The 56,706-nt window shown below is 68.5% G+C and carries 49 protein-coding genes and 1 pseudogene (1 of these 50 only partly in view); 18 read left to right on the top strand and 32 right to left on the bottom strand.

From position 1 onward, the window contains the following. The 11 genes and pseudogenes from U8525_RS31900 to U8525_RS31850 all read right to left on the bottom strand — a co-directional run. Positions 1-1,346, bottom strand: the 5' portion of a protein-coding gene (locus U8525_RS31900) for a family 2B encapsulin nanocompartment shell protein (protein WP_374270496.1). It extends 55 nt beyond the left edge of the window; only the first 1,346 of its 1,401 coding nucleotides appear in the window; it begins with the start codon at positions 1,344-1,346; its stop codon lies off the left edge, out of view. 42 nt (positions 1,347-1,388) lie between these two features. Beyond that, the gene (locus U8525_RS31895; protein ID WP_374270495.1) at positions 1,389-2,786 is read right to left on the bottom strand and encodes a family 2B encapsulin nanocompartment shell protein; all 1,398 of its coding nucleotides are present in this window, start codon (positions 2,784-2,786) and stop codon (positions 1,389-1,391) included. A gap of 55 nt (positions 2,787-2,841) precedes the next feature. Continuing rightward, entirely contained in the window at positions 2,842-5,100 is a 2,259-nt protein-coding gene (locus U8525_RS31890; protein WP_374270494.1) for a family 2 encapsulin nanocompartment cargo protein terpene cyclase, read from the bottom strand. Between the two features lie 539 nt (positions 5,101-5,639). Next, the gene (locus tag U8525_RS31885) at positions 5,640-5,942 is read right to left on the bottom strand and encodes a hypothetical protein (RefSeq protein ID WP_374270493.1); all 303 of its coding nucleotides are present in this window, start codon (positions 5,940-5,942) and stop codon (positions 5,640-5,642) included. 116 nt (positions 5,943-6,058) lie between these two features. Then, the gene (locus tag U8525_RS31880) at positions 6,059-7,387 is read right to left on the bottom strand and encodes a hydroxymethylglutaryl-CoA reductase, degradative (protein ID WP_374270492.1); all 1,329 of its coding nucleotides are present in this window, start codon (positions 7,385-7,387) and stop codon (positions 6,059-6,061) included. 125 nt (positions 7,388-7,512) lie between these two features. Next, positions 7,513-7,685, bottom strand: a pseudogene (locus U8525_RS31875) (type 2 isopentenyl-diphosphate Delta-isomerase); the annotation flags it as partial. A gap of 620 nt (positions 7,686-8,305) precedes the next feature. Beyond that, entirely contained in the window at positions 8,306-8,896 is a 591-nt protein-coding gene (locus tag U8525_RS31870; RefSeq protein WP_374270491.1) for a hypothetical protein, read from the bottom strand. A gap of 814 nt (positions 8,897-9,710) precedes the next feature. After that, on the bottom strand, positions 9,711-11,126 hold the full coding sequence (locus tag U8525_RS31865) for a DUF3526 domain-containing protein (protein ID WP_374270490.1): 1,416 nt from the start codon (positions 11,124-11,126) through the stop codon (positions 9,711-9,713). 17 nt (positions 11,127-11,143) lie between these two features. Then, complete coding sequence (locus U8525_RS31860; RefSeq protein WP_374270489.1) at positions 11,144-12,559, bottom strand: ABC transporter permease; 1,416 nt, start codon at positions 12,557-12,559, stop codon at positions 11,144-11,146. A 10-nt stretch (positions 12,560-12,569) separates the two neighbouring features. Next, complete coding sequence (locus tag U8525_RS31855; RefSeq protein ID WP_374270488.1) at positions 12,570-13,256, bottom strand: ABC transporter ATP-binding protein; 687 nt, start codon at positions 13,254-13,256, stop codon at positions 12,570-12,572. Between the two features lie 61 nt (positions 13,257-13,317). Continuing rightward, positions 13,318-13,557, bottom strand: a complete 240-nt coding sequence (locus tag U8525_RS31850) for a hypothetical protein (protein WP_374270487.1) — start codon at positions 13,555-13,557, stop codon at positions 13,318-13,320. A 136-nt stretch (positions 13,558-13,693) separates the two neighbouring features. On the opposite strand from U8525_RS31850, the gene U8525_RS31845 reads away from it, so the two are divergent. Both U8525_RS31845 and U8525_RS31840 read left to right on the top strand, forming a co-directional pair. After that, a complete protein-coding gene (locus U8525_RS31845; protein WP_374270486.1) occupies positions 13,694-14,962 on the top strand; it encodes a DUF418 domain-containing protein in 1,269 nt (422 codons plus the stop codon). Between the two features lie 530 nt (positions 14,963-15,492). Next, complete coding sequence (locus U8525_RS31840) at positions 15,493-16,281, top strand: hypothetical protein (RefSeq protein ID WP_374270485.1); 789 nt, start codon at positions 15,493-15,495, stop codon at positions 16,279-16,281. Between the two features lie 231 nt (positions 16,282-16,512). On the opposite strand, the gene U8525_RS31835 is transcribed toward U8525_RS31840, so the two are convergent. The 8 genes from U8525_RS31835 to U8525_RS31800 all read right to left on the bottom strand — a co-directional run bounded on the left by U8525_RS31835 (position 16,513) and on the right by U8525_RS31800 (position 26,939). Continuing rightward, entirely contained in the window at positions 16,513-17,475 is a 963-nt protein-coding gene (locus U8525_RS31835) for an alpha/beta hydrolase (protein ID WP_374270484.1), read from the bottom strand. After that, the gene (locus tag U8525_RS31830; protein WP_374270483.1) at positions 17,475-19,133 is read right to left on the bottom strand and encodes a PepSY-associated TM helix domain-containing protein; all 1,659 of its coding nucleotides are present in this window, start codon (positions 19,131-19,133) and stop codon (positions 17,475-17,477) included. The genes U8525_RS31835 and U8525_RS31830 overlap by 1 nt, the downstream gene beginning before the upstream one ends. 32 nt (positions 19,134-19,165) lie before the next feature. Then, the gene (locus U8525_RS31825; RefSeq protein WP_374270482.1) at positions 19,166-19,456 is read right to left on the bottom strand and encodes a hypothetical protein; all 291 of its coding nucleotides are present in this window, start codon (positions 19,454-19,456) and stop codon (positions 19,166-19,168) included. Further along, a complete protein-coding gene (locus U8525_RS31820) occupies positions 19,456-19,728 on the bottom strand; it encodes a hypothetical protein (RefSeq protein ID WP_374270481.1) in 273 nt (90 codons plus the stop codon). Before U8525_RS31820 ends, U8525_RS31825 begins: the two co-directional genes overlap by 1 nt. A gap of 77 nt (positions 19,729-19,805) precedes the next feature. After that, the gene (locus U8525_RS31815; RefSeq protein WP_374270480.1) at positions 19,806-21,092 is read right to left on the bottom strand and encodes a hypothetical protein; all 1,287 of its coding nucleotides are present in this window, start codon (positions 21,090-21,092) and stop codon (positions 19,806-19,808) included. A gap of 57 nt (positions 21,093-21,149) precedes the next feature. Beyond that, complete coding sequence (gene mxcH / locus U8525_RS31810) at positions 21,150-23,765, bottom strand: TonB-dependent siderophore myxochelin receptor MxcH (protein WP_374270479.1); 2,616 nt, start codon at positions 23,763-23,765, stop codon at positions 21,150-21,152. Between the two features lie 592 nt (positions 23,766-24,357). Continuing rightward, positions 24,358-25,842 carry a GMC oxidoreductase gene (locus U8525_RS31805; RefSeq protein WP_374270478.1) on the bottom strand — a complete coding sequence of 495 codons (1,485 nt, stop codon included), beginning with the start codon at positions 25,840-25,842 and terminating at the stop codon, positions 24,358-24,360. Then, on the bottom strand, positions 25,839-26,939 hold the full coding sequence (locus U8525_RS31800; protein ID WP_374270477.1) for a Gfo/Idh/MocA family protein: 1,101 nt from the start codon (positions 26,937-26,939) through the stop codon (positions 25,839-25,841). The genes U8525_RS31805 and U8525_RS31800 overlap by 4 nt, the downstream gene beginning before the upstream one ends. Positions 26,940-27,350: 411 nt before the next feature. Here U8525_RS31800 and U8525_RS31795 point away from each other — a divergent pair, with 411 nt between their 5' ends. After that, positions 27,351-28,670, top strand: a complete 1,320-nt coding sequence (locus tag U8525_RS31795; protein WP_374270476.1) for a glycosyltransferase — start codon at positions 27,351-27,353, stop codon at positions 28,668-28,670. 85 nt (positions 28,671-28,755) lie between these two features. Here the strand turns inward: U8525_RS31795 and U8525_RS31790 are convergent, their stop codons facing one another. After that, complete coding sequence (locus U8525_RS31790; RefSeq protein ID WP_374270475.1) at positions 28,756-30,693, bottom strand: FAD-dependent oxidoreductase; 1,938 nt, start codon at positions 30,691-30,693, stop codon at positions 28,756-28,758. A gap of 95 nt (positions 30,694-30,788) precedes the next feature. Further along, on the bottom strand, positions 30,789-31,490 hold the full coding sequence (locus U8525_RS31785) for a TetR/AcrR family transcriptional regulator (RefSeq protein WP_374270474.1): 702 nt from the start codon (positions 31,488-31,490) through the stop codon (positions 30,789-30,791). 200 nt (positions 31,491-31,690) lie between these two features. Between U8525_RS31785 and U8525_RS31780 the strand changes: the two genes are divergently transcribed. Beyond that, positions 31,691-32,350, top strand: coding sequence for a glutathione S-transferase family protein (locus U8525_RS31780; protein ID WP_374270473.1), 660 nt, complete (start codon positions 31,691-31,693; stop codon positions 32,348-32,350). 41 nt (positions 32,351-32,391) lie between these two features. Here the strand turns inward: U8525_RS31780 and U8525_RS31775 are convergent, their stop codons facing one another. Then, positions 32,392-33,318 carry an AraC family transcriptional regulator gene (locus U8525_RS31775; protein WP_374270472.1) on the bottom strand — a complete coding sequence of 309 codons (927 nt, stop codon included), beginning with the start codon at positions 33,316-33,318 and terminating at the stop codon, positions 32,392-32,394. Between the two features lie 85 nt (positions 33,319-33,403). On the opposite strand from U8525_RS31775, the gene U8525_RS31770 reads away from it, so the two are divergent. From U8525_RS31770 to U8525_RS31760, 3 genes are read left to right on the top strand one after another with little or no spacing between them, the layout of a single operon-like run. Next, a complete protein-coding gene (locus U8525_RS31770) occupies positions 33,404-33,988 on the top strand; it encodes an NADPH-dependent FMN reductase (RefSeq protein ID WP_374270471.1) in 585 nt (194 codons plus the stop codon). Continuing rightward, positions 33,985-34,431, top strand: a complete 447-nt coding sequence (locus tag U8525_RS31765; protein ID WP_374270470.1) for a nuclear transport factor 2 family protein — start codon at positions 33,985-33,987, stop codon at positions 34,429-34,431. The genes U8525_RS31770 and U8525_RS31765 overlap by 4 nt, the downstream gene beginning before the upstream one ends. Then, positions 34,428-35,507 (top strand): Gfo/Idh/MocA family protein, encoded by a 1,080-nt coding sequence (locus U8525_RS31760; protein ID WP_374270469.1) that lies wholly within the window; start codon positions 34,428-34,430, stop codon positions 35,505-35,507. Before U8525_RS31765 ends, U8525_RS31760 begins: the two co-directional genes overlap by 4 nt. A gap of 232 nt (positions 35,508-35,739) precedes the next feature. Here U8525_RS31760 and U8525_RS31755 read toward each other — a convergent pair whose 3' ends face one another. After that, positions 35,740-36,291 (bottom strand): TetR/AcrR family transcriptional regulator, encoded by a 552-nt coding sequence (locus U8525_RS31755; protein ID WP_374270468.1) that lies wholly within the window; start codon positions 36,289-36,291, stop codon positions 35,740-35,742. Positions 36,292-36,395: 104 nt separating this feature from the next. Here U8525_RS31755 and U8525_RS31750 point away from each other — a divergent pair, with 104 nt between their 5' ends. Continuing rightward, the gene (locus U8525_RS31750) at positions 36,396-37,310 is read left to right on the top strand and encodes an NmrA family NAD(P)-binding protein (RefSeq protein ID WP_374270467.1); all 915 of its coding nucleotides are present in this window, start codon (positions 36,396-36,398) and stop codon (positions 37,308-37,310) included. Between the two features lie 216 nt (positions 37,311-37,526). Here the strand turns inward: U8525_RS31750 and U8525_RS31745 are convergent, their stop codons facing one another. The 3 genes from U8525_RS31745 to U8525_RS31735 form a co-directional block, all read right to left on the bottom strand. Next, on the bottom strand, positions 37,527-38,672 hold the full coding sequence (locus tag U8525_RS31745) for a PepSY-associated TM helix domain-containing protein (protein ID WP_374270466.1): 1,146 nt from the start codon (positions 38,670-38,672) through the stop codon (positions 37,527-37,529). Positions 38,673-38,934: 262 nt separating this feature from the next. Further along, complete coding sequence (locus U8525_RS31740; protein WP_374270465.1) at positions 38,935-39,396, bottom strand: AgmX/PglI C-terminal domain-containing protein; 462 nt, start codon at positions 39,394-39,396, stop codon at positions 38,935-38,937. A gap of 545 nt (positions 39,397-39,941) precedes the next feature. Beyond that, positions 39,942-40,400 (bottom strand): hypothetical protein, encoded by a 459-nt coding sequence (locus tag U8525_RS31735; RefSeq protein ID WP_374270464.1) that lies wholly within the window; start codon positions 40,398-40,400, stop codon positions 39,942-39,944. Positions 40,401-41,155: 755 nt separating this feature from the next. On the opposite strand from U8525_RS31735, the gene U8525_RS31730 reads away from it, so the two are divergent. Both U8525_RS31730 and U8525_RS31725 read left to right on the top strand, forming a co-directional pair. Further along, the gene (locus U8525_RS31730; protein ID WP_374270463.1) at positions 41,156-41,761 is read left to right on the top strand and encodes a TetR/AcrR family transcriptional regulator; all 606 of its coding nucleotides are present in this window, start codon (positions 41,156-41,158) and stop codon (positions 41,759-41,761) included. A gap of 71 nt (positions 41,762-41,832) precedes the next feature. Next, on the top strand, positions 41,833-42,765 hold the full coding sequence (locus tag U8525_RS31725) for an acetoacetate decarboxylase family protein (protein ID WP_374270462.1): 933 nt from the start codon (positions 41,833-41,835) through the stop codon (positions 42,763-42,765). A 215-nt stretch (positions 42,766-42,980) separates the two neighbouring features. Here U8525_RS31725 and U8525_RS31720 read toward each other — a convergent pair whose 3' ends face one another. Together U8525_RS31720 and U8525_RS31715 are read right to left on the bottom strand one after the other, a co-directional pair. Further along, positions 42,981-43,553: a hypothetical protein gene (locus U8525_RS31720; protein ID WP_374270461.1), complete on the bottom strand. Its 573-nt coding sequence runs from the start codon at positions 43,551-43,553 to the stop codon at positions 42,981-42,983. A gap of 52 nt (positions 43,554-43,605) precedes the next feature. Continuing rightward, positions 43,606-45,195 carry a DUF6923 family protein gene (locus U8525_RS31715; protein WP_374270460.1) on the bottom strand — a complete coding sequence of 530 codons (1,590 nt, stop codon included), beginning with the start codon at positions 45,193-45,195 and terminating at the stop codon, positions 43,606-43,608. A gap of 441 nt (positions 45,196-45,636) precedes the next feature. On the opposite strand from U8525_RS31715, the gene U8525_RS31710 reads away from it, so the two are divergent. Next, positions 45,637-46,344 (top strand): hypothetical protein, encoded by a 708-nt coding sequence (locus U8525_RS31710; RefSeq protein WP_374270459.1) that lies wholly within the window; start codon positions 45,637-45,639, stop codon positions 46,342-46,344. Positions 46,345-46,711: 367 nt separating this feature from the next. Here U8525_RS31710 and U8525_RS31705 read toward each other — a convergent pair whose 3' ends face one another. Continuing rightward, positions 46,712-47,836: an FAD-dependent monooxygenase gene (locus U8525_RS31705; RefSeq protein ID WP_374270458.1), complete on the bottom strand. Its 1,125-nt coding sequence runs from the start codon at positions 47,834-47,836 to the stop codon at positions 46,712-46,714. Positions 47,837-47,975: 139 nt separating this feature from the next. Here U8525_RS31705 and U8525_RS31700 point away from each other — a divergent pair, with 139 nt between their 5' ends. Beyond that, positions 47,976-48,614 carry a TetR/AcrR family transcriptional regulator gene (locus U8525_RS31700; protein WP_374270457.1) on the top strand — a complete coding sequence of 213 codons (639 nt, stop codon included), beginning with the start codon at positions 47,976-47,978 and terminating at the stop codon, positions 48,612-48,614. A 58-nt stretch (positions 48,615-48,672) separates the two neighbouring features. Here U8525_RS31700 and U8525_RS31695 read toward each other — a convergent pair whose 3' ends face one another. Continuing rightward, complete coding sequence (locus tag U8525_RS31695; protein WP_374270456.1) at positions 48,673-49,701, bottom strand: hypothetical protein; 1,029 nt, start codon at positions 49,699-49,701, stop codon at positions 48,673-48,675. Positions 49,702-50,499: 798 nt separating this feature from the next. Here U8525_RS31695 and U8525_RS31690 point away from each other — a divergent pair. Both U8525_RS31690 and U8525_RS31685 read left to right on the top strand, forming a co-directional pair. After that, positions 50,500-51,192: a hypothetical protein gene (locus U8525_RS31690; RefSeq protein WP_374270455.1), complete on the top strand. Its 693-nt coding sequence runs from the start codon at positions 50,500-50,502 to the stop codon at positions 51,190-51,192. Next, on the top strand, positions 51,183-51,359 hold the full coding sequence (locus U8525_RS31685) for a hypothetical protein (protein WP_374270454.1): 177 nt from the start codon (positions 51,183-51,185) through the stop codon (positions 51,357-51,359). The genes U8525_RS31690 and U8525_RS31685 overlap by 10 nt, the downstream gene beginning before the upstream one ends. Before the next feature lie 239 nt (positions 51,360-51,598). Here the strand turns inward: U8525_RS31685 and U8525_RS31680 are convergent, their stop codons facing one another. After that, positions 51,599-52,138, bottom strand: coding sequence for a hypothetical protein (locus U8525_RS31680; protein ID WP_374270453.1), 540 nt, complete (start codon positions 52,136-52,138; stop codon positions 51,599-51,601). A gap of 543 nt (positions 52,139-52,681) precedes the next feature. On the opposite strand from U8525_RS31680, the gene U8525_RS31675 reads away from it, so the two are divergent. The 4 genes from U8525_RS31675 (at position 52,682) to eno (ending at position 56,170) form a co-directional block, all read left to right on the top strand. After that, entirely contained in the window at positions 52,682-53,695 is a 1,014-nt protein-coding gene (locus U8525_RS31675; protein ID WP_374270452.1) for a ferritin-like domain-containing protein, read from the top strand. A 48-nt stretch (positions 53,696-53,743) separates the two neighbouring features. Next, positions 53,744-54,295, top strand: coding sequence for a hypothetical protein (locus U8525_RS31670; protein WP_374270451.1), 552 nt, complete (start codon positions 53,744-53,746; stop codon positions 54,293-54,295). A gap of 186 nt (positions 54,296-54,481) precedes the next feature. After that, complete coding sequence (locus tag U8525_RS31665) at positions 54,482-54,874, top strand: HIT family protein (protein WP_374270450.1); 393 nt, start codon at positions 54,482-54,484, stop codon at positions 54,872-54,874. Between the two features lie 12 nt (positions 54,875-54,886). After that, a complete protein-coding gene (gene eno / locus U8525_RS31660) occupies positions 54,887-56,170 on the top strand; it encodes a phosphopyruvate hydratase (protein WP_374270449.1) in 1,284 nt (427 codons plus the stop codon). Positions 56,171-56,200: 30 nt separating this feature from the next. Here the strand turns inward: eno and U8525_RS31655 are convergent, their stop codons facing one another. Next, positions 56,201-56,551 (bottom strand): DUF190 domain-containing protein, encoded by a 351-nt coding sequence (locus U8525_RS31655; protein ID WP_374270448.1) that lies wholly within the window; start codon positions 56,549-56,551, stop codon positions 56,201-56,203. Positions 56,552-56,706: the final 155 nt, after the last annotated feature.

Raw genomic sequence — 56,706 nt, 5'->3', positions numbered from 1 at the left:
GCGGCGGAGTAGTAGGTGCTCACCAGGTAGTTCGTCATGGCCTGGTCATTGACGGCCATGCGCTTCACGGTGAGGCTCGGCTCCACCTCGTCGGGGATGCCCGCGTTGTGCAGGCCCACCACGCCCTGGTCTTCCTGGCCGGTGCGCATCGCGAGGATGGAGGTGGTGTTCTCCCGGGTGATGGGCAGCTTGTCGCACGGCAGGAGGGGCACGCCGCGCCACGCCTGGAACTTCGCCCCGCCCACGTCCACCACCGTCGGGTACAGGCCGCGCTTGTTGCACTCCCGGCCGAACGCCGCGATGGCGCGCGGGTGGGCCAGCAGGTAGCGCGTCTTGCGACGACGCGACACCAGCTCGTCCAGGTCGTCCGGCGTCGGCGGCCCCGAGCGCGTGTTGAGGCGCTGCTTCAAGTCCGCGTTGTGCAGCAGGCCGAACTCCGGGTTGTTGATGAGCTCCCACTCCTTGCGCTCCTTCAGCGCCTCAATGGTCAGCCGCAGCTGCTCCTGCGTCTGGTTCATCGGGTCGTTGAAGATGTCCGACACGCGGGTGTGCACGCGCAGGATGGTCTGCGCCACGCTCAGCTCGTACTCGCGCGGCTTCAGCTCGTAGTCCACGAAGCCGCCGGCGATGGGCGGCTCGCCGTGGTGGCCCGCCGTCAGGGGGATGGCCGCCTGGCCCGCCTTGTCCTGGGGCTTCTTCAGCTTCGCCTTGTAGCGCTCCACGTGCGCCTTCAGCGCCGGCGACTGGCTGAGGAGGGACTCGAAAACGTCCTGCGGCAGCACCATCACCGTGCAGGCCGTGACGGCCTTGACGGTGAAGGGCCACACGTCGTTCGACTCCACCACCGCCTCGTCCCCGAAGTGGTCGCCGTCCGCCAGCGTGTCCAGCACCACCGGGTCGCCGTACTTGCCGGCCTTCAGCTTCTGCGCCTTGCCGTGGGCGAGGAGGAAGACATGCTCGGCGGCCTTGCCCGCCTCCACGAGGGTGTCCCCCGCCTTGTACTGCTGCTGGGTGAAGCGGCCCGCCAGCGTGCGCAGGAGCAGGTCATCCACGTCCTGGAAGCCCCGCATCAGCGGCAGCTTGAGCAGCTCCTGCGGAATGAGCTCCACCTTGACGCCGATGTTGCTGAAGTTCAGCCGGTCGTCGCCCACCGCGTACGTCAGCCGCCGATTCACGCGGTACGTGCCGCCGGACACCTGCACCCAGGGCAGGATGCTCAGCAGGTAGCGGGGGGAGATGCCCTGCATCACCGGCGGCGTCTTCGTCGTCGTCGCGAGCTGGCGGGCGCCGGCCGTGCTCAGGCTGGTGCCTTCGTGTGCCGTCAGGGCCTGGTCTGGATTCGCCATGAGAGTGCCTTCCGTTTGGTTTCGAAGTCAGGGGGACGGCGCCTACGAGCGGCCCAGCTCCACGCTCTCCAGGATGCCCAGCGCGTCCGGCGTGAGCACCGCCGCGGAGAAGTACGCCGTCACCAGGTAGTTCATGATGGCCTTCTCGTTGATGCCCATGAAGCGCACGTTGAGGCTGGGCTCAATCTCATCCGGGATGCCCGCCTGGTGCAGGCCCACCACGCCCTGGTTCTTCTCCCCCGCGCGCATCAGCAGGATGGACGTGGTGCGCGACTCGGAGACGGGAATCTTGTTGCAGGAGACGATGGGGACGCCGCGCCAGGCGGGCACGTGGTTCCCATTCATCTCCACGCTGGTGGGGTAGATGCCGCGTTTGTTGCACTCCTGCCCGAAAGCGGCGATGGCGCGCGGGTGCGCCAGGAAGAATGACGGCTCCTTCCACACCGTGGCCAGCAGCTCGTCCATGTCGTCCGGCGTCGGCGCGCCGGAGCGGGTGTGGATGCGCTGCTTCAAGTCCGCGTTGTGCAGCAGGCCGAACTCGCGGTTGTTGATGAGCTCATGCTCCTTGCGCTCCTTCAGCGCCTCCACCGTCAGCCGCAGCTGCTGCTGCGTCTGGTTCATCGGGTCATTGAAGAGGTCCGCGACGCGCGTGTGAATCTGGAGGACGGTCTGCGCGACGGCCAGCTCGTACTCGCGCGGGTGCGTCTCGTAGTCCACGAAGGTGCCGGGCAGCACCGGCTCGCCGTGGTGGCCGGCGGCCAGCTCGATGGCCTTCTGGCCGGCGAGGTCCTGCTTCTTCCTGGAGCGGGCCTTGAAGTTCTCGATGTGCTTCTGCAGCGACGGCACCTGCGCCACCACCGCCTCGAAGGCGGACTGCTGGAGGATGAGCGCGATGACGGGCGTGACGGCCTTGGCCGTGAACTGCCAGGAGTCCTGCGACTCCAGCAGCGCCTGGTAGCTGTAGTGGTCGCCGTCCGCCAGCGTGTCCAGCACCACCGACTCGCCGTACTTGCCGCGGCCCAGGCGGTTCACCTTGCCGTGCGCGATGAGGACGATGGAGTCCGCCTCCTTGCCGGCCTCGGTGATGACCTCCCCGGCCTTGAACTCCTTCTGCTCGAAGCGGTTGGCCAGCGCGGTGAGCGCGTCCACGTCCTCGTAGCCGCGCAGCAGCGGCAGCTCGCCCAGCTCCTGCGGAATCACCTGCACCTTGGCGCCGGTGCTGGTGAAGGTGACGCGACCGTCACCCACCGCGTAGGTCATGCGGCGGTTGACGCGGTACGTGCCGCCGGACACCTGCACCCACGGCAGCAGCTTGAGCAGCCACCGCGAGGAGATGCCCTGCATCTGCGGCTCGGACTTCGTCGTCGTCGCCAGCTGCCGCGCCGCCTGCGTGCCGAGGCTCTGGTTGTTGTCGTCGTACTTCTTCGTGTCGTTGGACATGAGTCACCCTTCTCCAGGTTGAAGATTCAAGAGGCTTCGCAGCACGTCGGGGGCTTCAAGGCTTGGTGGCGCGCAACCGCTCGGCGAGCCGCATCGCGGAGGTGCCCAGGCCGGAGAGGTTGCCGGCCTTGAGCTTCGGCGACGCGTCGTGAAGCAGCTCCGTCTCGGTGTAGCGGGCCACCCCCGCGTGCCACCGGGGGATGCCCGCCATCCACTGCTGGAGCTGCTCCACGTACTGGTGCAACTTCTCCTGCGCCTTCTCATCCAGCTCGAAGGTGCGCAGGACTACCGGCAGCTCCTTGGCCACCAGGTGCTCGAACTGCTTCATGCGCGCCGTCATCAACGCATTCACCACGAGCACGGCCGCGTCCTTGTCCACGTCCAGGAACTTCTGGACCACGAGGACGCAGTTGTTCAGCTCGCCCTCGAATTGAATCTCCTTCTGGTAGGAGTAGAGGTCGTTGACGAAGCAGGCGTAGTCCGCGGCGCAGTTCTCCAGCCCGCGCAGCGTGCGGGTGTGGAAGACGTCCTCGGGCACCGCGTCCCCCTTGGAGAGGCGCGACAGGCTCATGGTGAGGTCCGAGCCGAACGTCTTGCGGCGCATCTCCACGTAGTCCACGGGGTCCGGCACGCGGTTGAGCAGCTGGTTGTTCAGCTCCCACACCCAGCTGTCCGTCATGTCCTGGATGGCCTTGCGGAACAGCATGCGCCCGCGCGGGGAGAGCGGGCCCGCGGTGCGCTTCCACAAGTCCGCCAGGCCCAGCTCCACCGGGTTGGTGGGCACCGCGGCGTTGGCGGCCTCCACGTCTTCCGGCATGAACTGGCCCAGCCGCGCGGTGAAGAGCTTCGCGCCCGCCATGTCCCGCGTGCTCGCGTAGAGAAGGGGGAAGTAGTCGTCCGCGTAGGTGCCCCAGACGAGCCAGCACGCCGTCAGGTCCAGTTGCTCCGGCGTCGCGTCCGGGTGGATGAGCGCGCCGCAGAGGGCCACGTCCGCCGCGTCGAACTTGTGCTCGTCCCAGACGTAGAGCCCCAGGGCGGGCACCACCTCCAGCATGCCCACGCTCCGCGCCCACGCCTTGGAATGCTTGCGCGCGCGCTCCAGGTGCGGGCTCTGGTACGTGCTGTACGGCATGTAGGACTTCGGCAACTTCGTGGGCCCCACGTGCTGGCGCGGCACGTGGCTCAGCGAGCGAGCGCGAGGCCCCAGCCCCAGCCCGCCGGGCGTCAGCGGAAGCCGCAGCGCGGAGGTGCCCAGGCCCGAGGGCACCGGAATGGACAGCGCCGGCCGCTCCTCCGAGTGCTGGTTCATGTAGCGGTTGGAGCGCATGTGCCACTCGTGGCCACCGGACTGCCAGTCCTGGAGGCCGCGCAGGTACGTGAGCACCTGCGCCTGCTCCACCGGGTTGAGGGCGTACTCCGCGAAGAGCCACGGCAGCTCCGTGGCGAAGGTGGTCTCGAACTGCTGGAGCCGCGACGTCAGCAAGTCGTTGACCAGCTCCGCCGCGCGCTGGGTGTCGCAGTCGAGGAACTTCTCCACCACCAGCACGCCGTTGGAGAGCTCCCCCTCCTCCAGCTCGCGCTCGTAGGAGAACAAGTCGTTGCGCAGGTGCACCGCGTCCGAGAACGTGTCCTTGAAGACGCGCATCGGCCGGCTCTTCACCACCCGGGCCGGAATCTCCGCGGCGACGGCGTGCTCCACCAGGTCCGACGACCAGGGCGCGCCGCCCACCTTGCGGCGCATCTCGATGTACTCGATGGGGTTGGAGACGCGTGCCTCGCTGATGTTCTCGATTTCCCACATCGACTCATCGAGCAGGTGCTTGGTGTTCTCGAAGAAGCGCTGGCGCCAGTCCATGGACATGGATGGCACCGTGCGCTGCCACAAGTCCCACAGCGCGCGCTCCACCGGGTTGGTGGGCTCCGGCGGCGGGGACATGTCCAGCGGCATGAAGAGCGGCAGCCGGTCCAGGTAGGCCTGCCCGCCCTTCACGTCGCGCGAGTACTTGAAGACCTCCAGGAAGTGGTCATCGAAGTAGAAGACCCAGACGTACCAGTCCGTGATGAGGTCCAGCTCCGGCCCCGGCGCCTCCGGGTGCGTGTACGCACAGAGCAGCGCGTAGTCCATTCCGTCGAAGCGCCGCTCGGACCACACCTCCCGCTCCGTCCCATCCCGCGGCGGCCCCAGGATGCCCATCTGGTATGACCACGCCTTCGTGTGCGCGCGCGCCGACTCCAGGTTCGGGTTCAGCCGCGCCGGCCACGGCACGTAGAACTCCGGCAGCTGGAACGGTTGCTTCTGCCTCCCCTTCGACATGCACACCTCTCGTTGGTCCCGAGGAGTTGCACTGGCGCCTGGCGACCAGCAGCCAACTCCACGGATGACAGTCTGAGCCGGAGAAATCCATCAATCCTTCAACAGGGATTCGCGGAGCTTGGCGACGGCCCACCCGGCTCAATGGGTGAACAGACGAGTGTTCCGAGCCGCCCGCTTCCGCGGGCATCGCGCGCTCGGCCACACTGATGCATTTGACTCCGCCCTGCTCTTCTTCATCGCGCGAAACGGACGCAATTGGCGTCAGGGGGTCACTGCATCCCCTTGCCGGCGCGCCAAGCCTCATCCCACCAAAGGGCTCCCGTCGTTCACGGGCGAGAAACCCAGGATCGAAGCAATGACGCACAACTTCGCAACCACCTGTTTCACGAATGACTCCATGATTCATCGAACCTGAGCCAGGCCACTGCAACGACGGTGCCAAGATGCACCATGCCGAATCAGGAGTGATCCAAGGTGGATGAAACAGCCAGGCTCCGCGTTTGACGCGTCAGCCGCCGTTGCTGACGCGTCAAGTGGCTTCATGACACGCCCGTCCGCGGCGCCACCGCAGCCGGACGCTCCAGGAGGCTGGCAGCGCCCTGATCGGAGGGCAGTCCCGCCGTGGCGCGCCTCGCCACCGCCAGTACCGCGAGGCCCACCGCGCTGCTGGCCAGGCACACCGCCAGCGGCAGATCCGCCTCCAGCGACACCTTCACCGGCGGCGCGCCCGTCACTCCCGCGGCCCGGGCGAACACCGCCGTCAGCCGCGCCCGCTGCGAGGGGCTGAGCGTCGAAGGAAGCGCGAGCTGACACCCCATCAAGGGCACGGCACGCGCCGTCACGCTGCGACAACGGACCGGCCAGGACCAGGTGCCTGCAAACGACGCGGTGCTCCCCCAACAGGACGCCCTTGCCGGCGCCCAACGCCGACAAGGCTTCAGACTGAGGAGCCGCGGCGTCAGAGAGTGGTGCCGGTCGCGGCCGCAGCATCCTCGGCGGGGAGGCTGGCCAGCAGTTCGCGGGCCTTCTCCACCTTCACGTGGCCCGCCTTCACCAGCAGGTTGGCGATCTTCTCCACCCAGTCGCCCCGCGCCCCCGCCGTCACCGCCACGCAGCGCGCGTGCATCGCCATGTGGCCCTTCTGGATGCCCACGCTGCCCAGCGCCCGGAGCGCCGCGAAGTTCTGCGCCAGGCCCACCGCCGCGAACACCATGGACAGCTCGCGCACCGAGGTGGTCTGCATCAGCTTGAGCGCCGTCTGCACGCCCGGGTGGATCTTGATGGGCCCGCCCACCGTGCCCAGCGCCATGGGCAGCTCGATGCGGCCCACCAGGTGCCCCTCTTCCAGGTACCAGGTGGAGAGCGGCCGGTACCGCCCGCTGCGGCAGGCGAACGCGTGCGCACCCGCCTCGATGGCGCGCCAGTCCTGTCCCGTGGCGATGGCCACCGCGTCGATGCCGTTCATCACGCCCTTGTTGTGCGTGGCCGCGCGATAGGGGTCGGCCTCCGCGAAGCGGCTGGCCTGGGCGATGCCCTCCGCGATCTCCTCACCCGGCATCTCGAAGTCCGCCAGCAGCGGCACGGGGATGCGGCAGATGGCGCGCGCCAGCCGGCGGTCCGCCAGGTTGGAGAGGATGCGCAGGTACACCCTGCCGCCGGTGATTTGCTCGATGAGCGGCGCCACGCCCTCCGCCATCGTGTTGATGAGGTTGGCCCCCATCGCCTCCTGGGCATCGATGATGAGGTGGACGATGAGCAACGGCTCGCCGCACGGGCCCTCGGGGGCCGGCAGCACGCGCACCTCCACGTCCTTGGCCCCGCCGCCCCGCGCCACCATGGCCGGGTGGAAGCTGTTGGCCAGCGCGAGGAGTTGCTCCTTATGCGCCAGGATGTGCTCGGTGGCCACCGTCGGGTCGCCGTAGCGCGACACCTGCACCTGGCCAATCATCAGCGACGGATCCGCCTCGCCGATGAAGCCGCCCGCCTCACGGACGATTTTCGCCGCGAAGGAAACCGCCGCCACCACCGAGGGCTCCTCCACCGCCATGGGCACCAGATAGTCGCGCCCGTTGACCTGGAGGTTGAGGCCCAGGCCCAACGGCAGGCAGAACATCCCCACCGCGTTCTCTATCATCTGGTTCGCCAGGACAGGCTGGAGCGATTCCGAGCCCAGCAGTTGCCGCAGGTCCTCGGGCGGTAGCCGGAACATGCGCGAGAGGTGAGCGAGGCGCTCCTCCATCGACAGCTTGTGGAAACCAGGAAGCCGGGACGTCACGGTGTCAGACATGTTGTTCTTTCCAGCCTTCTGCGCGGCCGCCCGCTACAGCGCCGCCAACGAATCCTTCAACTCTCCGATGAGCCCCCGAGGCCCCTGTCTCAATCAGCGCGGCTTCTGCTACCCGTCAGGACCCGTGCCTGCCTCACTGTGGCCAGGGCCGCCGCCGTGGGGATGCCCCATACGCTGAGCTCCGCCCCCAGCCGCGCCTGTGGCCGGACGCGCGAAGCTGCTCCACGCGCACCCAGGACGTCCCGCCCGGGCCGGGCACGTCGATGTTCCGCACGCCCAGTTCCACCAGACGCCGCGCGCTGTTCCCGGTGGGCTCGACGCCACCCCTGGCGCAAAGGTCGGGATGCACATCCTTGCGTCCGGCTGTGAGGTCCTCGCCCATCTCGTTGAAGTCCGGTCTGCCCTGGGTGGAAGGCGCATAAACGCCTGAATGGCCGAGGTTTCCTGAGCAAGCACGGCGGCCAGGGCGCGAGCCCAAGGGCCCGCGAGGTCCGTCGCCGCGTGTGATCAGCCAACCGGAGTCGAGCCAATGCAACGACGGCGCCATGATGCGCCAGGCCGCATCACGCGTGATTTGAAGAGGATGAAACAGCCAGGCTCCGCGTTTGACACGTCAGCCACGGTTGCTGACGCGTCAACTGGCCTCATGACACGCCCACCTGCGACGCCTTGACTCATGGCGGGGTTCGGTTGAGCCGATCCGGCGGGCAGGAGCTGCTCGGGGGCGGACCCGATCGATTTCCGAGGACCTACGTCGACGCGTTCTCGAGGTGCGAGTGGAGAGCGACAAGACGTACGAGGCGTTGGCGGAGCAGTCCCGAGCCGGCCGGGCCACGGTGAATCAGGTCCTCCGGCGAGACCGCGTGGCGGGCCACGCTCCCAGAAACCGAGGCCCGGTTCTCCCCCTGATTGGCGCTCTCAGCCTGGACGAAGTCGATCCACATCCTTGCGTCGAGCTGCGGTGACCTTACGCGACAGGAAGGACCGATAGGCATTGATGGCCTCAGGTCCCTTCCCCATGTCCCGAAGCAAGTCCCCCCGATTCAAGTAGAGCACGTTGCGCTCGTGGCCTGTCGCGGTGAGCAGCGTCAGGCAGTCGTCGAGGACGGCCTGGGCCTGGGACCACTCCTTGTGGGACCACAGCGCGAAGCCGAGGTTGTTGAGGATCTCAGCCCAAAGGTCGATGAGCGCCGCTCGCAGTTGCTCCACCTGTGGCCTCAAGATGTCGCTCACCACGTAGTAGTACTGGTTGCGCAGGTCCAGGGGCATCCCAGCGATGAGTCGGCCTTCAGCGAGCCATGTCTGGTAGATGCGGGTCCACTCGCGAAGCGCCTCCTCTTGCGGCCCCGCGGTCCACTGCGTGAGCGCACCTTCGTTCGCGGCAAGCAACTCCTGGCGGAGACGATGGAGGTCCTCCAACTCCTTCAGGTCGCTGTCCGCGCTACTCCCTCTCGACCATCCGTTCTCTGCCATCTCCTCGATCTGCGAAAGGGAGTATCCGCGTCCCATGGATGTCTCGCACGTGACGTCTGCCTCGCCCTTCTGCGCGAACGTGCACTCTGAAGACCGTTGCCGAAGCGGAGCGCGGCGGAGGCCTTGCTCTCGGGCTCGGGGACGAGCTGCGCCACCTCGCCCATCGTCGGGCAGCCATTGAGCGGCAGGCTTGTTCGCACCAGGGCTGGTGCAACGAGCTGCCCCGTGCGTGCATCCAGCACGAAGAACGCGTCATGGAAGAGGGGTTGCTCCACGCGGTCACGGGTCCATGGGCCAGGGACGACGAAGTAGCCCACGCGAAGTCCGACCTCAGGGAGCTCGACCCATCGCTCCTCGACGAGGAAGCGTCCTCGGCGCCAGTCCTGGAAGGCGGACGTCTTCTTGAGATTCGCCGACGAGACCTCTGGGGAGGGCATGGTCCCTGCGGCGACAAGCAGTGACAAGCGCAGTGGGAGCATGGACGAACAGTGAATCTACTCCGGGCGCGGTCTCGAAGAGAACGCAGGGCCCCCAGCGAGGTGCCCCGTGGGTCTGGGGAGCGCGGTGGCGGTTGGCATCGCGTTCCCATGCTTGCGCTACTTCTCGTCTCTCCCGGAGGACATGCCCCTCGAGCGCCTCGTCACCCTGGCGAAGCTGCGCTGGCGCGTGGAGCGACTACCAGGAGATGAAGGGCGAAGTCGGCCTGGACCACTTCGAGGGGCGCACCTGCCGTTCGAGGCCGAGCTTGCGCGGGTATGGGGGGCGTGACTTCGGCATCGTGGGGCCGTTTTCTCACAACGGGTAGGACGCTACGAAACCGGGGCAACTTCATTTCGCGGCACGGCGCCTGTCAGGAGATGCGGGGGCGCCCCAACCAGCCCCACCCCAGCCCCAGCGCCAGCAGCGTCGGCAGGACGAGCGCGAGCAGGCCGAGCGCGACCTGCGCCACCACGTCGCGCCCGGGCTGCTCCTCGTAGGCGAAGCGCGGCAGCGCGCGGTGCTCCGCGGCGCCCAGGGTGCTGGCGGAGAAGACGCGCGGCAAGAGGGCCTCGCGCCACGCGGAGTGGAAGCGGTCCACCTGCGCCAGGAAGTGCCCGTGCCGGCGGCCGCCGCTGCCCGCCACGTCCTGGAGCGCCTGCTGGAAGGCCAGCGCGGGCGAGGCGAAGCGCAGCACCTCCAGCGTGTCCTGCTGTCGCGCGAGCTGCGCCTGGAAGGCGGCGACGACGGGCGCGGTCGCGCGCGCGGCCTCGTCCTGGACCGCCAGCGCGGTGGGCCAGTAGCCCTCGGTCCGGGCGCCCCGCGGGGCCAGCTCCGGGTGGTCCTGGAGATAGGTGGAGAGCACCTCCCCGCCGCGCTTCTCCGCCTCCAGGGACGCCGTGCGCGTCGCGCCCACCAGCGCCACGCGCGAAGGGACGGGGTACATGCGGCTCACGCCCAGCTGCGCCACCGCCGGCACCAGCACCACCAGCAGCACCCACGCCCCCACCAGCACCAGCGCGTTGGTGGACGAGCCGAACCCGAGCGCGTTGACCGCCAGCGCCAGCGCGAACCAGAAGGCGCCGTACGCCACGACGAGCCCCGCCCACCCCAACAGCCTGCCCGGGCCCCCGGCCCCACCCGTGAGCGCGTGGCCCGCGAGCCCCGCGAGCACGCACACCCCCAGGAGCACGCCCGCGCGGACCGCCAGCCGGCGCAGCGCCCAGCCTCGCAGGCCCGCCGCCTGCACCAGCACGAGCCGCAGCGTGCCGTCCTCGCGTTCGCGCGACACCAGGTCGAACGACAGCGCGAGCGCGAACAACGGCAGGAGGTAGAGCAGCACGAAGGTCAGGTCCAGCGGCCCGGTGGCCAGATGCACGGGGTGCTCCAGCGTGTCGCGCGCGAAGTCGGTGACGCTCCCCTGGAGCGAGACCTGATACACCGTGGGCAGCAGGTCCATCTGGCCGACGACGAGGGTGCCCAGCGGGCCGGGCGGCAGGAGCGCCTGGGGCTGGACAAGCCCGTTGCCCACGGGCACCGGCAGCGCCGGGCTCTTCCACGGGGGGACGTCCTTGCCCTCCCCCTGGCGCAGCGCCTCCGCCTCTCGCGCGAGCCGCGCGCGCCGCTCCGTCTCCTGGACGGCGAGGGAGTGCTGGTGGGCCTCGAGCGTGCGCACGAAGCGCCAGCCGTTGAACAGGCCCAGCACGATGAGCAGGAGCAGGAACGGGGTGGTGAGGGCCAGCATCCGGTCCGCGCGGAGCAGGCGCCACTCGTGTCGGAGCAGTGACATGGGCGTTTTCTCTCGTCTCAGACAGCGCTCAGGCGCGCGCCGGCACGCAGCGCGAGCACCGTGGTCCACACCAGCCAGAAGCCAAGCAGGAGCAGGCCGGGAGCCTGCGAGCGCAGCGCGTCTCCCAGCGTGCCCGCCTCCACCCGGAACTCGGGCACCTCGCGCCAGAGCTCCGCGTCCGCCTTGTAATCCGAGTCCGCGTACCGCGAGCGGAACGCGACCGCGTCGTTCATCTGCTTCACCAGCCCCTGCCGGTACGCCTCCGCCTGCCGCATGAAGCGCAGGTGAGCCTCCAGGTCGGTGCGGGCCATGGACGCGGACAACGGGCGCAGGGCCAGCACGGGGGCCAGCGGCGAGAACGCGAGGTGCAGGCGCTCCTGGGCGCGGTAGCGCGCCTCCAGCTCTCCGAAGCGCACCGCGTTCACCTTGTTGCCGTACTCCTCTCCCGCCTGCAGGGCGATCCCCCGGAAGTTGACGGGAAGCTGCTCCAGCGAGCTGGCCCCGTAGCGCGCCAGCGTCTCCTTCTCCAGCGCCGCCAGCCGCTGGTCCGCCGGGGCATGGCCGCTCATCCCCCGTTCGTAGTCCTCGGCGAGCCGCCGGGCGAAGTCCTGCGCCTCGGGCACCGGGGCCCAGGCGCGGGCCGCGTCCGCTGCGAGCCGGGGCACCAGCAGCCCGTTGAGCGTCCACAGGCCCAGGAGCACCACCAGCGCCACGCGCGAGGAGCGGACCCGCGCGCTCACCGCCAGCCCCAGGAAGACGAAGCCAGCCAGGTAGAGGCCGTGGCCCAGCACCATCACCGCCGCGCGCCCGAGCACGTCCGCGTCCCAGGCGCCCGCCAGCAGCAGCAGCCCCGCGCAGACGGCGAGCAGCGGCACCAGGAGCACCGCGAGCGCCAGTCCCACCCCCAGCGCCTTGCCCAGCACGAGCTGGTGGCGGCGCACGCCGGTGGCCAGCAGGAGCTTCAGCGTGCCGTTCTCCCGCTCGGTGGTGAACGCGGAGAAGGTGAGCAGCACGATGAGCAGCGGCAGGAGGAGCTGGAGCACTCCCGCGCCGGTGAGCTCTCCGAAGCGCGCCGCCGCGGTGGCGTCCGCCGCCGGGCGGTGCCGCGTCAGGTTCTGCTTGTGGGCCTCCAGGTAGACCGCGACGCCCAGGTAGGGCTCCACGCCGCGGTCGAACGCGGCCAGGGAGGACTCGGGCTTGAAAGCCCAGACACCGTAGTGCGCGGCCGAATGCGGGTTCTTCGCTCCCTGCTCCAGCCAGTGCTGGCGGGTCAGCCGCGCGCCCTCCGCGCGCTCGGCGCGAGCGCTCCGCACGTGCTGCGTGCCGACGGCGACCCCGACGGTGGCCAGCAGGAACACCAGCACGGCCGCGCCCCGGAAGCGCCCGTCGCGCAGCAGCTCCGTCCACTCCTTGCGTGCGATGGCGAGAATCATGGGTTCGTCCTCAGCCCCGCATGTGCGTCAGGTAGAGCTGCTCGAGCTCCGCGTGGCCCAGCTCCTGGGTGGAGCGCGTCTCCACCAGGTGGCCCGCCTTCATGATGCCCACCCGCGTGCCGGACTCCTTGGCCCGGAACAGGTCATGCGTCGCCATGAGCACCGCCATGCCCTCGCCGCTCAGCCGCCGCAGCGTCTCGGACAGCTCGTTGGAGGCAAGCGGATCCAACCCGGACGTGGGCTCGTCGAGCAGCAGGGCCCGCGCGCCCTTGGCCAGCGCGATGGCGATGCCCACCTTCTGGCGCATCCCCTTCGAATAGCCACCGACGGGGCGGTCCATCGCGCCAGGGGCAAGGCCCGCCTGGGTGAGCCACGCCGTGGACTCCTGGCGGGACAGCGCGGGCCGGCCCGCCAGGGTGTTGAAGTAGTCCAGGTTCTCCCGCCCGGACAGGCGCGGGTAGAGCATCACCAGCTCCGGCACATAGGCGATGAGCCCGCGAGCCCGCGCCACGTCCTGGCGCACGTCCTGGCCCGCGACCCGCGCCTCGCCAGCGGTGGGCTCGATGAAGCCGAGGAAGAGGTTCAGGGTCGTCGTCTTCCCCGCTCCGTTGGCCCCCAGCAGGCAGAACACCTCCCCCGCCCCAACGGTGAGGTCGAGCCCCTCCAGCGCGAGGTGTTCTCCGTAGCGTTTGGTCAACCTTCTGGCTTCGAGCATGGTGCGACACCCTTACCGGGCACCACCCATTATTGCAACTTGATTACAACAGACACAGCCCGACTGGCCCGGAAGGACTCACGGTGCCTGCTGGCGGGCGAGCTTGTACGCGGTCGTCACGCCCTGTCTGTGTGGTGCCGTCCTCGCCCCCCGCCGGCCCGCTGAAGCGCGCCGCCGTGCCCACGCCGTCCACGAAGTCCGTGGCCGTGCCGCACCGCGACCACGTGACCACCTGGCCCCAGGTCACCTGCACCAGCTCCACGGGCCGCAGCGCGATGACCATGGCGCCCTGCGCATGAGGGGCTGCCCCCCGGACCAACCCGGGCCTGGAGCGGCGCTCCGGACCCGGCGACGGCGAGACCTTCAAAAACGCAACTGAGTTGCACTATCCTGGAGCTATCCGGCTCAGGAGCGAGGTCATGGCTGAATCCAGGTTGCACCCTCACGACGACCTGGCGCCGGTGGGCGGCGGCGAGCGCATCGAGCTGCTGGACATGGTGCGCGGCTTCGCGCTGGCCGGCATCCTCCTCGCCAACCTGGTGAGCTTCGCCGGTTATTACGTGACGAGCCCGGCGCGGCTCGCGGCGTCACCCACGGCCCGGCTCGACGCGCTGACGGTCGCGTGGATGAACCTGGCGGTGGAGGGGAAGTTCTACTCTCTCTTCTCGCTGCTGTTCGGCGTGGGGTTCGCCCTCCAGATGCGGCGCACGGAGCAGCGAGGCGCGGACTTCCGGCGCCTGTTCCTCCGGAGGATGGGAGCGCTGCTGGGCCTGGGCCTCTTCCATCTCCTCCTCCTGTGGCACGGGGACATCCTCACGCTCTATGCCCTGATGGGAATGGTCCTCCTGCTGTTCCGCCGGGTGTCCGACCACGCCCTGGCGGGCTGGACGGTGGGGCTGCTCTTCATTCCGCTGCTCCTCCAACTCGCGATGATGAGCACGGGGAGCGCGCTGGACCCGACGCCCCCGTTCCAGGCGCTGTCCCGGGCGATCCAGGACGTCGCTGGCGGGCCCGGGGCGACGCTCTTCAGCCTGCGCTCGTCGGACGACGCCGGGCAGGTCTTCCTGGGCAACCTCGCGAACGCCGTCCAGCGCCCGGGCAGCTACCTGCGGACGGGACGGCCGGCGCAGGTCCTCTCGATGTTCGTGCTCGGCGTCTGGGTGGCGCGGCAGCTGCTGCCGGACCCGCTGCGCCACCGGCGGCTGCTCGTCCGGGTCCTCGCGGGAGGACTGCTGCTCGGGGTGCCGGCCAACGCCGTCTACGCGTGGAGCTCGGCGAGGACGGGGGCGTCCTTCGCGCTCACGCCAGCGGGGCTGGCGCAGACGGCCGCCTACGCGGTGGGCGTGGTCCCCCTGGCGCTGGCGTACGCCTCCGGGCTGGCGCTGCTCTGGGGCACGATGCCGGGGCGCCGGGTGCTGTCCTGCTTCGTCCCGCTCGGGCGGATGGCGTTGACGAACTACCTGGGACAGACCCTGCTGGGGCTCCTGCTCTTCTACGGGTATGGGCTGAACCTCATGGGGAAGGTGGGGATGGTGTGGGTGCTCCCCCTCACCGCCCTCGTGCTGCTGGCGCAGTGGGGCGTCAGCGTCCTCTGGCTGCGCCATCACGCACATGGGCCAGTGGAGGCGCTGTGGCGGCGACTCACGTATGGGCGCGCGGCGCCGCGTCCGCGGGTCTCCACCACGTGACGTCATCCGCTTCGAAGGCGAGGTCCCGCAGGAAGCTCTGGGTCAGCTGGTCCACCGAGGCGCCGGCGTTGCGCTCCAGCGACTGACCGGATTGCACGCGGGACGAATCCAGCGCGGAGGTCACCATGCGAATCGCACGCGGCCCGCGCGGGTGTCACCATGCAGGCCCGCTGCGGTGCCAGGGGCCCTGTCCTGCCATCGCTGTGGTGAAGCGAGTTCTCAGTCTCCATTTCTCCGCTGCTGGCGTTCAAGACGCTGCACGTTCCAGTACTCCAGCCCTGTCACGACAGCAAAGAACACAACCAAGGCAAGACTTCCCCGCCTCAGCCAGGCAACATCCAGAACCAACGAAAGCAAGAGAATGGCAACAAGACACAGGACCAACCTAACTCCGCTGCGGACGCGAACGGCTGACTGCTGAATCCGGGTATGGGTCCTCACGCTCTCGCCACTCCTGTTCCCGCTCCGCCGGTAGAGAGTGACCCACTCCGGTGCACGCACCTTCTTTCGAGCATCCATTCCCTTCCAATATGCCTTCACGTTCCTGGCACCGTGCCATCGGCCTCACCGCGACCCTGGGCCTTTGCGCTTGCGGTGGACCTGACAATACCTACCTGCTCGACTTCGGTTACAGCTCGGACACCATCCTGGTGGCACCGGACGACAGCATCAAGCTGGCCCCGGACACCTTCGCCTCGTCCGACGGTCTCTTCTTCACGGTGGAGACCGTGACCTTCAGGCTGGCAGACCTGCGGCTGGACCTGCCGCCCGAGGTGCGCTGCGAGGACTATGACGAGGTGCTCTCCCCTGAGATGTCCTGCGAGGACTCCGTGGTCCTGCCTGGCGTGCTTCACCTCCCGGGCCCCGTGGAGGTGGGCACCGACAAGCGGCTGTCCGTAGGGGGCGAGCAGGTGTTCATCCCCCGCGTCTACTATCCCGCCATCGACACGCGGTGGGTCCCGGGGACACCGGAGCACCCCAGCTTCCAGCTTCGTGCGCGCTTCACCTATCAGGGGGACCCCCACGTGCTGGAGTTCGCCTTCCAGTCGGACGAGCCCATGCGCTTCGAACACCGGGGCGTGTCGACGGGACTGCCCAAGGAGTTCTCGGATCATCCCGCCGCTTTCGGCGGAAGCCTGGACATGGACGGCTGGCTGAAGAGCACCGACATCTCGGGCTGTCTGGCGGCTGGGGACCTGACCCTGGACGGGAACGTGCTACGGCTGGAGACCGGACGGAACACCTGCGCGGATGCCGCCACGAACATGCGGCTCAACATCCAGCAGAGTGGCGACCTGTTCACCGGGCTGCGCCTGTAGACACGCTCCCCTCCGCACGGTGAGCCAGAGCTGGTCAGGCGTTGACGACGCCAGCACGCTCACGTCGCCACGGGGTCCCCCCTGGCTCAACGGCGCCAAGCCCTACCCGCTTGAAGGGCTTGCCCAGCCCCCCTCTCGACTCCCGGCCCTCAGAGCGTTTGAGTCCTCTCAGAGGGCGGCGGGGACAACCTGCCCACGGGAGCGGGTGACGCTCGGTGTCCCCTTCCCCGGTCAGTCGGCGCCTGGAAGCAGGGAGGGGGCGGAGAAGAAGAGCAGCCCACGGTTCAACATGGGGAGCCATGCGCTGTAGTGGTCGTCTCCCACGAGCTCCATGTACCGGACCTCGACCCCGCCGCCCATCTCCGCGAGCTCCCTGGCGAGCTCGCGGGTGTTGTCGACCATCCGTCGCTCGGCGGCCAACATGCCCCGCGCCCCCGCGCTCTTGCGCGGCTTCTGCTCAAGCCCGCCTACCGTGAGCAGCACGCGCGCCTTCACCGGTGCCCGTGCGGACCGGGCGAGGAAGGCCTTCTCTTCCGTGAGCACGTAGCGGTCGTTCCACCAGATGGACGGGCTCCCCGCGATGAAGGTGTCGAAGGCCGTCGGCCTCGTGAAGAGCGCATGCAGCACCAGGAGCCCTCCATACGAGTGGCCCATCAGCGCGGTGCGCGAGGTGTCGAGCGGCAGTCGCGACGCGAGCGCGGGCTCGAGCTCCTGCTTCAGGAAGTCCAGGAAGCGGTCCGCGCCCCCCTGCTTCCTGGAGAACCGATCCCCCGTGTTCGAGAGGTCCGGAGCTGGCGGCGTGTAGTCCTCACCGCGTGCCTGCTCGTTGTGGGCCGGGTCTCCCGGATAGGTCAGCCCGACGATGACGGGCGTCGCCGCCGCGACGCCAAAGCCTCGCGCGAGCTTGGGGAGGGCGCGCGTGAGACGGTCCAGGGTGGGAAAGTGCTCGCCGCCATCCAGGAGGTAGATGACCGGATGGCCGGCGGCGGGCGCTGGCCCCTCGGGGACGGCCACGTACACCCTGTGGGTGCGGCCCGTGGAGGCCGAGTCGAAGTCGAACTGGAAGGCGCCCGGGAGCGTCAGCGGAGCCCAGTCCGTCCGCGCTACCGGCGCTGCCGGCGCGCCCCGTGGCGCCGGGCCCGTGGCACAGCTCGCGGTCAGCAGGCCCACCGCGAGAAACAGGTGGATACGCATCAGGCAACCTCCCCTTCGGGTATGTCCGTTTCCAGGCCCGTGCTCGCGGGAGATGCGCCAAGAGACCAGACGCTGTCCTCCGGCCCCGCATGCGCGCGTCGGGCCGTCGCCCGCGCCATCCACGCGAAGCAGAAGGCGCCTGCCAGCGCCGTGAGGTCGACGCCCAGCGCGTCCCACGTCGCCCAGGGTCCCAGGACCGGGGCGAGCCAGCCCACCAGGGTGGTGAGCGGGATGGCCAGGGTGAAGAGCGCCGCGCCCCACAACAGCTCGATGGCCGCGCGGGCCGGACCGCGCACCCACGCATAGACGATGGAGGCGAAGAAGACCGCGTAGTAGCCGCACTGGTGGAAGACGCGCAGGTCCGAGACGTGCCCCTGGAGCCACTTGGCCAGCACCAGGGTGAAGGAGATCCCGCTCACGCATCCCAGGCAGACGCCCACCGTGGTGGCCGCCATCCAGCGGACGTCCCGCCGCTGGAGGGGCGCTTGACCTGGCACCCTCGCCTTCTTGCGGCGCGTCTCCACCCAGAGCACGTTCCCGCTATAGAACAGCCACGCTCCACTGAGCGCGAGGAGGAAGTAGATCCACTTCACCGGCAGGCCTCCGAAGGAACCGAAGTGCAGGGCGAAGAAGCTGGCGATGAGCGTGGAGGGGCCGGTCAGCCTCCCCGGAAGGAAGTCGGTGGACAGCACCTTTCCGCTGTACGGGTCGAGCGCCAGGAAGCCCCCGAGGGAGCGCGGGGAGAGGGCCGCGGGGTCATGCCCCCAGACGCGCACCAGGGCGCGAGGTGACGCGACCCGGACGTACTGGAGCGCATGGGGCTCGAAGGAGGGAGCGACGGTCCTCGCCAGGGAGAGGAGCTCGGCGGGAGGGAGCATCGTCGCGGGCTCAGGGGCCGGAGCGGTCCTGGCGCCCCCTGTCGGCGGCCCCAGGGCGGCGCGCAGGGTGCCGCCGTGGATGAGCTTGTCCTGCACGAAGTAGATGCCGTCGTGCAGGCCGAAGACGCACGCGGTGATCGCGATCAGCAGGTGAAAGGGAAGGCTCGCGATTCCCACCACGTTGTGGACGTCCATCCACAGCCGCTTGAGGCCCTTGCCCAGCCGCAGCGCGAAGAAGTCCCTCACCAGGGACGGCAGGACGATGACCAGCCCCGACACGAGCGCGAGCGCGTAGAGCAGGGACAGGATGCCGGTCACGAGCCGCCCCAGCTCCGTGTCGAACGGCAGGCCCACGACCCGGTGCAGGACGTCGATGAACTCGCCCACCTTGGTGGGGTGCCCTTCAGCGACGACGGACGAACCATCCGCCCGGAGCGTGGCGTAGAACCGGCGCTCTTCGAGCACATCGTGGCCCTCTCCCCCTTCGTTCCGGCGCCAGCTCATCGGCGAGGGGCCCCACTCGGGCGCGTCCGCGAGGACGAGCGTGAAGTCCTCCGCCGCCTTGGGGTGCTCGGCGAGGGTGGTCTTCACCAGCGCGTGCAGCTCGGCGGACGACAGGGGTGCCGGGGCGCGCTCGCCGGGCGGGGTCGCCCAGCGCGCCAGCGCGTCCTTGAAGACCGTGAAGCCCCCTGCGTAGAAGCAGATGAAGAGCCCCAGCCCGGCGACGATGCCAGTCCACGTGTGGACGACCTTGTAGAGACGGATGATGGCGGAGCGCATGTTGGGGAATCCGGTGACGACGCGGGCTGAGGTCAGCGCTGGCGCAAGAACAGGAAGACACCCCAGAAGAGCGCCGCCGTGCCGCCCAGCCACAGCCATGCGCGCAGTCCGGTCCGAAAGAGGAAGCAGCCCCCGAGCACGCCCATCCACACGGGCACCACGCTCCACATGACGAGCTGGTTTCGGGAGCTCGGGGCCAGGGGAGTCAGCGCGAGCGACAGGAGCGCGCTCACCCCGAAGGCGAGCGCGAGCCCGAGGAGCACCCCGGCGAGCGACTTGGAGAGCCAGTCCGGCCGGAGGGGTTCACCGTTTCCGCTGGCCATCACCGCGCATCCTTCCGCCCGACGAGCAGCGCGAGATACGGGAGCAGCATGAGGAGCAGCGTCGTCCAGGCGAAGAGCACGTACACCGCCACCAGCGGCTGGAGCGAACCGCACAGGAGCGGATACGCCGACAGCAGGAGGAGCGTCCCCAGCCAGCGCGAGGGGCGCACGGCGAGGGGCCGGTCCAGCAGGAGCTGATGGCGCGAGGACAGGTACAGGCCGAGACATCCTCCGAGGGAGAGCACCAGCGCGAGGGGAAGGAAGAAGCTCATGGCGGGAGACCGGGTGACGGCGCAGGGGGCGGAGCCCCCGCCCACTCGCGGCGGGGGCTCCAACGGCGGACGGAGGGCTAGCGGATCCGGAGGAGGCCGCGCACCTGGCCCTCGACGACCGTCTTCGCGTCCCCGAGGCCGGTCTCGGGGCTCATGATGCGGAAGCGCGTCTGGGCGTTGTCATTGATGAACTCCGGCAGCACCAGGAACTCACCGGGGTTCTGCGGGATGGTGCGGCCGTTGGTGGGCACGAGATCGTCCCGGACGACGGGCGTCGCGGTCGGCGTCTCGCCGAGGGTGACCTCCCACAGGTCCCACCAGGCGCCCACGGCGGCGCTCTGCCCGTTGAACGGCCGCTGTGCGGCCACCGCGGAGTCCCACGCGGCCTGCGCGGCGGCCTTGTTCATCACCCGCAGGTAGCCCTTGCCGGGCGCGCCAGGCAGGAGCATGCCGGCGATGTCCCCCTCCGTCCCGGGGTCGACGAAGGCATCGAGCGTGGTGAACCAGCCATCGAACTCGCCGGCCGCGGGGTCGAAGCGGATCATGCAGGGCGCGCCGGTCGTCCCGGGCGACACGAAGTGCGCGCCGCTGCCCAGGGACTCGGTGGCGTAGTAGATCTTCCCATCCGTGTGCATGACGCCGTCGCGCGCCCACCCGCAGCGCGTGTCGACCTTGACGGTCACCTCGTCGGTCTTCGTGTTCACGATGACCAGCGCCGTCTTCGCCGGAACCGTCTTCACGTCCGCGGCGTGCCAGCCACCCGCGAGGATGACGTCGTCGCCCGCGGTGACGGCCAGGCTCTGCGAGTAGCGGAAGGTGAGGTCGCCGTCCTTGAGCTGGGATGTCAGATCCTTGGACGTGATGATGGACAGGTCCCGGGGATTCCAGATGACCACCTTGTAGTTCACGTGGTCGAAGTAATAGGCCTTCGTCTCGCTGACGAAGTAGTGCTGGGACTGGTAGCCGTTGGTCGAGGCGACACCCTGGCTGGTGAACGAGAGCGGATCCCCGGCCACGAGCGAGCCGGCGGCGTTGAGGGTGTAGGGCGTCACCGTCGGCACCTTGGAGCTGCTGACGAAGAGCTTGCCGGTGCCCGGGAAGCCTGCGGCGATGTACGCGTCCGAGGAGAGCTCGATCGCGTCTCCGACCCCGACGGACTGCGCCTTCTCGATGTCGTCCACCGTCACCAGATAGCTCTGGGTGTCTCCGCCGGCGATGGCGACCTGGGTGATGACGGCGTAGAGGGGCGCGGTGGTCCCCGCGTCGGGTTCCGGCGTGATGCCGCCGTCCGAAGGCGGGTCGTCCGACCCCGAGCAGGCGGTGGCGAGCAAGGCAAGGGCGAGGAGTGAGAGTTTCAGCTTCATCAGGCTTCCTTTGGCGGTTGGCTCCTGCGAGGAGACTCAGGGCGCCTCATCGGGCGCTCAAAGATCGACCGTGACGCGCGCGGAGAGCGCGCGGCCCGGCTTCTGGACACCGACGATGTCGAAGGCGGGAGCGTCGGTGAGGTTGTGGAGGTTGAAGGAGAAGGAGAAGGCGCGCCGCTCGAGCCGGGTGCGGTAGGTGAGCGAGGCGAAGTGCAGCACCTGGGTGGGCACCCGCGCCTTGTCCCCTCCCCGGCCAGCGCTCTCCCAGGAGCGGAAGAACGACTCGACGTAGCGGGTCGTCCACTCCAGGCCGAGGGCGTCCACGGAGCTCAAGAGCCGGCTCACCTGGAACCGCGCGGTCGCGGTGGCCTGGAGCCAGGGCATGTTGGGCATGCGGTCCCCGTGGAAGCGGGCGAACTGGCCCTGCTCCGCGAGGTTGCGGAAGTCGAGCCAGGTGACGGTGCCGGTGAACCCCACCCAATCGCCGGGGGAGTCCCAGTCCAGCCCCGCGTGCGCCGTGAAGGAGCGGGCGTGGTCCACGTTCTCGAAGGACTGCGTGGCGTCGCCGGGAAAGAGCTGGATGAGGTTCTCGATGTCCCGGATGCCCACGACCGCGCTGGCACCGAAGCGGCCGACGGACGTGACCAGGGGGAGCAGCTCCACGCCCAGGTTGGCGTTGTGGCTCGACTCCGGGACGAGCTCCGCGTTCTCCAGGAGCAGCCCTCCGTCGCCGAAGAGCTCGTCCACCCGCGGCATCCGCGTCGTCCGCTCATAGGAGGCCTTGAAGAGCAGCCCGCGCGTCAGGCTGAAGCGCAAGGTGTCACCGACGCCGCCGGCCCACCGGGTCTCTGCGGCCTCCGGCTTCGTCCCCGAGGCGAAGCGCTGCAGGTAGCCCTTCACGAACGCGGTGTTCTCCAGCCGGCCTCCCCAGAGACGCTGCCGGTGGGAGATGCCTCCGAAGGAGGACGTGAGCGCGAGCGGCACCCGCAGGGGATCCTCCTGCTCCAGGCGGGTGAGGTAGGCGTTCTCGCCGCGCCGGTCGCTGTCATCGACGCCGAGCGAGACCTCCAGGTCCTCCGCGTCGAGCAGCGTCCCGAGGAGCCGCGCGCGCCCGAACCACGTCCGGCGCTGCTGGGTGTTCTCGAGGGGTGTCGAGCCGATCTCCCCGCCCCTCGCCTGCCTCGAGCGGCACGTCCCATACCAGTCGTAAAGACAGTCGGAGACGTCGAGGAGCTCCCCCACCCGCCGGTTGTACCCGGCGATGGCGAGCACCTTGAGCCGCTCATGGGGCGACACCTCGTAGCGAAGCCCGAGCCCCACGCTCTCCTGCGCGGAGGTGACCGCGCCATAGGGCTGGATCATGAACTGGTCGTGCGGAACCTCCTTGTCGTACTGACCGAGGTAGCCGTTGAGGACGAGCCGATCGATCCCCGGCAACGCCTCGAGCCCGACCTCGACGTTGCCCCCCGTGGCCCGGTAGGCGTCGTGGTTGAGGCGCAGCGCGCGCGGCGACACGCGGCCCGTCACCGGATCATCGACGGGGACGGTGACGACGTAGTCGTTCCGCGAGCGATCGTGGAACCCCGTGGCGCGAACGAAGACGTGCTCATGGGCCCGCCATGTCAGCTTGCCGGTGCCGCGGTAGCTGCCGAAGGACCCGGCCTGGAGCGACAGGGAGGCGCCGGTTTCAGGCGACGCGAGCTCGGAGCGCAGGTGGATGGCACCGCCAAGCGCGTCCGTCGCGAGGCGCACCGGGACGACGCCGTTGAAGACCTCCAACTGCTGGATGAGCGAGACCGGAACGCTCCCGAGCCCATAGACATAGGGCGAGTACTCGATGGGGACCCCGTCGAGGAGGACTCGCACCTGATCTCCCGAGAGTCCCCCGAGCGAGAGCTGGGTCCGGCTCCCCATTCCCCCCGTCCGCTGGACCTGCACGGCGGAGGCGCGCGTCAGCACCTCCGCGAGATCCTCGGAGCGCTCGTGGGCCTTCTCCAGTTCGACGACGTCCACCGCCTCCGAGCCGCGCACCAGGGCGCGGGCCTCGGTCGACCTGGCGCGAACGACGGACGTGAAGGCGGGAGCGGTGGACGGCGTTGGCTCCTCGGCGGGCGGCGCGGAGGGCTCCGCCGCGGGCGCGTCGGCGGTGCCCTGGGCGACCTCCTCGGCGGCAGGGGGCGCGGCTTCGGGAGGACGGGCGAGGACGAAGTAGTGGATGAACTCGAACTGGCAGGGAACGGGCCGGCCGCCCTGCATCGCCGGGGCAAAGCGTGCGCGCTGGAGCGCGCTCACGGCAGCCTCGTCGAGCCCGTGGCCGAGCCCCTCGACCACCTCCGCGCGCGTAACCCGTCCCTCCTCGTCGAGCGTCAGGAGGAGCTTCACCGCGCCCTCGACCCCTGAGGCGAAGGCGTCGGGGGGATAGGCCGCCTCCGGCTGTGACAGCAGCACTGGCGGGGTGACCCCACCGGAGGGCGCGGCTCCGCCGTCAGCGGCCGGCGCCTGCGGGTCCGGCGTCCCGGTGGCCGAGGAAGCACCGGTCACCGGCGCCGGGGTCTCGCGCGCGTCCTGCGCTCGCGCGACTCCCGCCATCAGCAGGGCCAGGGTCACGAGCGTGGGGAGCGGAGCGGCCAGCGAGAGGGAGCCCCACGGGCCACGGGGTGTTGGAGTGTTCACGATGCGCGGTCAGGGTTCGCAGGCCGGGAAATTCCGATATTGATTTTCATACTCAATTTCAACTTCAACCACCCTCTATCAACAGTGGAAGTAGGGGTCAATTCGAGGGTGGCCCCAGGGTGCGGCGCCCAAGCCCTCGGAGTGGCCGCGCGCATGGGCCCCACCTGGCGAAGGTGCTCGAACATCGACGGTCGCGAGGCGGTTCACCCGCCCCCTGCGGCTGTCTCCTCGCCATGAATCCTGGCCGCCGTGGAACGCCCCTCCGCCTTGTGACCCGCGCTCCTCGCCCCTCCAACCAGGCGCAACGGAGCGCGCCCCCGCTCACCGGGCCTCGCCGCCGCTCACCGAGCGCGGGCACCGTTCTCCCACTGGAAGAGATCGTCCAAGACCGCGTGCGTCCGGGGGGCGCGCTTGAGACCACGGCCGGGGGCGCTGGCCCCAGTTGCGATGGGATGCGGGGCGTCTTGCCCGGTGCCCCACCGAGGCTTTCGTCCCTCCAGGTCTACAGCTCGGTCCGCAGCCCCTCACCCGGCTCCAGCCGGAGCCCCCGGGTTCAACCCGCGACCACCGACGAATTCCTCCGAGGCGTGAATCAGGCGGCGTGATCGCTACGGGCCGTGTGCGTCCGGGCGATGGTGTCGGCCACGCGCAACGACATGGCGACGACGCTCAGGGTGGTGTTGACCGCGCCCGCGGAGGGCAGGAAGCAGGAGTCAGCCACGTAGAGGTTGTCCATGCCGTGGACGCGGCAGTCGGGGTCCAACACCGAAGTCGCGGGGTCCGTGCCGAAGCGCGCCGTGCCCACCGGGTGCCAGAGCGCGACGGGCGTCCGGGGCGAGAAGACCCACCTGTAACCCGCGCCCTTGAAGATCCGCACCGCGTGCTCCCGAAGCTTCCGGAAGGTCTGTACGTTCCGCCGGGGCTTGCGCATCCCGACGATGCGGTCTCCGTCGAACCGCAGCCCGGAGTCCTTGCTGGGAACGGCCTCCGTCATCAGGAAGCACACCAGGCTCCGCTGCGCGATGAACTTCACGAACGGACGCATGAAGACCGGCACGCTCTCCCAGAGCGGGAGCTGACCCGCGGCCTGGATGACGCCCAGCGGGTATGGCCAGTCCGCCGACGGTTCGTAGTAGGCGTTGATGGCAAACGTCTTCTGGTGCAGCGGAGGCACCTTCCGCAGATCCCGGATGGGAAACAGCATCCCCGCGGTGTGCCCCGCGAGGTAGCGCCCCAGACAGCCCGTGGCATTGCCGATCCCCTGGGGATGCGCCCCATTGCGCGAGCGCCAGAGGATGAGCGGCGTCTGCGTCACGCCTGCGCACACCGCGACGACGCCAGCGTGGACCTCGTGCCGCGCGCCCTCATGCTCCAGGAGGATGCCGGTGGCGCTGCGGCCATCCGGGGTGGTGAGCACCTTGAGACACCGGGCCCGGGTGAGCAACTGGACGCGGCCCGTCAGCAGGGCGGGCCGCAGCGCCGCGACCTCCGCGTCCAGCTTCGCATCGCGCTGGCAGTAGTAGCCATCGCACGTGGCGCACAACACGCACCGGCCGCCGGGCCCGTGGTCCACCGCCTTGGGGATGGACGCGACGGGCAGCCCCTGGGCGCGGATGCGCTCGACGACCTCCGCGATGTAGGGCTCGTGTGGGATGGGGCCGTGGGGAAAGGGCCCGGAGCGGGGAGGCTCCGAGGGGTCTCCTTCCGGGGAGCCACGCACCCCGTAGAGGCGCTCGGCCTGCGCGTAGTACGGCTCCAGGTCCGCGTAGGAGATGGGCCACGCGGAGGACTCCCCCGTCTCCGTGGCCGTGGCCCGGAAGTCGATCTCGCGCATGCGGTAGAGGGCCGCGCCGTAGAGCTTGGTGGAACCGCCCACGTACCTGCGCAGACCCTTGCGCTGCAATTCGCCCATGGGGATGGCGGGCACCTCCGCGCGCGCCGGATCCGGCTGGAGGAAGTCGCCTTCCTCTAGCAACAAGATACGGCATCCGTGCCGCGCCAGGCTGTAGGCCAGCGTGCTGCCCCCCGGCCCACTGCCGACAATCACCACGTCGTAGCGCTGCTGGAGCAGGCTCATGGAAGGACGCACTCCGCAACGGGGGAGGGAGGCTCGGCACCAGGAGCGGGCCGGACGAACCGACGCGAGCGGGCCGAGGTGAGCATGGCTTCGAGGACAGCCAGGTCCCGGAGCGCCTCGTGAGGCGTGTTGCGGACCGGCTTGCCCTCGCGCACGCCAGCCCAGAATTCGTCCAGCTCCTCCACCACGGCCCGCGAGCGCATGGAGAAGACGGTCCGCTGAGTGCCGCGCACCAGCTCCACCCGGTCGCGCGAGAAGAAGAGGGATCCCCGCGTGCCAACGATGTGCTTGCGCCCGCCGTGACAGTCCTCCACCCGCCGCGCGGCACCATTCACGAGCGACCGGGCCACCCCCCAATACGTGAGGCGCTGCCGCTCCAGGGCGTAGGTGGCCGTGTAGTTGGCCACGACGCCACTGTCGAACTGGAGCGAGGCCACCAGCGTGTCCGCCGGCGGAAGCTCCGGGTCCACGCTCCGCGTGAACGCGCTGACCTCCGTGACCTCGCCCAGCATCAGCCTGAGCGCGGCCATGTCGTGCACGCCCCCGTCCAGCAGGAAGCCACCGTCGTATTCCGGGGTGCGCCGCCAGTCGGTGCGGAACCAGGGCGTGGCCTTGATGGGCACCAGCACCGGGTAATGACAGACCACGGGGGCGCCAATCTCCCCGGAGGCGATGAGCTCCTTCACCTTCCATGCGGTGCGCCAGAAACGGAAGTTCTCCGCGACACACCACACCTGCCCGGGGCGGCTGGCGTGCAGTTGTATCAGCGCACGGGCTCTCTCCACGGATTCAGCGATGGGCTTCTCACTGAAGACATGCAGCCCGCGCCGCAGCGCCGCGTCAACGGCGTCGGACGCCGGGAGGATGGGCAGCGCGACGTCCACGGCCTCAAGCCCCTCTTGCGCCAGGGCTTCCTCCAGGTTCGTGAACACCTTCGCCTGGGGAGAAAAGGCCGCCGCGGCCGCCCGGGCCTTCTCCTCCGTGCGGCTGAAGACGCCGACGACGCGGAACTTCGGCCCCAGCTCACCCAGGGCCGGCGCATGGGCCCTGCGGGAAAAGCCGGCACCCAGAATCAACAATGGGATGGGGGAAGACATCTCCCTCAAGAGTCCTTTAAATTTGGAATCACAGCAACACGGCTCAAACCATGGAAAGTAGAACTCACTGTGAGCCAGCCTCCATGATAGGTTGTGGTCCTCCGACGTCTCGGTGCGCCCGAGCGAGTGTGAGGACGTCCCGGTGGAAGCCCTGTGGAATGTGGAGGGAGACAAGATGCTTGTCGCCCGGGTCGTCATCCTGGCGGTGACGCAGCTCATCCCCCTGTTTGCCTTGCGCACCGCGGTACCCCGCCGTGAGGGCGCGGAGGCATCCCTGGGAAAGAGGGCGCACGCGCTGGTGGAGGCGCGGCGGGGAGACCCGCTGACGGTGAAGTCCCATGACCGCGCGGTGCTCCCGCTTCCCCCGGCACCCTGCCCCGTTGGCCGCGTGCGGCCGCTCGTGAGTTGCTCATGGCCAGGCTGATGCTCTTCCCCCTGCCCCACACGGGGCACCTCAACCCCTGTCTGCGGCTGGCCGACGAGCTCCAGCGGCTGGGGCACCAGGTCGTCTTCTGCTGCATGCTCGCGGCGGAGCAGGCCGTGCGTGCGGCGGGCTTCGAGTTCGTTCCCATCTTCGAGTCCAGCCTTGATCGGGACTACCTGGTCCGGGCGTCCACCCACATGGGGCGCAGCCGGGGCCTGGGCCTGCTGACCCCGCTGCGGGACAGCGTCCGCAGCCAGAACGCGATGTTCCAGGCGCTGCTGGATGGCGAGCTGGACCGCACCATCGAGCGCATCCGCCCGGACCTCATCCTCTTTGACGAGCGGTTCAAGTACGCGGGCCCGGCGGTCCATGCCTCCGGGATTCCCTTCCTGCGGCTGCACACGACGGTCCCCCTCCACTTCCGGGAGCACCTGTTCGGACAGCCCGTGCGGGGACCGACGCCGGTGATGCGGGCGCTGGCGAAGGCGATCCACGGCACGCTGGTCGGGCTGGGGATGCACGCGCGCTTCGAGTACGCCTTCGAGACGCTCCTGCGGCAGAAGAACCTGGGCACGCCGAGGAACAACCCCTTCCACGGCGTAGGAGGCGTGAACGAGCTGATGCTCTTCCCGGAGGCGTTCGCCAACATCGCGGGGACTCCTGCGGCGGCCCGCATCCACCACGTGGGGCCCTGCATCAACCAGGAGCATCGCGAGGCGCAGCCCTTTGCATGGGAACGGCTGAGGGAGGACCGCCCCCTCATCGTGTTCTCCATGGGGACCCGCGGCTATGTGTCGAAGTGGGTCCCGCCCCTGCTGAGAGCCATGGTGGACGTGGCGAAGCAACGACCGGACTGGCAGTTCGTCATGGGGACGGGCACGTCCGCGGATCCGGCCACGCTCGACGGGCGCGCGCCCAACCTCATCGTGGTGCGGTCCTTCCCCCAGTTGCCGCTGCTGCGGCGCGCCGCGGCGATGGTGACGCACGCCGGCTTCAACACGGTGAAGGAATGCATCTGGGAGGGCGTGCCCATGGTGGCCCTCCCCCTGACCCAGGACCAGCCCTTCGTGGCCCGCATCGTGGACCGGCACGGCATCGGCGTCATGGCCTCGCCTCGGAAGCTCGGAGCCCCCGGACTGCTCGCGCTGCTCGACAAGGTGCTGGGCGATCCATCGTATCAGCAGGCCGTCACCACCATGAGCGCGCGCTTCCACGAGGCGGACCGACCGGAGCCGCTGGGGGAGCTCATCCAACGAATGCTCCAGCAGCGCCGCGAGGTGGCCACCCCCACCGTCGAAGTGGCCTGAGTCACCGAGCGTGGCCCCACCCACCACCCTCTCCGAGGGGCGGGCGGGGCCCGGAGCCGCCCCATCCCATCCGGCGCGAGTCCTCCTATGACCGCGACGTCGCCGCGAGCTGGGTGAGTGCCGCAGCGATCGCCGCGGCGGGATCGTCCGGCAGCCTGGAGGAGCGCCAGGCCACGTAACCATCGGGCCGAACCAGCGAGGCTCCAGAAGGACCGAGGCCGAACGCCGCGCGAAAGTCATTCCGAAATACCGCGGCGTCCATGGGGACCGCCTGGCATGGAACCGCGGCCAGCAGCGTCTCCGTCTTTACAAGCGCTGCGTCGGAGAGCTTTCCATCCGACACTGGCTGTAGCTGGCGCAGGCTCATCGACTTGAACGTCTCGTACTTGCTGTGCGTGGTGATCATCGGGAGGTTGGCGTCGAGGACCGCTCTCCCTTCGGCAATGGCGACGATCTGCTCGACCGGCGTGTCGAGTGTCAGCTTGTTCGTGCCGACCGTCGGCGGCGAGACGGTCGTACCGGAGCCGGTCGTGCCCGCACCGAAGTGAAGGCACTTGAGCTCGATCCCCAAGTCCTCGCTTGCTCGCGCCGCCGCAGCGCACCAGCGCTCGCTCTCCGATACCAAGACCCAGTCGCGCTGAAGGAGATCGAGCGTCGAGCGCTGCATTCCGCCGTGCGACACCCAGAGGTGAGGCGCGCGCGTGCCGGGCTGACCGGCCCACTGTTCAGGTCGCAATGCCGGTGGCAGCTCGTCGCCGGCACCGAGCACGGCCTCCGAGCGATACAGCTGGCCAAGCTCCATCGCGTCGTCATCGATGATCGCGACCGCCTTCTCCGCGTCAGTGGCCCATTTCGCGTAGTCCCGCCGCGCGAAGATCTGACCATGTCGAAGCCAAGCGATGGGGCGCCGCTCGGCGTCGTAGGTGTCGAGCAGCCTGGCCGAGGACACACCGGCGATGACGGACGCGAGCTTCCACGCGAGGTTGAACGAGTCCTCGACACCGGTGTTGGCGCCGTAGCCACCGCGCGCCGGAGGCAGGGTGTGGGCGGCGTCGCCCACGAGGAAGACGCGTCCCGATGAGAACCGGTCCGCGATGAGCGCGCTGAGCACCCACCGCCCGGTGGTGATCAGCTCGAACGCGAGGTCGGGCTTGCCGACCGCTTGAACAACCTTCTTCCGCAGCGTGGCTTCGTCGCGCTCTTCGTCGTCCGTGAACATCAGGAGCCAGCGGCCATCGCGGTAGGTCGTAAGCATCCCCTTCAAATCCGGCTGGTCGAGCTCGAACTGACTGACACCAGACTCGAGGTACTCATCGAGCGAAGCACGAAAGAGCACGCTGCGAACGACCTGCAGGACACCGTGCCCCGCGCGACCAATGCCCAAGGCTTCGCGGATCGGGCTCGCGTGGCCGTCCGCCGCGATCAGGTAGCCCGCGCGGAGCGCCTGCTCTCGCCCGTCGCGATGCCGAAGCACAGCCGTCACGCCCGCAGCATCTTGTTCAAAGGAAATGAGCTGCGTATTGAGGCGGATATCCGCCCCGAGCTCGATGGCTCTGTCGCGAAGGATGGGCTCCAATCGATCCTGCGCGATCGCGGCCCCCGCACAAGGCGAGTAGCTCTCGGGGCGGAGCGGCTCGTTCGTGGGAGAAGGCCTGCCGGCCCCGGCGAGACGGCGCAACCCGTTCGCGCGTGGCTGGGAGGCCGCAGCCTGACCTGCGTCGGGGCTCCAATCGACCTCCGCCGACCACCTTCCAGCGAGGCTCTCGACCGCGACGCGGCGCGGTCGACCGTGGCCGAACGGAATCTGTGGGATCTTGTCGCCGAGCCCGACGGCTCGAAACTGCTCGAGCGTCCTCGTGGTGAAGCCGATGGCACGCGGGTGGGGAGAGCTGCCAGGGTGCCTCTCCGCCAGCACGCACGGCACGCCACGCCACGCGAGGAACAGCGCGGCGGAGAGGCCAGCGATGCCTCCACCGACGATGAGGACGGGGGTGGATTGAGTCGATGGGGAGTGGCTTGTCATGGGTCACCCTACAGGATGCATTGAGACCAAACGCTGTTCGTCACAAGCTGTGTTCGTCGGATGTGCAAGAAGCTCGGCCTCATTCAAGGAGACGCTCACCGCTCACGCTGCCGGCGCTTCTGTGCGCGCGGTGCCGCGGGCGCCGTGCGTTGGCGCGCGACGCTCGACATATGACGCGGACTCTGGAGGATGCCTGTCACGAGCACCTCGACCGCCCACGTGAATCGTTCCGTCGCAGTGCCCGCGAGGAGCTGCTCGCGGGCCGCGTGGATTCGCGGGTGCTGACGCTCTGAGACTCCCATGATGGCTCGCGCGATCGCCCCTTCGGGAGCCGCGGGATCGGTTCCGCCGGAGTGCTCCGCGACGATCGCGGTGACGTAGAGGACGAGGAGATCAACCGCCCACGCCCCCGTCGCCAGCTCGACTCCACCTTCTTCGAGGAGCGCCAAGAGCGCCTCGGTAATACGAAGGGCGTTCGGTCCGATCGCCACAGTCCCGAACGCGAGCTGCGCCAGCCCTGGACTCGCGGAAAGCACGCGCGCGTAGGATTCGAGGACGCCTACGAGGCGGGTGCGCCAGTCCGCCTTCGCGGAGCCGCTGACCTCGACCTTTGCGAGCGCGCGATCCAGGACGAGGGCGTACAGGGTGTCGAGATCGTCGACGTACGCGTACAGCGACGCTGGCCCGGTCTCCAACGCGGCGGCGACCTTGCGGAGACTCATGCCCTTGAGCCCATTCGAGGAGATCTGGCGCAGCGCTTCGGTCACGATGGCCTCGCGACTGAGCAGCTGCTTCACGGGGCCCCCGCGCCGGCTCGCGACATGAGGTGCTTCGAACGGGTTCGCTCTCGCCATTCTTGAATGGTATTCGTCACGAACGGCGTTCGTCAAACCCGCCCAAGACCGCTCTCGGCCCGGATGATTCCTGACAGCCCCTTGTCACTCCGGGTGGGTAGGTACGCCCCAGCAAGAACCCCCTGTCGTCCAGGAGAACTGTCATGAAGCTCTACTTCCACCCGCTGTCCGGAAACTCACGCCGCGTGCTGCTCGTGGCGGCCCACCTCGACGTCCCCCTCGAACGAATCCTGGTCGACCTGACCCAGGGCGAGCAGCGCGACACGTCCCACCTGCGCCTCAACCCCAACGGGCGCGTCCCGGTCCTCGATGACGACGGCTTCCTTCTCTGGGAGTCGCGCGCCATCATCCAATACCTGGCCGAGAAGACGCCGGGGCAGACCCTTCTACCGACGGATGCCCGCGGCCGCGCCGACGTGAGCCGGTGGCTCTTCTGGTGCTCGGCCCACATGGCCCAGGCCAACACCATCCTGGTCGTGGAGAACTTCGTGAAGGCCCGGACGGGCCGTGGACCGCCGGAGCCCGCCGAGGTCGCGCGAGGCGAGGCGCTCTTCGCGCAATACGCGCAGGTCCTGGACACGCACCTCGCGGGCAAGAAGTGGGTCGCACAGGAGCGGCTGACGCTCGCGGACTTCTCCCTGGCCGCGTCGTTCGCCCTCGCCGGTCCGGCGCGCCTGCCGCTCGGGGACTACATGAACATCCAGGCCTGGCTCGCGCGTGTGCAGGAGCTGGACGCATGGAAGCGCACCACGCCGCCCATGCCGGTGCCAAACCGGACTGTTGAGACACCAGGCAGGTCGTAATCAGGGACCGCCCGGACTCCACGAAGCCGGGGCAACTTCACTCAGCCGCCACCAGTCCGCAGTCGTCGACGGTACGCGCCGGGCGTCTCACCAAGGTGGCGCTTGAACACCTTGGTGAACGCGCTCTCCGTCTCGTAACCGACATTGGCGGCGATGGCGCTGATGTTGGACCCGTCAACCGCTAGCAGCTCGGCGGCGCGGTGCATGCGCCAACGCGTGAGGTACGCGAGCGGCGCGAGCCCGAGCACCTTGGTGAAGCGCACCGCGAAGGCCGCGCGCGACATCGACGCTGCGCGCGCGAGCTTTTCGACGGTCCACGGCTCCCCAGGTGCCTCGTGGATGCGCTGAAAGGCGACGCCAAGCTGGGCATCGCCGATCGCTCGGAGCCATCCGACCTGACACGGGTTGTTCTTCACGTGGGAGCGCAGCGCGTGGACGAAGAGCACGTCGGCGATGCGGCTCGCGACCAGCTCGTAGCCGGGCTCCTCCGTGTGCATCTCGAACGCCATGAGGCGGAGCGTCGACTCGAGCCAGCGCACGACATCGCCCGCATCACCCGGGACATGAATCACCTCGGGGAGGTGCGCGACGAGCGGGTTGAGCGCCGTCGTATCGAACTCGAAGCCACCCGAGATGAGGGTCGTCGGAGCGCCCCCACCCCCGTACTGGATGATGCCACCGCAACGTCCTCCTCGCTGCGCGTAGACCTCGGTGACGTTCGCGGCACGCGAGCGAGCGTGGTCTTTCAGGGTGTGCGCGAGCCCCTTCTGGAGGAACACGAGATCCCCTGTGCCAAGCGGGACCTTGTTCCCGTGGACGTCGAGGACCACCGCGCCACGCGCCACGGCATAGAACGCGAGGCGCCGCGTGCCGTCGACACGAAGCCCCCACGGCGCGGTCAGCTCAAGGCGCCCGTAGATGGCGGTTCGGCTCATCCCGTCGCGGAGCACTTCGGTCAGGACATCCACGGGTAACCCTCTCGCAAGACGATTGGACAAGAACGCTGGACGAAAGCACGGTACGCGTCCAGCGCGCTGAGATTATCTCTCGCCTATGGCCGACAAGCTCAAGATTGGGATCATCCTCAGCACCACACGTGAAGGGCGGCTCGGAGAAGGCATCGGGCGCTGGGCGTTGGAGCTTGCCCGGAAACGCAGCGACGCCACGTTCGAGCTCGTCGACTTGCGAGACCACCCGCTCCCGTTCTTCGAGGCGAAGATGTCTCCGGCCCGCTCGCCCATCGACACGCCCACCGCGAAGCGCTGGAGCGAGACCATCGACGCCTTCGACGGCTATGTCTTCGTGACGGCGGAGTACAACCACAGCATCACGGGCGTGCTGAAGAACGCTCTCGATTACCTGTATCCCGAGGTCCGGCGCAAGCCAGCCACGTTCATCGGCTACGGGGCGGTGGGCGGGGTCCGTGCAGTTGAGCACCTGCGAAACATCCTCGCCGAGCTCCAGGTCGCGACGCTCCGGTTCGCTGTTCATATCGGGAAGAGTGAGATCCTCGGGCTCGTCCGAGAAGGGAAGACGCTCGCGGACTATCCCGACACCGTCGCCGCGCTGACGCCCGCGCTCGACGAGCTGCTCTGGTGGGCCGAGACGCTCAAGGCCGGTCGGGAGCGCGCAGCATGAGCCGGCTCGAAGCGCTCGCCGTGCGCGAGGTCATCGAGCGGTTTCACGACGCCGTGAACCACCGTGACTTCGCGGCCATCGAGCCCCTCTTCGCCGCCGATGGTGTCTGGGTGGTCGCGCCCCCCTTCGACCGCCACATCGAAGGGGCCGCGAACATCGCCTCCGGTGTGGCCGAGAGCGTCGGGAAGCTCGAGCTCCTCATCCAGACGTGCTCGCCGATCATCGTCGACCTCACGGACGAGACGCACGCCACCGTGCGGACCTCGATGCAGGAGGTTGGTCGTTTCAAGGGCGGCGGCTCGATGCGCGTCGCGGGGACGTACTTCGACACGCTCCACAAGGACGGAGGTGTGTGGCGATTCACGCACCGCGTCTTCCGCCCGCGCTACGCCGATGCCCCACCGCTGACCGGACAGCTCTTCGACACCCGGGAGTCCCCATGAGAACGAACAAGCCCATTGGCGTCGGCATCATCGGCGCAAGCCCTGGCCACACGTGGGCGACGCTCGCGCATCTACCGGCGCTCGCGACGCTGCCGGCGTTCCGCGTGGTCGCCGTGAGCACCACGCGCGCGGAGAGCGCGAACGAGACCGCGCTGAGGTTCGGCGTCCCGAGCGCGTTCAATCGACCCGAGCCGCTCATCGAAGCCCCCGAGGTCGAGCTCGTCGTCGTGTCGGTGCGCGCCCCCTCTCATGCGCCGCTCGTCCGCGCCGCGATCGCGGCCAGGAAGCATGTCTTCTGCGAATGGCCCGTCGGCGCCACGGCGGCGGACACGCGCGAGCTCGCCACGCTCGCCCGAGAGGCCGGCGTCCGCACCATCGCGGGGCTTCAACGCCGCCTCGCGCCGACCGTTCGCCACGCGAAGAAGCTCATCGACGGGGGCTACCTCGGCCAACTCCGCTCGGTGAACATCACCGCGGCCGTGCCTCTGCTCGGCGCGCGCCGCACCGCCTCATGGGCGTACACCGCGGACATCAAGAACGGCGCCAACGCGCTCCACACGATGACCGCCCACTTCCTCGACACCGCGCTCGCCATCGTGGGAGCGCCCGCGAGCTTCCAGGCACTCGTCACGCGCCAGTTCTCGGAGGCCACCATCGAGGAGACGGGCGAGAAGATCCCCATCACGACTCCCGATCAGATCGCGGTCGCGGGGACGCTGCGCTCGGGCGCTGTGTTCTCCGTGCGCGTCGAGTCCGGCAAGCGCAACGGCGCCAACATCGCGTGGACGTTCACCGGCACCGAGGGCGATCTCGCGCTCGGTTCCGACCTCTCGCTCGTGGGTGCGCGCGGCGACGGTCAGCCGCTCACGCCCATTGAGGTGCCGGCCGACCCGGCGTGGCCCGCGCGCGGAGAGCTGTCCGACGACGCCTTCCAGACCGCGCACCTCTACGCAGGCTTCGCCGCCGAGAGCCCGCTCGTACCGACCTTCGAAGACGCCGCGCACTTTCGCCGCGTGCTGGAGTCCTTCGTCGAATCGTCGACGACGGGGCGCCGGATCGAGTGGCCAGCGAGCTGAAGTCACCGTGGCGGCGTGAGGAGCGCCTGTGCCGCTCCAGAATCCGGTCGCGGCGGGGCGGTTCGGGCGACACGGCCCCGGACACCGACGTATCGCCCCAGCGCAGCCGAGTCCGTCGCGTCGCTCCGTGCAGGGCCCCACACGTGGACTGAAAAGGGCGCATCCCCGGCCGGCTCCTCCCCACGCCCGCGCCAGACCCGGCCGCTACAGCGGGGCTTCAACCAGCCGATGTTCACGGCCGTATGCCATTGAGCGCGAGGCGCAGCACCCGGCGCGCGGCGGCTGGGTCGCCTTCGTTGGCGACGGCGATCGAATTCGCCAGAGTCAGCAGGTCCTCCGACGTGGCGCCGGAGTGAAGCGCGCCCACCGATGACGCCCGGGCGACCAGGCCGCGCAACACGTCGAGCAGCATGTCGGTACAGCAGAGCTCTTCGGCGGTGAGCCCCTCCGGGCCTGCCAGCAGCGCGGTGGCAAGCCCTCGGTGGGTCGCGGTGTAGACCGTCACCTCCTCCAGCCAGGACGCCAGTTCGGCGGCGGGCTTCCTGCCCGGCTGCGCGGCGGCCCGCGCACAGAGCTGCGCGACCCCCTCGCGAAAGACCGCCTCCAACAGCGCCTGACGCGACGGAAAGTGCCGGTGCAGGGTCGCCGAGCCAACCCCCGCCCGACGCGCAATCTCCTCCAGCGACACCTGCGCACCATCTCTACCGACCAGCTCCGCGGCGACCGCGACAATCCGCTCCCGGTTGCGTCGCCCATCTGCCCGCAACGGCTTCACCTGCTCCACGGCGCATGCCTCCTCTCAAGCCTCTTCCTTGACAAACGGGGGCCTCCTCCGCATTTAAGCATGAAACAAACCGGTGGGGTCCCCCACTTAAAGAGGAGTTGACCATGAGCCGTGGAGATCCCGTTCTCGTCACCGCCGCCACAGGACGCCAGGGCGGCGCCACTGCTCGGGCGCTGCTGGCCAGGGGCACCCATCCCGTGCGCGTGATGGTGCGCAACCCGGAGGCGGCGAATGCGAGGGCCCTCGCGGCCGCTGGCGCCGAGGTGGTTGTCGGGGACCTCGATCAGCCGGTGTCGTTGCGCGCCGCCTGCGCCGGAGCGCGGGCAGTCTTCTCGATGCAAACCCCCATTGTCTCCGCTGCCGGTGTCGACTTCAGCAAGGAGGTCCAGCAAGGGAGGAACCTCGTCGAGGCCGCGCTCGCCGAGGGCGTCGAGACGTTCGTTCACACGGCGACGACTGGCGTTGGCGCCCATCGCGACGTCGAAGGCTGGGCGGAGGGGCGCTGGAAGGCCCACGAGACGTACTGGGAGAACAAGCTCGCCACCTGTGACCTCGTACGCACGGCGGGCTTCAAGCACTGGACCCTCATCCTTCCCGCCACCTTCATGGATCACGACATGGTGGATCCCGCCGGGTTCGTCGACGGCCGCAGGCTGCTGACGGTGGTCAAGCTCGACCGGCCTCTCGCATGGATCGCGCCAGAAGACATCGGTCTGGCAGCAGCGGCGGCGCTCACCTCACCCGAGACGTTCAACGGCGTGACGCTGGAGCTCGCGGGTGACGTGCTCACGCTTCCTCAAATCGCCGAGATCCTCTCGCGCCTCGACGGCAAGGAGTACGAGGTCCAGTCAGCCACGGTCGAGGAGGCCATCGCGGCCGGGATGCATCCTGGCGTGGCGCAGGGCATGACCTACATGAACGTCGCCCCGCTGCTGGCGCGGCCCGAGATCGCGCGCGCCTACGGCCTCTCGCTCACGAACTTCGAGACGTGGGCGCGGCAACGTCGCGAGAGGGCCTGACCGCAACTCCTCTCGTGCCTCCCCTTTCAGTCGCTGTGCCGTCTCCGTGAGACAGGGGGAAGGTAGGTGCTCACCGGTGTCGGAGCCATGCTCCGACACCGAGCGCCAGGGGAGCCACGGACACGGCGAGGCCCAGAGCATCGACAAATCCTTCACCCACCAGCATCAGCACCAGGCCCAAGCCTGAAGCAAGCCCCAACCAGGGCTGCCATGTCTTCATACGGCCCCCGCGAGCGACCTGGCACGACGGCGGTCGAAGAAGAGCCACGCGCCATTGAGGGTGATGAACAACGTCAGCAGGCTGCAGAGCGCCCAGAGAAGCTTCAAGGCCAGTCCGCCGTAGTTGCCGAAGTGCAGCGGCTCGGCGAGGAAGATGGCTTGGAGATAGGCGGGCATTTCAATCTTGCGGGCGACCCTCCCCGTGGCGGCATCCACCAAGGTGACGTCCAGCAACTGCGCGTCGAGCCCCTGGCTGCCTCCCATGATGACGCCGTAGTGCCGCGGCGTGGTCAGCTCGGTGCCAGGGTAGATGACGCTCCGCACGCCCCAGCCAGGCGGCGCGGAGGCCTCCTGTGCGGCGATGATCTGCGCCGCGGATGCGGGCGGGGAGCGAACGTCTACGGGTTCGGCCTGCGCGAACTCGCGGCGCAGCTCGCTCAGGTCGGTGTACTGCCACAGGCCCAACGCCACCTGGCTGAAGCCCAGCATGAAACCGGTGGCGCTCACCACTACCGCCCAGCCCAGCACCATCGCGCCGATGAAGTTGTGAAGGTCCAGCTGCGTCAGCCGCTGCCCGCGAGCCCAGCGGATGAAGCCGAACGCCACCTTGCGCATGTAGGGCGCGTAGATAACGAGGCCCGAGAGCAATGAAACCGTCACCAGGAGCCCGACTAGCGCCCCCAGGAGCCGGCCGAGCGGCCCCATGAACCACTCCGCATGAAGCTCGAGCAAGACGCCAGTGAATGTCTTCGATGGGTCCGACTCGCCCAGGCGCTTGCTGGTGCCCAGGTCATAGAAGCTCAGCTTGGCACCGTCAAAACCCGTAGCCTCAAGTGCGTTGAGGACCACCAGGAAGACACCTGGGTGGCGCTCAGGATCCAGCCCCACGCTGATGATTCGCTGGTCGGGGAAGTCGCGGGTCGCCTGGGCCAGACAGTCGGCGATGCGTGACTGGGTGGGCACACTCGCGCCAGGAACCACGCCCAACGCCGCATCGAGCTCCTCGTGAAAAATGAGCGCGATGCCCGTCACGCACAGGACAAGAAATGGCAGCGTCGCCACGATGCTCGTCCAGCGATGGAGCCACAGATTGATCCGAAACCACCGCGACGGTCGCTGACCTCTCCCTGTCCACTCACGCATGGACCCACTCATGTCGAGGCCGAGCCTCGCTTCTCAACCATTGCGCGCGACCGTCCCGCATCCGCGGGCGCGCCATCGGGGACCAGGGCCCCCTCTTTCGAACGGCAAGCTATCGATAACGATTCTCATAGTCAACTTCACCAAGAGTGGGTGCCCACTCGAGGATGCCTGGCACGAGCCGTCGGGTTGCGAGTTGTGCCGCGCCAGAGTTCGGTCGCTGCGTCATGCGGACCTCCAGGAGCTGAGCGCGCGGCCGGCGAGCCTATCCTCCGTCCCGCGCGAGCGATTGGAAGACAAAGGGATAGGTGATGGTCACCACTCCCGTGCCCCAGGGCGCACGGAAGCGGGCCTGCGACAGCTCCGTCAGGAGGCAGGACAGGAACAGCGGGTCGTTGAGCGTGGACTCGATGATGTCCGCGTCCTGGAAGGACCCCTGCGTGCCCTGCCCCACCAGCGTGAAGCGCACCACCACGCGCTGATCGCCTGCGCCACGCTCGGCCAGGGGCGCGAAGCACTTCTGGAGCCCGGGGCGGACGTCCCGAATGGCCGTCCGGATGTCCTCCTTGCGCACCGTGGCCTCCTCGGAGACGCCCACCGCCTTGACCGGCGGCGGACCGGGCACCTCCAGGCCTCCGGACGGCGCCTCGCGAGCCACTTCACCTGACGCCCCCGCGAGGTGGGAGGCCTCGCGCTGGGAACCCGGTGTGAGGACAGGGCGTACCACGCCTCCCCCTCCATTTGCCTGAGACGCGCGTGGAACACCCGGCTCCATGGAAGGAGCGGTCACGCGGACGGGCCTCGCCGCCTCCGTCACCGCGGGAACCTGGGGCTCCGAAGCCATCCAGCGACGAACCAGGAGCACCAGGCCCAGCGCCAGCACCACGAACAGGGGGAGGAGTTTGCGCACGCTCCCCCAGGATAGCGTCCCACGCCCACCCCATGGGGCCAGCGTCCGGGCCCCAGGTTGTTCGAGGCCCAGGGCCCCCAATCCCATAGGTGGCCCACTTCCGCCATGCCCGCGCTTCGCAGCGGGGCGTGTCGTCGCGGGGATGCGCCACGTCTCCAAGCCACTGCGGGTCAGAAGAGGGAGGCGCGCATGGCCGAGGTGGACGCATCTCTCGACGCGCGAAACTCTCAGAAAAAGGCCAAGCCCCTGCTGCGCGCAGGACCTGCTCGACGGTTCGAGAGCTACGAGCGGTCGCCCAGACCTGAACACCCGCCCGGCAAGCAGCTCGACGCCATTGCGCGTGACCTCAACGAACGCTCGCGTCAAACGCTCGCATGCCCCACAACCGCCGAAACCTTCGCATCAACCATTGCGATGACCGCCAGAGACCGTTCTTCTGTCGTATGGTCAATGTTTCGCTGGGCAAAGTCCCGAGCGCGGCGCGTGAGCAGGTCGCGGAGCCTCCACACATAACCGCACAGGAATGCGGCGCCTGGAGGGAGGGTCAAGCCAAAGCCGAGCAGAATCGTGGAGGGCCGGGCGCCCAGTGCGACTGCCACTGGAATGGATATCGCCGCCACGGCGGTAAGCCCCAGCAACACCCAATCAACGGTGCGCAGCCTTTCAAACAGTCCGACCCGAAGCGAGGCGGGGGATCGCTCTGCCAGCACGAGCAAGGGGATGAGGTCCGCACTGCCAACGCCTGCTCGCAGAGCGAGCTTCAGCTGGAACGGCAGGAACGCTGGGCCCGAAAGAAGCCGACTGGTCGGTGCGTGTGGCATGGAAGCAGGACCTTCTTTGGGCCGAAAGGAGAGTAATTCGCCAACAGCAGCGACGTCGTGAGCAGGAATATATTAACGACTCTCAAGAATGTCCATACGGACGGGTTGTGCGCGACGCAAGGCTGGAATTCTGTTTTCCCAGAAATGACTGATATTCATTTCATGATGCACAGCGGTATTTATTGCCGCGAAAATGCTTTGAGTATTCGGCTATCCAGAAGTCGACCCAAGGTCCAATTGACGCGAATGGAAAGCCCTGGTGAGACCCTTCCATTGAGGCAGGCCTGACGCATCAGCAGGTTGCCCGCCCGCTGGGCATTGGAGAGGCCACCATCAGCCGGGCGCCGCACCGTTGGATTTCACACACAAGAGTCCTTCGCCGCGCGCATGAGCGGTTGGCCAGCATCCCACCAGGCACCAGCCGGACCAATCTCCTAGCGGCGCTCCATCCTTGGGCGACCGGCGACTCTGGCATCATTTTCCGGGCGTGCGGTCCGCGCCAGCTCCCTGGCCAACGTCAGGCAGTACGCCTCGCGCGCGAGCGTCCGCTCATCGACGGAACGTCCCGACGTCGCGGGGCTCTCGTAGCTGCCACCAGACAGCTCGACCAGGTCGATGCCAGGCGGTGCGAGCATCTCGATGACCCTCCTGGGAACACGAGGGGCGCGAAGAGGATGGATGACATCGCAATCCTTCTTCCGTTAATCAGGGAACATGTACACAGTGTCCACATGAACATCGGAGCAAAGTAAGCGATGTCAACATCAGCCAAGGCCGGGTACCATCACGGCGACCTGCGGGCGGCGTTGCTGGCCACCGCGATGCGGATGCTGGAGGCGGGGGAGCCGTTCTCGCTGCGCGCCGTCGCCCGCGGCGCCAACGTCTCCCCCACCGCGCCGTACCGTCACTTCGCGGACCGCGAGGCCCTTGAGTCGGCGCTGGCCACCGAGGGCTTCCGCGACCTCAAGGCCCGCCTGCTGGGGGACCGCCCCCTCCCCTCGTCGGCATCCAAGCTCGCCGAGCTCGGGTTGAGCTACGTCAACTTCGCGCTCGAGCGGCCGGCGCTGTTCCGGCTCATGTTCGGCAAGCCCTGCGACGACACGAACGACCAGCGCGTCCGAGCGGCCGCCGAGCTCCACGAGCTGCTCGCCATCGCCCTGACCCGCGTCTTCCCGGACGCCGATGTCCCCGCCCTCGCGACCGCCGCGTGGGGCCTGGTGCACGGCCTGGCGTTCCTTCACCTGGACGGCAAGCTCGCGGCCACACCGCCCGAGGACGTCGCGAAGCGGGTGCGCTCCGCGTTCGAGGCGCTCCTCTCGCTCCAGACCGCTCCCTCGCCTCGACCCCGGCGACCGAAGTGAGAGTTGACAGTGCTCACATCCATCTCTAGGCTCATGTGAGCACTGCTAACATCAACCCGGGGGCCATACCGATGCAATCGAACCGCCAGGATGTCATTGAAGTCGACCTCGGTGGCCATGTCGTCCCCGTCCCCAAGGGCGGGCTGTATGACCGATACCGGATGAAGACCGATCTCGACGAGATCGCGCGCGACCCTCGCGTCCGCGGCGTGGAGTTCTTTCGGCGGCTCCCCAAGACCGAGGTCGACTCGCCGATTGGCCCCACGCTCACGCCAAACTTCTACTATCGCGTCTCGACGGCCCGGCTCACGATGCTCGCGCCCTCTCGCGCGGTCCGCGCACGCCTCCCGGAGGAGCTGGCCCCACTCGAGCTCGTACCGGGGCTCGGTTTGATCTCGGTGATGTTCTTTCGGTACGACGTGTGCGACATCGACTTCTACACCGAGGCCGCCGTCGGGATCGCGGTCCGCCCCGCGCGTCACGGCGGTCTCGGCGCCTTCGACCTCGTGAGCAGCCTCGCGAATGACCACCTCCATTCCTACGTGCTGTCGCTGCCGGTCAGCACGGACATCGCCATGGTTCGTGGTCGCCATGGCTACGGCTTTCCCAAGTGGGTCACCGGGCTCGAGGTGGACATTGACGCCCACCGCGCCACGGCACGCGTGACCAACGACGCTGGCGACACGGACCTGGCGCTCTCGGTGGGCACCCCCGCCCAGACCGGGTATCCAAGCGGTGAACGGGTCTCGAGCCTCACGTCCTATACGTCGAACAACGGCGCGTGGCACTCCACGCTGAGCCAGACCCACGTGCTGTCGGCCGGGAGCACGTACCGCCCGCGCGCGCTCACGCTCCAGGTCGGTCAGGGTCGCATGGCCGATGACCTGCGCTCGCTCGCTCCAATCCGGACCCTCCGGCTCGACGTCATGACCGAGGGCCAGATCGCGCTCCACATGCCAATCCCGCTCTCGGTGCCCACCGCCCGCCAAGGCCTCTCGCGATGACCTCCGTCCTCAGGGTCCTCGCCGCCGCCGCCCCGTGGACGCTCAATGACAGCCCCCAGCATCCCTCCGGCTGCTGAGCCGGGGAGCTCGTCGTCCCCCGCGAGGTGTTCACCACCGCCCGCGGTGAGGGCGAGGCCGGGGTGACCTCACGCGGACGCCCGGCCCCCCCTTGAAGGGGAACCGGGCGTCCGGACTTCACCTGCGTCAGCGGCGCGTCAGAAGGCCACCGCGGACGTGGGCATCATCATCGCGTCCCCCACGCGGGGGATGATGACGGAGCGGGCCAGGTCCAGCTGCACGACCGCGTGCTTGCGCGGCGCCAGCAGGGCCCGGGTGACTTCGAACCGCAGGGGCGCGGTGCGGACATCCAGCGCGCCGATCCGCTGGCCGTCCTCGAAGGCGCCGTACTCGTCGAAGCGGATGACCACCTCCGCCGAGTCCACGCCCGGAGGCAGCGTGAAGTAGCCCACGAGCGCCGCGTGGTCCGGCCGCGCGAGGTCCATCACCGTGGCCTTCATCTCCACCGGCAGCTCCCTGCCCCCGGCGGACACGGTCATGCTGTCCACGTTGACGTAGGCCCCCTGGTAGCGGTGGGACCCCACCCCCAGGATGCGCACCTCGTACTGGTTCTCCGCCAGGTTCGCGTGGACGTCGTCCGACAGGGCCGGCATGAACCCCGTCGGCGCCGCGGGGGTCTCCGCGCCGTCGTTCGGAGCCTGCTGCTCACCGCAGCCCATCAGGCTCAACCCACCCATCACTGCCACCATCCACAGCTTCCAGTTCTTCATGTGCGTGTTCTCCAGAATCTGAATGTTTGGAATCGAGGTCTGAACCCAGCGCTCAGAGGCTGTTCTTCGGCTCGCGGGCGATGGAGAGGGCATGCGACGCCGACGCCGGCCCACCATTGAAGGACATGGGCAGGGCGTACCGGGCGCCCTTGTCGTTGAGCGCGCGCAGCTCGTTCAGCTGGGCCTCCATGTCCTCGCGGCTGCCGGAGTCCATGACCGCGCGGGCGCGGTCGATTCCAGGCTGCGTGGACGCGCCGAAGAGCCGCGAGTTGCAGGTGGCGGTGAGCGACTGGCGCCCCAGCTTCACGCGCAGGGACTGCTCCTGCGTCCGGGGGACGCGCTGCTGCGTCGCGGAGGGGCTGAGCCACAGGACGCCCATGGCCTCCTCCACGCTGTTCACGACACCCATCCGGCCCAGGTCGATGCTGCCGCCGTTGGCGAGGCACGCGGCCACCGCCTGCTCATGCGTCTTGAAGAACCCCTCGTTGCGGGTCGTGCTCTTCTCCAGCGGAGAGGGGAACGGGCAGGAGGCGAAGTTCTCGTTGCCGTTGATGCTCACGGCGCCCGTCGCGACGGGCGTGAAGGTCCCGGTCGTCACGTCCACGGCGTAGAGGGTGTTGATGGGGTGGATCAGGCCGGTCAGGTCGCTGCCGTAGACATAGAGCGTCCCCGAGGCATCGAAGGCGGCGGCGGTCACCGTGAAGTACAGCGCGGGCAGGCCGGTGATGCCGTCCGGCGGCCCGATGGGGCCGTAGTCGGTGGTGTCGCCCGTGTTCGGGTCGAACCGCGTAAGGCGGTGGGTGACCTGGTTGTAGCCATACACCTGGCCATCAACCGGGTTCGTCGCGAAGTCGAAGATGCTCGCCAGCGTCGGGGCGACCCCGGAGCTGATGACGGTGCCCGTGGCCAGGTTGATGCGGGCGTACGACGGGATGACGCCGAAGCCCGGGCCGCTGAAGACGAGGTAGGTGCCGTCAGCCAGCACGGTGCCGGCCGGGTACGTGTTCAGCAGGTTCAGCTCCGGCAGGGGCCCGACGACGGTGGCGACACCATCCGCGCCAATGCGCACCAGGTTCTTCAGCGGCAGCGTGTTGTCGATGGCGTAGATGTAGCCATCCAGGTGGTTGAAGGCCGTGGCGGAGTAGAACATGTTCGCCGAGGAGAACGGCGTCAGCGCCGCCGTGGCGGGGTCCATCCTGCTGAGCGTCGTGTTGGGCAGCCCCAGGGCGCTGTCCGAGTAGTACAGGGAGCTGTCGCAGGGGAGCGTGTTCGCCGGCTGACACGTCACCTTCACGCTGCTCTGCGCGGTGCCGCTGTCCCACGTGGCGAAGAACGTGTTGGTGAACGACGCGTTCGGCAGCGGGCCGGGCGTCGTCGGGTCGTCATCCGCGTTCCCCAGCGCGACGCAATCTTCGAAGCTGTTGATGGTGTACGAGTAGTAGGAGATGAGGTTCCCACCCACCGGCACCGACTGCGGAAGCGGGGGCGTGAACGTCCAGCCCGAGGGCTCCAACAGCGGGTCCGTCGCGGTCAGCAGCGTCGAAGGAAGCGTCGGGTGCGAATTGAGCGCGACCGTCGTGAAGTTGATCGTCGTCGGGTACGAGGTGATGTTGAATGTCTGATAGCCGTTGACCAGCTTCAAGACAACGAAGTCGTGAGCCTGCGCAGCACCGCCGACCATAACCGTGGCCGCCGCAATGGCAGCCTTCCATGCCTGATGCATTCGTTACTCCCCCAGAGTACTAAATCCTCCCACCGTGGGAAGGACTGCGCCCCCTCGGTGCACCCCACGTGCCATGGCGGAGAAACCCGCTTCCCAATCAGACCTCCAACAATGAAGTGTGCCCCGGGTACGGCAAATCAGCATTTCGAGCCCCACAGACAAAACAGGCATTGCACGAATTGATATCAATGACATGCACATGGCACGTTCCGTTCAATGCGGGCCGCGGGTTCCATGGAGTTGGCGACGAAGACCCTGCCCTCCGGTCAGGGGCGGCCGGGCTCTGGCCATACACAGCCATTCTTTCACAAACCAAGACTCGGCTATCCATGCCCTGATCAGGCGCACCTTCCCATCTTTGTGGCCGACATACGCGCGGTGCAGGCGCAGGTGGACCGGCTGCTATCCAATGAGGGCTTCAACGTCTGGAAGCTCTTCGGAGCCTGGGTGCCCTTCGTGCTGGCGGAGCGCACGGCGGCCGTCATCGCACTGGACTGGACGGATTTCGAGAAGGATGACCAGGAGTCGCTGGTGGCAAGCCTCGTCACTCGCCATGGACGCGCGACGCCGCTGCGATGGACGACGCTGGTGAAATCGGCCTCCGCAGGCAACCGGCAACTCACCGAGGACCTGGTCCTCCAGCGGCTGCGGGAGTTGATTCCCTCCCACGTGCAGGTGACGGTGCTCGCAGACCGGGGCTTCGCGGATGCGAAGTTCTACGCGCTCTTGAAGCAGTTGGACTTCGAGTACGTGGTGCGCTTCCGCTCGGACATGCTCGTCACGTCCGAGGAAGGGGAAACGAAGCCTGCCACCCAGTGGGTGCCGGAGGGTGACCGGGCGAAGGTGCTGCTGACGCTGCTGGGCGCCGCGGGCGAGGCGCTTGGCTACGACAAGCACTTGAAGGTGAACACGGCGAAGAAGCGCCCCCACTCGCTCTTCACTCAAGGCACTGACTACTTCATGGCCATGCCGCGCATGAGTGATGACCGACTCCGCCCGTTGGTGGAGCGCTTCGGGCAATTGGTCCGCGAGCACTCCGTGTTCCAAGAGGCCTTCGGATTCATCTGATTCAGATGAGGGGATGCCTCAGGTCACTTCTCTTCAACATGCGCTCTCCGGGAACGGAATTGTTCAAGGTCGATCAAAATCCGTTCCGAGCGCTCCAGCTGCGCCCTCCCTCAAGAAGGACACGTGAATGCTTCACTGACGCGTCAACAGCAGCCCCCGACGCGACAATGACGCCCTTGATACGAGCCGTGACCCGCTATGACTTCATCGTGGCGCCCAAGGAGGTGGCGGCGTGCTTCTCGCTGCCCCCTCGCATGGATTGCTCCGTGGCGGCGCGCGTCCGATCAGGTAGGCACCGCCGGGTCTTCGTCTCCCACACAGGTCGCCGTGGGAGCGCTCCCGCGCCCGTTTGGGGGAGCGCGAGCGCTCAGAAGGAGGAGTGGGTCCGCGCGTTCCTCGCGCGGATGGCCTCTTCAGTCCTCGGAACGAGGGACTCGAGCCCGGTCCTCACGGCCTCCGCCTGGACCTGCTCGATGAACGGCCGGAAGCGCTCGTTGTAGGCTCGAAACGCGAGCTCGAAGTCGCAGTCGTGCTCTCGCATCGCATCCGCCAGCGCGGCCGCGCCATCGATGGCCAACGAGCCCCCCATGCCGGCAGCGGGTGACGCGCAGTACGCCGCATCGCCGACCAACGCGACCCGGCCTCTCGTCCAGGAAGGCATGCGGATCTGGCACAGCTTGTCGAAGTAGAAGTTCTTCGAGCCCCGCACCTCTTCGAGCAGCTCCGCGGTCCTCCAGCCCGTCCCCGCGAACTGGTCCGCGATGATCCGCCGCTGCGCCTCCTCGTCGCGACGGTCGTAGGAGAGCTCCTTGTCGGAGGCGAACGCGAAGATGATGTCCGTGTTGTTCTTGTAGGCGTTGAGCATCACGGCCTTGCCCGGCACGTTGAACATCTGCGCGGTGTCCCGCTCGATGAGCAGCTTGTCCACGATCGTGATCGAGAAGTACTGCTCAAGGAAATACATGTACCGGGCCTCGTCGCCGAACCAGAGCCTCCGCACGGCGGAGTGAACACCGTCGCAGCCGAACACCAGGTCGAACGTGCGCCGGGCGCCCCTCGCGAACGTGGCTTCGATGCTGTCTCTCGTCTCGCGCAGCGCGGCAACGCTGTCGTCGAAGATGACTTCGATGGGGTCCTTCACGGCGTCGAACAGCATGTTCAGCAGAACGGTCCGCTCGATCTCGAACTCGTCATCCGAGGGAGCCTCGCCTTCCTCCCTCAGCACCATCGAGCGCTCCGTGACGTCCCGCTCGTTCTTCATGTCCCACCGCCGCAGGCTCAAGCGGTTCGCCCGGATCTGCTCGAAGAGGCCCATGCGCCGGACGATGTCGACGGTGTTGCCTTTGATGTCGACAGCCGTACCGCCAACCCGGAGCCCGCGCGCGACCTCCACGACGGTGACCTCGTAGCCCAGGCGGCTCATCCAAAAGGCCGTCGAGAGCCCGGCGAAGCTCGCCCCGGAGATGAGGACCTTCTTTCCATTCGCGCGCATGACGTCTCCTCTGGACGGCCGGATCACGGCAGCCCCGGAGCCGTAATATTGTACCCGGTAAACTTTTTCGCAATCGATTCGTTTACCGGGTATAAAAATCTGTCTCCCAGGTTTGCGGCGCTTCGTTAGAATCCGGCGCATGGGCGAGCGACGCGAGCGCAAGAAGCGCGAGACCCGGCAGCGGATCTCCGATGTGGCGACGGAGCTTTTCTTCGCGCGGGGCTTCGAGGCGGTGACGCTCGACGAGATCGCGGCCGCCGCGAACGTCTCCAAGATGACGGTCTTCAACTACTTCGCGCGCAAGGAGGACCTCATGCTCGATCGCCAGGATGACCTGAAGCTGGTCTTCTTTCGAGAGGCGATCCGCGCGAGGCCCCCAGGGCAGTCTCCGATCGCCGAGCTCCGCGCGCTCATGGGCAGGATGCGGGAACAGAAGCATCCCTTCGCGCGCTTCGACCGCCACACGGCTGACTTCTGGCGCTTCGTCGCGGCCAGCCCGCCGCTCGAGGCGCGGCTCCGTGAGCTCGACGACGAAGCGACCGAAGCGCTGGCGATCGAGCTCGCCGGTCCGGGGCCGGATGGCCTCGCGCGGCTCGCGGCCGGCATGATCGTGCTGACGGTGCGCACGGCGCGCCAGGAAGCCGTCCGCGTCTTCGACAGCGGCAGCTCCGCGAAGAAGGCGAACGCTGTGTTCTTCACCTTGATCGATCAGGGCTTCGCGGCCGTGCAAGGCATGGCGGAGACCGAGACGCGCGGCGAGAGCGTGCCCGCCCGATAGGTGGGCCTCCCCCACCCCGCGGGTTCCACCCGTTGCAAGCGCAAGGCGCGCCTCCGCGCTACAGGAACTCGTCCCCTCCCCCGGCCTCCGGCTCCTGCGCGGAGAGGAGAACGTCCCCGGGCCGCTGCTCCACGCGGAGGCCCAGGCCCATGGCGGTCAGGTCCTCGACCGCGGCGAGGGCCTCCATGACGGGCTGCACATCGGCGACCCGGGCAGGCGCGGCGGTGCGCTCGAGGCGCGAGCCCACCCGTTCCAGCAGCGTGTGCGAGGGGAGGTCCTCGATGTATCGGCCGTACAGGTAGGCGGGCGCGATCAGGTGGGTGGCCTCGGAGGGAGAGACGGTCGCGATGCTCGTGTCGAAGCGCGCCCGCGCCTCCTCCCGCGAAGTGTCCTGACGCCACAGGCCGAGCAGGGAGCGCAGGAAGTCCCTCAACGGTTGCGACCGGGCCTGCCCCCGCTGGGCCGAGGCGACCTCCAGCGCCCGCTCCGCGCGTGCGGGGTCGGGCTCGACGAAGAACAGCGGCAGCACCTCCTCGATGCCAGGCGTGTAGAGGGGCTCGGCGAGTCGCTCCGGCTCCCCCGCGAACGCGCGCAGCGTCTCGGGTTCGAGCGGCTCCCCCGCGAGCCAGCGACACCACAGCGCCTCGAGCGAGCCCGCGGCGCGCGGTGCGCGGCGCAGCAGATGGGGACGTGCCTGCTCCACGCCTCCGAACAACAAGACGGTCACCAGGTCCGCGGTGGAAGGCCCCTCGGGGAACTCGAGCGCGTCCGCCCCCGTCCAGCGCGCGTATCGTTTGCGCTTCAGGTCGCGCTGGACCTCGCGCGCCACCTCGCCCCACGCGGACCACGGCACGCCGAGCGCCGCGTAGTCCCTCCGGAGGCGCTCGTCCGCGGGGGCCGAGACCTCGTTGGGGCGCTTCTTGAAGTCGGCCCGCACGCGCTTGAGCTCCTTCGCGAGCGCGGGCAGCTCCTCCGCCGGACAGCCGCCGGTCAGGAGCCGGAGGCGGGCGATGGGAACGCCGTGCAGCTTGAGCAGCCAGGCTTTGAACGCCGACCAGGCGGGCTCGGAGAGGTGTCGGGATTCCACGGGCTGTCCTCACTCAGGTGGCAGACCCGCGCCCCCGCGATGGGGCCGTCGGGCCCTGGGGCCTGCTCCGCGATGATAGTCAGCTCGAGCCGTGGAGCCCCAGGCGGTGACGTCCTTCGCGGGCGGAGACGCCTCCTGAATCCAGCCAATCCGGCCCCCGCCTCGCCCTTGCCCGGCCAGAAACTGGAGAGGCCGCGGCGCGCTCACGGTCGCCGGAAACCGCCGGCCACGCCTCTTCTCCTCCTGTACACTCGCTGGAACTTTCGGAACTGGCTGGCTGCGTCAACGCGAACGCACAGGGTTCTGGCGCTCCCAAGGCAGCTCCAGCGCGCCCCCCTGTGCCCAACTTCCTTGGAGCCGCCACCATGAAGCGTGTCGCCACCGCGATGTTCTTGATGGCCAGCACCGTGTCGTGCAGCGACGAGCCCACCCAGCAGCAGCCCGGGGCTGACGGCCTCAACCCCGTCTTCGCGACCTCGGCGGCGAGCGCGGAGGTGTGTCCGACGGTCGGCACGAAGCTCGAGGTGGGCCTCGATGCGAACCGCAACGGGAAGCTCGACGCAGCGGAGCTCCAGCAGGACCTCACGAGCATCGTATGCAATGGCGCGGACAGCACGGTCGCGGGGCCCGCCGGTCCGCAGGGGCCCGCGGGAGGAACCGGGGCGGTGGGCCCGGACGGGGAGCAGGGCCCCAGCGGCGTCGCGGGGCCCTCGGGACACGGGCGCCCTCGTCGCGGGCGGGGCCTGGGACGGCGCGACGGCGGGCGCCATTCCCCTGGAGGGGCCCGGCACGCGCCTGATGTGGTACCCGGAGAGGAGCGCGTTCCGCGCCGGCTCGGTCACGGGCACGCAGTGGGACGAGGCCAGCGTCGGGCACTTCAGCTTCGCCGCGGGCGAGGACGTCACCGCCAGCGGCCCCAACAGCACGGCCTTCGGGCTGGGCTCGCAGGCGTCGGCCAGCGCCTCGTTCGCGGCCGGTGAGGAGTCCGTCGCCAGCGGCACTGCTTCGGTCGCGCTCGGCTACCATGGGACCACCAACTCGCGGCAGGGCGCGTTCGTGTTCGCGGATCGCTCGTCGGTCAACACCTTCAGCGCCGGCGTCAACCACTCGGCCAACTGGCGTGTCTCGGGCGGCTTCCGCATCTACACGGCCTCCAACCTGTCCTCGGGCATCACCCTCCAGTCCGGGAGCTCGGTCAGCAACTGGGGTCAGGCCAGCGCGGTCATCAGCACGAGCACCGGCGCCATGCTGACGACCGGCGGCGTCTGGCAGAACGCGTCCGACGTCCACCGCAAGCACCTCTTCCAGGAGGTCTCGTCCGAGGACGTGCTCAAGCGGGTCCAGGCGCTGCCCATCACCTCGTGGAGCTACCGCGCGGAGGACGCGACCATCCGTCACCTGGCCCCACGGCGCAGGACTTCCGCGCCGCGTTCGGCCTCGGCGTGGACGAGGTCTCCATCGGGACGGTGGACGCCGACGGCGTGGCGCTGACCGCCGCCAAGGCCCTGGCCACCCGCACCGATGAGCTGCGCGCCCGGGTGAAGGCGGTCGACGCGGAGGACACCACCCTGCGCGAGCAGGTCTCCACCCTGGCCCAGAAGAACGCCGCGCTGGAGGCGCGCCTGGAGCGCCTCCTGGACGGACGGCGGGGCGAGTAGCGAGCCGCGCGGCTCCTAGAACGCGACCGCCCTGCCGCGCATGCACGAGCAGGTGGGGACGCGGGAGACCGCCCCGTTCGCGGAGCGCATCGCCGTGAAGGGCACCCCGCTGAAGGACCTACGGGCGCGGAGCGCGATGCGCTCATAGCTGGAGCAGGCCGTGAAACTCGGGGCGGGAGTCCTCGCATAAGGCCCCTCCCGCCCCAGACCTCACGTGGCCAGAGCCGCGAGGCGAGCCCTCACGGGAACGCCGCGACGGTCGGCGGCGTGGTGCTGGTGAAGAAGTCCGGGAAGGTCGCGGTGTAGTGGCTCCCGCTGCCGCTCTCTCCCAGGATGACGCCGGTCTTCGAACCCGAGACGGTGACCGTGGTGCCGTCCGCGGCAATCGCCACGTTCTCCGACTGGATGTTGCCCTTCCCCAGGTAGACGCCCAGGCCGACGGTCCGGATGACGGTCAGGGTGGCCGGGTCCACGTGGCGCACGCTGAGGGTGATGGGCGCGCTGCCGCTGACGCTCCCCTTCGAGGTGTAGCTCGCGGCGATTCCCAGCCCGTTCGCCGCCACGGAACGCGTCGGCACATAGATGACGGACGTCCCCAGGGTCACGCTGCCGGTCCCATACACACACGTCGGGATGGGCTGGCGGAAGAGCTTGATGTCATAGACAGGCGGCGTCACGTTGGCCTGCGGATAGGCGGAGATGCTGTAGATGCATCCGTCAAGCGACGCGGAGGATACCGCTGACTCCTGCTGCGCCAGCGCGTCGTCCTGGCCGGTCACCCCATCTCCCCCACCGCAGGCAGGGAAGACCATTACGACACAAAGACAGACAGCCCGTTTGAAGAATCGCATCATTCAATGACTCCTTGGCTCGCGGGAAGCGCGCGCAAGGTAGCAGCAATGCGATCCTCCTCGTGGACAATCTGCATGCATCCGCGCACTCATCAATGACACCACAGGGGGCGATGATGACCCCGGCCCCGAGGAGCACCCACGCGCAGCAAGCTGCTGCGCCGGGCCAAGGCTCGCTCACCGCGTCATGAGTGCGTCAAAGCTGCGTCAAGACGCGCGCGACGCGGCGCCGATGTCCAAGAAGGTGACCGGGGGCCCCAAAGGCTCGCGTCCAGCGGTCCCAGGGCCATGACACGTCAGCCCCCGTCATTGACGTGTCATGGCTCTGGCGCTCCCCCAGCGCCGGGGACCGGCATCACCCCAAGTAGCCCATAGACCTGGGAAACAGACTTTCCCGGCTTCTGGCACGGACGTTGCTCTTCGCGAGGGCGCATTCCTCAATGGCAACCGACCTCCACCTTGGAGCGACTTGTGCAAACCAACCCCTGGACCGATGCAGCCCTCCTTGATCACCTCCAGAAAGCCGTCTACCTGGAGCTGTGGACCATCCCGCTCTACCTGACGGCCGCCTACTCCCTACAGGTCCCCGGCACGGACCCCGCGCACCCGCCCCAGCAGGTCATCGTGCGTGGCAACAAGAACCCCAATCGCAGCCGGGAGCAGCTCGCCTTCAACAACATCTATTCAATCGCCGTGCAGGAGATGCTGCACCTCGAGCTGGCCAGCAACCTCTTCAATGCGCTGTTCGCCTCCAAGGGATTGTCCCCGAAGTTCACGGGCGAATGGGCGCCGCGGTACGACAGGTTTCCATCCTGGATCGCGGGCAACAAGCCCGTGCAGTGCGGGCCCGTGAACCCCGAGCAGATGGCCCTCCTGGCGTCCATCGAGACGCCCGAGCCCAAGAGCGACGGCGCGCCTGACGGGCCGCGCGAGACCTATGACTCCATCGGTCAGTTCTACAAGTCCATCGAGCAGGGTCTCCAGGAGCGCTGGAGCGCGCTCTACAAACCCGACGTGGACCCCCACCGGCAGAAGAACGAGTTCGGCAACTCGGACTACAGGAATGACTACTACACAGGGTTCAGCAGCGTCATCAGCGGCGACAGCGACACCGCGCTGAAGCTCGCGAACGGGGTGCTCCAGGCCATCATCGGCCAGGGCGAGGGCAACCGGGGCCCCCTCATCGAAGCGGACCTCCGGCCCGAGGACGCCAACGACGTCGAGGACCGGTTCAGCCACTTCTCACGGTTCCGGATGGTGCAGGCGATGCTGAAGTTCGGTGGCCCGCTCAAGACCTACCCCACCACCACGAAGAGCAAGGAGCTCGCGAGCGCGCAGAATCAGCTCACCGACGGCTTCCAGAGCCTCCTGACCGCCCTGGAGAAGGGCTATGCGGGGAACGGCCAGCTCGACCTCACCCCCATGTGGACGCTTCCCCAGCAGATCGTGTCCGTCTGGGCCGCGGGCGGCGTGCCGCAGTTCTAGGTCCTCCGCAGTGCGTGCAGCTCGCTCGACATCACGAGGAGAACGCCCATGAGCAACGAGACCGCGAAGCTACACCCCCAGGACAGCGTGACGGTGCATTCCAATGAATTGACCTTCACTGGACTCACGGACGCGGACTTCCAGCTGCAATCCCATTCAATCACGTCGGGGCAACCCTTCAACGGAGTCAGCCGCCTTGGAGGAGGGACGCTCAGCGTCAATGCGGGCAGGAAGCACAGCAAGCCCGTTGGCGACTGGTTCAACGCGCAGGCCTCCGGTGCGAAGCTCCCGACGCACACGGAGCTCAGCGCTCCCGACGAGCTGAACTTCGCGATCCAGGGGACGTTGATCTTGAACGACGGCAACGGCCCCATCTCCTGCCCGAACTTCGTCATCGCCCAGGGGAACTGGGGGTCGGTCAACTACTGGTGGATCTCGGCCCCCGGCATGATTGAGACCGACAGCGATGTGCAGTACCTGGGGAAGGCGGGCACCTTGCCGTGCACGCAGAATGGCCGCTCGGTGAAGGTTCACTTCACGACCGAGAGTCCCAACAACTCCAACACCCATTCCATCATCGTCAGGGTCACGCCCGCCTGAAGGGGACGGAGGACGTCGTGGCGGTCCCCTGGGCCAGGGGCCGCCTCGGCCGGAGCGCCGGGCCAGGCTCGCCCGGCTCCTTCCACGCAGCACCGGGCCCCTCCAAGGGGAGCGTGCACGAGTCAGCCACCCGGCCCGTCCGCCCTTGCCGCGCGGCCCGACCGTCGACACCCTCGACAGAGGAAGATGACGACCTCACCGACAACGTGCCCCTTCTGTCAGCGCATCCAAGGAGGCGAGACCCTGCTCGACCGCGACAGGGTCGTGGCGATTCCAGACGCCTCTCCACTCAACCCCGGCCACACGCTGGTCGTCCCCCGGCGACATGAGCCGGACTTCCTTGCGCTCACGCCCGACGAGCTCCGCTGCGCCTTTCAACTCGTCGGCGAGCTGCGCGCCCTCCTGCAAGAGCGATACGCACCGGATGGATTCAACGTGGGCGCCAACATCGGGGCCGCGGCGGGCCAGACCGTGGACCACGCCCACCTCCACATCATCCCTCGATTCAAAGGAGACGTAGAGGAGCCCCGGGGCGGTCTCCGATGGATCATTCCAGAGCGGGCCCGGTACTGGCCTTGAAGGAGTCGACCCATGAGCGCCATCTCGAGGATTCACGCGAGAGAGATCCTGGACTCGCGGGGCAATCCCACCGTCGAAGTCGAGGTCCGCCTTGAAGACGGCGGCAGCGGTCGCGCGGCCGTGCCCTCCGGCGCCTCCACCGGGAGCCGCGAGGCGGTGGAGCTTCGAGACGCGGATGCCTCCCGCTACGGAGGGAAGGGCGTGCGGCGAGCCGTGGCGAACGTGAATGACCTCCTCGCCTCCGCGCTCAGGGGCTGGAATGCCGCGGACCAGGGCGGGCTCGACCGGGAGCTGTGCCGGCTCGATGGCACCCCCAACAAGTCACGGCTGGGGGCCAACGCCCTCCTGGGCGTCTCCATGGCCGTGGCCCGCGCCGCGGCGGCGAGCGCGGGCCTCCCCCTCTTCCGCTCGCTCGCCGGTGGCTCCCCCACGCTGCTCCCCGTCCCCATGTTCAACGTCCTCAACGGCGGAGTCCACGCGGACAGCAGCGTGGACTTCCAGGAGTTCATGATCGCCCCCGTGGGGGCCCCCTCGTTCAGCGAAGCGCTGCGCATGGGCGCGGAGACGTACCAGGCCCTCAAGGCGGTCCTGAGGAAGGCGGGCTACAGCACCGGAGTCGGCGACGAGGGCGGCTTCGCCCCCAGCCTCAAGGCCAACGTCGAAGCCATCGAGCGCATCCTACAGGCCATCGAGCTGGCGGGGCTCCGGCCGGGGCAGGACATCGTGCTCGCGCTCGACCCGGCCGCGAGCGAGTTCTACGACCAGGGGACGTACGTCCTCGCCAGATCCAGGGAGGGACGGAAGACGTCCGAAGAGATGGTGGAGTTTCTGGCGGGGTGGGCCCGGCAGTTCCCCATCGCGTCCATCGAGGATGGCCTGGCGGAGGGAGACCGCTCGGGGTGGCAGACGTTGACGCGTCGCCTGGGTGGACAGCTCCAGCTCGTGGGCGACGACAACTTCGTCACCAACCCCGCCATCATCCAGGAAGCCATCCGGGATGGCATTGCCAACGCAGCGCTCATCAAGCTCAACCAGATTGGTACCGTCTCGGAGACGCTCACCGCCATCGAGACGGCCCGCGCGGGCGGCTACGGCACCGTCATCAGCCACCGCTCCGGAGAGACGGCGGATGACTTCATCGCGGACCTGGCGGTCGCGACCTCCGCGGGGCAGCTGAAGTCGGGGGCCCCCTGCCGCGGTGAGCGGTTGGCCAAATACAACCAGCTCCTACGACTGGAGGAGGAGCTTGGCAGCGCGGCGCGCTACGCCGGGCGGAGGCCCTTTGGCCGCGCCTGACACCGGGAGGGCCCGCTGGCGGGCGGACCCCTAGCCACCGCGCTTCTCACCTGCCGCGTAGCTGATGACACGCACCTTCTCCAGCGTCACCAGCCCTCCTTGAATCATCTCGTCAAGGATGGGCAGCAGGCGCTCGATCTGCGCTGGCGTGTCCACGACCTCCAGCACCACGGGCAGGTCCTCGGAGAGCCGAAGCAGATGGGAGCTGTGCACCACGCTCGTCGCGCCGAAGCCCGCGACACCTCGGAAGACCGTGGCTCCCGCGAAGCCCTCGCGGTGCAGTCGCTCCAGGAGCGCATCCTGAAGCGAGAGGTGGTGCCACTTGTCGCTCTCTCCAATGAAGACCCTCGCCAGGGTCTGCTCGCCTTCAAGTATCCGCATGACTTGATGTCCCCAGGCCGCCTAGCTGCAATGCCGGTCAGTTAGGGCGGGGGCGCTTCACCCACTTCTTGTCGTAGTTGCTCATCTTGATTTTGACGACTCGTGGGAAGCGCCTCTCGCTCCTTCGTTCCGGTAACAGCAGCAACCCCAAGTGC

It is taken from the genome of Corallococcus sp. RDP092CA, from assembly GCF_041903675.1.
Lineage (GTDB): Bacteria > Myxococcota > Myxococcia > Myxococcales > Myxococcaceae > Corallococcus.
Note: the sequence above shows the minus strand (reverse complement) of the source record. Positions and strands in the feature narration are given on the sequence as shown.

What these genes read in the sequence shown, in the direction of transcription:
- U8525_RS31895 (WP_374270495.1), bottom strand. Translation starts at nt 2,786, where the DNA reads ATGTCCAACGACACGAAGAAGTACGACGACAACAACCAGAGCCTCGGC.
- U8525_RS31890 (WP_374270494.1), bottom strand. Translation starts at nt 5,100, where the DNA reads ATGTCGAAGGGGAGGCAGAAGCAACCGTTCCAGCTGCCGGAGTTCTAC.
- U8525_RS31880 (WP_374270492.1), bottom strand. Translation starts at nt 7,387, where the DNA reads ATGTCTGACACCGTGACGTCCCGGCTTCCTGGTTTCCACAAGCTGTCG.
- U8525_RS31870 (WP_374270491.1), bottom strand. Translation starts at nt 8,896, where the DNA reads ATGGGACGCGGATACTCCCTTTCGCAGATCGAGGAGATGGCAGAGAAC.
- U8525_RS31865 (WP_374270490.1), bottom strand. Translation starts at nt 11,126, where the DNA reads ATGTCACTGCTCCGACACGAGTGGCGCCTGCTCCGCGCGGACCGGATG.
- U8525_RS31860 (WP_374270489.1), bottom strand. Translation starts at nt 12,559, where the DNA reads ATGATTCTCGCCATCGCACGCAAGGAGTGGACGGAGCTGCTGCGCGAC.
- U8525_RS31850 (WP_374270487.1), bottom strand. Translation starts at nt 13,557, where the DNA reads ATGGTCATCGCGCTGCGGCCCGTGGAGCTGGTGCAGGTGACCTGGGGC.
- U8525_RS31845 (WP_374270486.1), top strand. Translation starts at nt 13,694, where the DNA reads ATGGCTGAATCCAGGTTGCACCCTCACGACGACCTGGCGCCGGTGGGC.
- U8525_RS31840 (WP_374270485.1), top strand. Translation starts at nt 15,493, where the DNA reads ATGCCTTCACGTTCCTGGCACCGTGCCATCGGCCTCACCGCGACCCTG.
- U8525_RS31835 (WP_374270484.1), bottom strand. Translation starts at nt 17,475, where the DNA reads ATGCGTATCCACCTGTTTCTCGCGGTGGGCCTGCTGACCGCGAGCTGT.
- U8525_RS31830 (WP_374270483.1), bottom strand. Translation starts at nt 19,133, where the DNA reads ATGCGCTCCGCCATCATCCGTCTCTACAAGGTCGTCCACACGTGGACT.
- U8525_RS31825 (WP_374270482.1), bottom strand. Translation starts at nt 19,456, where the DNA reads ATGGCCAGCGGAAACGGTGAACCCCTCCGGCCGGACTGGCTCTCCAAG.
- U8525_RS31820 (WP_374270481.1), bottom strand. Translation starts at nt 19,728, where the DNA reads ATGAGCTTCTTCCTTCCCCTCGCGCTGGTGCTCTCCCTCGGAGGATGT.
- U8525_RS31815 (WP_374270480.1), bottom strand. Translation starts at nt 21,092, where the DNA reads ATGAAGCTGAAACTCTCACTCCTCGCCCTTGCCTTGCTCGCCACCGCC.
- U8525_RS31805 (WP_374270478.1), bottom strand. Translation starts at nt 25,842, where the DNA reads ATGAGCCTGCTCCAGCAGCGCTACGACGTGGTGATTGTCGGCAGTGGG.
- U8525_RS31800 (WP_374270477.1), bottom strand. Translation starts at nt 26,939, where the DNA reads ATGTCTTCCCCCATCCCATTGTTGATTCTGGGTGCCGGCTTTTCCCGC.
- U8525_RS31795 (WP_374270476.1), top strand. Translation starts at nt 27,351, where the DNA reads ATGGCCAGGCTGATGCTCTTCCCCCTGCCCCACACGGGGCACCTCAAC.
- U8525_RS31790 (WP_374270475.1), bottom strand. Translation starts at nt 30,693, where the DNA reads ATGACAAGCCACTCCCCATCGACTCAATCCACCCCCGTCCTCATCGTC.
- U8525_RS31780 (WP_374270473.1), top strand. Translation starts at nt 31,691, where the DNA reads ATGAAGCTCTACTTCCACCCGCTGTCCGGAAACTCACGCCGCGTGCTG.
- U8525_RS31770 (WP_374270471.1), top strand. Translation starts at nt 33,404, where the DNA reads ATGGCCGACAAGCTCAAGATTGGGATCATCCTCAGCACCACACGTGAA.
- U8525_RS31765 (WP_374270470.1), top strand. Translation starts at nt 33,985, where the DNA reads ATGAGCCGGCTCGAAGCGCTCGCCGTGCGCGAGGTCATCGAGCGGTTT.
- U8525_RS31760 (WP_374270469.1), top strand. Translation starts at nt 34,428, where the DNA reads ATGAGAACGAACAAGCCCATTGGCGTCGGCATCATCGGCGCAAGCCCT.
- U8525_RS31750 (WP_374270467.1), top strand. Translation starts at nt 36,396, where the DNA reads ATGAGCCGTGGAGATCCCGTTCTCGTCACCGCCGCCACAGGACGCCAG.
- U8525_RS31745 (WP_374270466.1), bottom strand. Translation starts at nt 38,672, where the DNA reads ATGCGTGAGTGGACAGGGAGAGGTCAGCGACCGTCGCGGTGGTTTCGG.
- U8525_RS31735 (WP_374270464.1), bottom strand. Translation starts at nt 40,400, where the DNA reads ATGCCACACGCACCGACCAGTCGGCTTCTTTCGGGCCCAGCGTTCCTG.
- U8525_RS31730 (WP_374270463.1), top strand. Translation starts at nt 41,156, where the DNA reads ATGTCAACATCAGCCAAGGCCGGGTACCATCACGGCGACCTGCGGGCG.
- U8525_RS31725 (WP_374270462.1), top strand. Translation starts at nt 41,833, where the DNA reads ATGCAATCGAACCGCCAGGATGTCATTGAAGTCGACCTCGGTGGCCAT.
- U8525_RS31720 (WP_374270461.1), bottom strand. Translation starts at nt 43,553, where the DNA reads ATGAAGAACTGGAAGCTGTGGATGGTGGCAGTGATGGGTGGGTTGAGC.
- U8525_RS31705 (WP_374270458.1), bottom strand. Translation starts at nt 47,836, where the DNA reads ATGCGCGCGAATGGAAAGAAGGTCCTCATCTCCGGGGCGAGCTTCGCC.
- U8525_RS31700 (WP_374270457.1), top strand. Translation starts at nt 47,976, where the DNA reads ATGGGCGAGCGACGCGAGCGCAAGAAGCGCGAGACCCGGCAGCGGATC.
- U8525_RS31690 (WP_374270455.1), top strand. Translation starts at nt 50,500, where the DNA reads ATGTGGTACCCGGAGAGGAGCGCGTTCCGCGCCGGCTCGGTCACGGGC.
- U8525_RS31670 (WP_374270451.1), top strand. Translation starts at nt 53,744, where the DNA reads ATGAGCAACGAGACCGCGAAGCTACACCCCCAGGACAGCGTGACGGTG.
- U8525_RS31665 (WP_374270450.1), top strand. Translation starts at nt 54,482, where the DNA reads ATGACGACCTCACCGACAACGTGCCCCTTCTGTCAGCGCATCCAAGGA.
- eno (WP_374270449.1), top strand. Translation starts at nt 54,887, where the DNA reads ATGAGCGCCATCTCGAGGATTCACGCGAGAGAGATCCTGGACTCGCGG.
- U8525_RS31655 (WP_374270448.1), bottom strand. Translation starts at nt 56,551, where the DNA reads ATGCGGATACTTGAAGGCGAGCAGACCCTGGCGAGGGTCTTCATTGGA.